The sequence below is a fragment of the Streptomyces sp. A0642 genome (assembly GCF_004795105.1).
Lineage (GTDB): Bacteria > Actinomycetota > Actinomycetes > Streptomycetales > Streptomycetaceae > Streptomyces.
In genome coordinates this window covers 1-44,458 of the sequence record NZ_SSBL01000040.1, presented here as the reverse complement: position 1 = coordinate 44,458, position 44,458 = coordinate 1, and the positions used below count along the sequence as shown (strand labels likewise).

The 44,458-nt window shown below is 72.3% G+C and carries 40 protein-coding genes; 20 read left to right on the top strand and 20 right to left on the bottom strand.

The window, feature by feature from the left end; all coding sequences use genetic code 11:
- The 8 genes from E6R60_RS34555 to E6R60_RS34520 form a co-directional block, all read left to right on the top strand.
- Nucleotides 1–1,066 (top strand): AfsA-related hotdog domain-containing protein (locus E6R60_RS34555; RefSeq protein ID WP_206309595.1); only part of this gene is annotated, 1,066 nt, incomplete at its 5' end.
- An 8-nt stretch (nt 1,067–1,074) separates the two neighbouring features.
- Nucleotides 1,075–1,731 (top strand): HAD-IA family hydrolase, encoded by a 657-nt coding sequence (locus tag E6R60_RS34550; RefSeq protein WP_136330680.1) that lies wholly within the window; start codon nt 1,075–1,077, stop codon nt 1,729–1,731.
- A gap of 88 nt (nt 1,732–1,819) precedes the next feature.
- Nucleotides 1,820–2,524: a 3-oxoacyl-ACP reductase FabG gene (gene fabG / locus E6R60_RS34545; protein WP_136330679.1), complete on the top strand. Its 705-nt coding sequence runs from the start codon at nt 1,820–1,822 to the stop codon at nt 2,522–2,524.
- Between the two features lie 85 nt (nt 2,525–2,609).
- Entirely contained in the window at nt 2,610–3,044 is a 435-nt protein-coding gene (locus tag E6R60_RS34540; protein WP_136330678.1) for an ester cyclase, read from the top strand.
- 69 nt (nt 3,045–3,113) lie between these two features.
- Nucleotides 3,114–3,380 (top strand): acyl carrier protein, encoded by a 267-nt coding sequence (locus tag E6R60_RS34535; protein WP_136330677.1) that lies wholly within the window; start codon nt 3,114–3,116, stop codon nt 3,378–3,380.
- Entirely contained in the window at nt 3,373–4,593 is a 1,221-nt protein-coding gene (locus E6R60_RS34530; protein ID WP_206309594.1) for a beta-ketoacyl-[acyl-carrier-protein] synthase family protein, read from the top strand. Before E6R60_RS34535 ends, E6R60_RS34530 begins: the two co-directional genes overlap by 8 nt.
- Nucleotides 4,590–5,714 (top strand): beta-ketoacyl synthase N-terminal-like domain-containing protein, encoded by a 1,125-nt coding sequence (locus E6R60_RS34525; RefSeq protein ID WP_136330676.1) that lies wholly within the window; start codon nt 4,590–4,592, stop codon nt 5,712–5,714. Before E6R60_RS34530 ends, E6R60_RS34525 begins: the two co-directional genes overlap by 4 nt.
- A gap of 54 nt (nt 5,715–5,768) precedes the next feature.
- Nucleotides 5,769–7,445, top strand: coding sequence for an NAD(P)/FAD-dependent oxidoreductase (locus E6R60_RS34520; protein WP_168713735.1), 1,677 nt, complete (start codon nt 5,769–5,771; stop codon nt 7,443–7,445).
- A gap of 103 nt (nt 7,446–7,548) precedes the next feature.
- Here the strand turns inward: E6R60_RS34520 and E6R60_RS34515 are convergent, their stop codons facing one another.
- A complete protein-coding gene (locus E6R60_RS34515) occupies nt 7,549–8,319 on the bottom strand; it encodes a 3-oxoacyl-ACP reductase family protein (protein ID WP_136330675.1) in 771 nt (256 codons plus the stop codon).
- A 255-nt stretch (nt 8,320–8,574) separates the two neighbouring features.
- On the opposite strand from E6R60_RS34515, the gene E6R60_RS34510 reads away from it, so the two are divergent.
- From E6R60_RS34510 to E6R60_RS34475, 8 genes are all read left to right on the top strand, one after another.
- Nucleotides 8,575–9,591 carry a Gfo/Idh/MocA family oxidoreductase gene (locus tag E6R60_RS34510; protein WP_136330674.1) on the top strand — a complete coding sequence of 339 codons (1,017 nt, stop codon included), beginning with the start codon at nt 8,575–8,577 and terminating at the stop codon, nt 9,589–9,591.
- Complete coding sequence (locus tag E6R60_RS34505) at nt 9,588–10,802, top strand: ATP-grasp domain-containing protein (RefSeq protein WP_136330673.1); 1,215 nt, start codon at nt 9,588–9,590, stop codon at nt 10,800–10,802. The genes E6R60_RS34510 and E6R60_RS34505 overlap by 4 nt, the downstream gene beginning before the upstream one ends.
- A gap of 74 nt (nt 10,803–10,876) precedes the next feature.
- Nucleotides 10,877–12,160, top strand: coding sequence for an ATP-grasp domain-containing protein (locus E6R60_RS34500; protein WP_136330672.1), 1,284 nt, complete (start codon nt 10,877–10,879; stop codon nt 12,158–12,160).
- Nucleotides 12,147–13,421, top strand: a complete 1,275-nt coding sequence (locus tag E6R60_RS34495) for an MFS transporter (RefSeq protein ID WP_136330671.1) — start codon at nt 12,147–12,149, stop codon at nt 13,419–13,421. Before E6R60_RS34500 ends, E6R60_RS34495 begins: the two co-directional genes overlap by 14 nt.
- Nucleotides 13,422–13,474: 53 nt before the next feature.
- Entirely contained in the window at nt 13,475–14,074 is a 600-nt protein-coding gene (locus E6R60_RS34490; RefSeq protein WP_136330670.1) for a phosphoribosylanthranilate isomerase, read from the top strand.
- A 187-nt stretch (nt 14,075–14,261) separates the two neighbouring features.
- Complete coding sequence (locus E6R60_RS34485; protein ID WP_136330669.1) at nt 14,262–15,674, top strand: AMP-binding protein; 1,413 nt, start codon at nt 14,262–14,264, stop codon at nt 15,672–15,674.
- Nucleotides 15,671–16,387, top strand: a complete 717-nt coding sequence (locus E6R60_RS34480) for a prephenate dehydratase (RefSeq protein ID WP_136330668.1) — start codon at nt 15,671–15,673, stop codon at nt 16,385–16,387. The genes E6R60_RS34485 and E6R60_RS34480 overlap by 4 nt, the downstream gene beginning before the upstream one ends.
- A complete protein-coding gene (locus E6R60_RS34475) occupies nt 16,384–17,655 on the top strand; it encodes an amidohydrolase family protein (protein ID WP_136330667.1) in 1,272 nt (423 codons plus the stop codon). Before E6R60_RS34480 ends, E6R60_RS34475 begins: the two co-directional genes overlap by 4 nt.
- Before the next feature lie 70 nt (nt 17,656–17,725).
- Here the strand turns inward: E6R60_RS34475 and E6R60_RS34470 are convergent, their stop codons facing one another.
- The 15 genes from E6R60_RS34470 to E6R60_RS34400 form a co-directional block, all read right to left on the bottom strand.
- Nucleotides 17,726–18,391: an NAD(P)H-dependent oxidoreductase gene (locus tag E6R60_RS34470; protein ID WP_136330666.1), complete on the bottom strand. Its 666-nt coding sequence runs from the start codon at nt 18,389–18,391 to the stop codon at nt 17,726–17,728.
- The gene (locus E6R60_RS34465; protein WP_136330665.1) at nt 18,361–18,960 is read right to left on the bottom strand and encodes an aminodeoxychorismate/anthranilate synthase component II; all 600 of its coding nucleotides are present in this window, start codon (nt 18,958–18,960) and stop codon (nt 18,361–18,363) included. Before E6R60_RS34465 ends, E6R60_RS34470 begins: the two co-directional genes overlap by 31 nt.
- A complete protein-coding gene (locus E6R60_RS34460; RefSeq protein ID WP_240802802.1) occupies nt 18,957–20,450 on the bottom strand; it encodes an anthranilate synthase component I family protein in 1,494 nt (497 codons plus the stop codon). Before E6R60_RS34460 ends, E6R60_RS34465 begins: the two co-directional genes overlap by 4 nt.
- Nucleotides 20,451–20,591: 141 nt before the next feature.
- On the bottom strand, nt 20,592–21,251 hold the full coding sequence (locus E6R60_RS34455; protein WP_136330664.1) for a phenylalanine--tRNA ligase beta subunit-related protein: 660 nt from the start codon (nt 21,249–21,251) through the stop codon (nt 20,592–20,594).
- Nucleotides 21,248–22,561 carry a Gfo/Idh/MocA family oxidoreductase gene (locus tag E6R60_RS34450; protein WP_136330663.1) on the bottom strand — a complete coding sequence of 438 codons (1,314 nt, stop codon included), beginning with the start codon at nt 22,559–22,561 and terminating at the stop codon, nt 21,248–21,250. The genes E6R60_RS34455 and E6R60_RS34450 overlap by 4 nt, the downstream gene beginning before the upstream one ends.
- Before the next feature lie 55 nt (nt 22,562–22,616).
- Nucleotides 22,617–23,732 carry an Ldh family oxidoreductase gene (locus E6R60_RS34445; protein ID WP_168713734.1) on the bottom strand — a complete coding sequence of 372 codons (1,116 nt, stop codon included), beginning with the start codon at nt 23,730–23,732 and terminating at the stop codon, nt 22,617–22,619.
- Between the two features lie 55 nt (nt 23,733–23,787).
- Nucleotides 23,788–25,095, bottom strand: coding sequence for a M20/M25/M40 family metallo-hydrolase (locus E6R60_RS34440; RefSeq protein ID WP_136330661.1), 1,308 nt, complete (start codon nt 25,093–25,095; stop codon nt 23,788–23,790).
- On the bottom strand, nt 25,088–25,987 hold the full coding sequence (locus E6R60_RS34435; protein ID WP_136330660.1) for a sugar phosphate isomerase/epimerase family protein: 900 nt from the start codon (nt 25,985–25,987) through the stop codon (nt 25,088–25,090). Before E6R60_RS34435 ends, E6R60_RS34440 begins: the two co-directional genes overlap by 8 nt.
- A 5-nt stretch (nt 25,988–25,992) precedes the next feature.
- Nucleotides 25,993–27,117, bottom strand: a complete 1,125-nt coding sequence (locus E6R60_RS34430; protein ID WP_168713733.1) for a DegT/DnrJ/EryC1/StrS family aminotransferase — start codon at nt 27,115–27,117, stop codon at nt 25,993–25,995.
- On the bottom strand, nt 27,114–28,274 hold the full coding sequence (locus E6R60_RS34425) for a DegT/DnrJ/EryC1/StrS family aminotransferase (protein ID WP_168713732.1): 1,161 nt from the start codon (nt 28,272–28,274) through the stop codon (nt 27,114–27,116). Before E6R60_RS34425 ends, E6R60_RS34430 begins: the two co-directional genes overlap by 4 nt.
- Entirely contained in the window at nt 28,271–29,068 is a 798-nt protein-coding gene (gene trpA / locus E6R60_RS34420; RefSeq protein WP_136330658.1) for a tryptophan synthase subunit alpha, read from the bottom strand. Before trpA ends, E6R60_RS34425 begins: the two co-directional genes overlap by 4 nt.
- The gene (gene trpB, locus E6R60_RS34415; protein ID WP_136330657.1) at nt 29,068–30,252 is read right to left on the bottom strand and encodes a tryptophan synthase subunit beta; all 1,185 of its coding nucleotides are present in this window, start codon (nt 30,250–30,252) and stop codon (nt 29,068–29,070) included. Before trpB ends, trpA begins: the two co-directional genes overlap by 1 nt.
- On the bottom strand, nt 30,249–31,046 hold the full coding sequence (locus E6R60_RS34410; protein WP_136330656.1) for an indole-3-glycerol phosphate synthase TrpC: 798 nt from the start codon (nt 31,044–31,046) through the stop codon (nt 30,249–30,251). The genes trpB and E6R60_RS34410 overlap by 4 nt, the downstream gene beginning before the upstream one ends.
- Entirely contained in the window at nt 31,046–32,164 is a 1,119-nt protein-coding gene (gene trpD, locus E6R60_RS34405) for an anthranilate phosphoribosyltransferase (protein WP_136330655.1), read from the bottom strand. Before trpD ends, E6R60_RS34410 begins: the two co-directional genes overlap by 1 nt.
- Nucleotides 32,164–33,504, bottom strand: coding sequence for a nucleotide sugar dehydrogenase (locus E6R60_RS34400; protein WP_136330654.1), 1,341 nt, complete (start codon nt 33,502–33,504; stop codon nt 32,164–32,166). The genes trpD and E6R60_RS34400 overlap by 1 nt, the downstream gene beginning before the upstream one ends.
- 107 nt (nt 33,505–33,611) lie before the next feature.
- Here E6R60_RS34400 and E6R60_RS34395 point away from each other — a divergent pair, with 107 nt between their 5' ends.
- Nucleotides 33,612–35,012, top strand: a complete 1,401-nt coding sequence (locus tag E6R60_RS34395; RefSeq protein WP_136330653.1) for a PLP-dependent aminotransferase family protein — start codon at nt 33,612–33,614, stop codon at nt 35,010–35,012.
- 168 nt (nt 35,013–35,180) lie between these two features.
- On the opposite strand, the gene E6R60_RS34390 is transcribed toward E6R60_RS34395, so the two are convergent.
- The 3 genes from E6R60_RS34390 to E6R60_RS36920 all read right to left on the bottom strand — a co-directional run bounded on the left by E6R60_RS34390 (nt 35,181) and on the right by E6R60_RS36920 (nt 37,551).
- Nucleotides 35,181–35,855 (bottom strand): response regulator transcription factor, encoded by a 675-nt coding sequence (locus E6R60_RS34390; protein WP_240802801.1) that lies wholly within the window; start codon nt 35,853–35,855, stop codon nt 35,181–35,183.
- Nucleotides 35,839–36,945, bottom strand: a complete 1,107-nt coding sequence (locus tag E6R60_RS34385; RefSeq protein ID WP_136330652.1) for a histidine kinase — start codon at nt 36,943–36,945, stop codon at nt 35,839–35,841. Before E6R60_RS34385 ends, E6R60_RS34390 begins: the two co-directional genes overlap by 17 nt.
- 69 nt (nt 36,946–37,014) lie before the next feature.
- Nucleotides 37,015–37,551 (bottom strand): hypothetical protein, encoded by a 537-nt coding sequence (locus E6R60_RS36920; protein ID WP_168713731.1) that lies wholly within the window; start codon nt 37,549–37,551, stop codon nt 37,015–37,017.
- Nucleotides 37,552–38,308: 757 nt separating this feature from the next.
- On the opposite strand from E6R60_RS36920, the gene E6R60_RS34380 reads away from it, so the two are divergent.
- Nucleotides 38,309–39,139, top strand: a complete 831-nt coding sequence (locus E6R60_RS34380; protein WP_168713730.1) for a UbiA family prenyltransferase — start codon at nt 38,309–38,311, stop codon at nt 39,137–39,139.
- 333 nt (nt 39,140–39,472) lie between these two features.
- Nucleotides 39,473–40,411, top strand: coding sequence for an ACP S-malonyltransferase (locus tag E6R60_RS34375; protein ID WP_136330650.1), 939 nt, complete (start codon nt 39,473–39,475; stop codon nt 40,409–40,411).
- A gap of 325 nt (nt 40,412–40,736) precedes the next feature.
- Here E6R60_RS34375 and lysS read toward each other — a convergent pair whose 3' ends face one another.
- On the bottom strand, nt 40,737–42,503 hold the full coding sequence (lysS, locus tag E6R60_RS34370) for a lysine--tRNA ligase (RefSeq protein WP_206309593.1): 1,767 nt from the start codon (nt 42,501–42,503) through the stop codon (nt 40,737–40,739).
- Nucleotides 42,504–42,682: 179 nt separating this feature from the next.
- On the opposite strand from lysS, the gene argS reads away from it, so the two are divergent.
- Nucleotides 42,683–44,452, top strand: coding sequence for an arginine--tRNA ligase (gene argS / locus E6R60_RS34365; protein ID WP_136330682.1), 1,770 nt, complete (start codon nt 42,683–42,685; stop codon nt 44,450–44,452).
- The last annotated feature ends 6 nt before the right edge of the window (nt 44,453–44,458 follow it).

Below are 44,458 nucleotides of genomic sequence, written 5' to 3'. Positions count from 1 at the left end.
CCCCCGGCAGATCACCCCGAGAACTGGTTCGGAGGAACCGATGACCACCCAGGTGCTGGAAGACGCCACGACGTCCGTGGCCCCTGCCGTCGAGTACGGACGCACGATCGAGCGCTCCCTCGCCCACCGTTCCGCGATCTCCGAGGTCTTCGTCACGGACGTCCGGAGTCTGCGGCCGATGGCGGTGACCGCGGGCATCCATCTGCCGCTCACCCACCTCTACTACAGCGACCACCGGCAGCGGCCGAAGCTGCACGACTCCCTGCTGCTGCTGGAGGCGGGGCGGCAGGCGGCGATCGCCGGTTCGCACACCAACGCCGGAGTGCCGGCGGGAACCATGGCCATCGTGCACGCCTTCCAGTTCTCCCTGCGGAATCTGCACGCGCTGCGGATCGGCGGGGAGCCGGGGCCGCCGCGGGTCGACACCGACTTCTTCGGCAAGACCGCCCGGCACAGCGGGCGTTACCGCAAGGGCCGGCTGGAGCAGCGGATCTACATGGGGGACGTGCACGTCGGCGACCACTCCATGGACGTGCTCTTCCTCAAGGGGGACGAGAACGAGATCCTGCGCCACGCGCAGCGCGGCACACCGGCTCCGCTCAGCTCGGACTTCACCGAGGTGCCGGGCGAGACCGGGCGTGTGGCGCCCGAACTGGTGGGCCGGGACAACCCGTTGAACGTGGTGCTGGCCGAACCGCGGTTCGGCGCGGACTCCGTCACGGCGCGGGTCGCTCCGCGTTTCGACAACCCGGCGCTGTTCGACCACGTCTACGACCATCTGCCGGCGATGACCCTGGTGGAGGCGGCGCGCCAGCTGGCGCTGCTGACCGCGGGGTCGAAGACGGACGCTGCGGCGGGGGCCGGCTCCGCGGACCTCTGTGCCATCGGGTACGAGGGCGGCTTCGGGCGCTTCGCCGAGCTGGACGTTCCCCTGACCGCGACCGCGACGCCGGTCACCGCGGGCGCCGGGTCGCACGTGGTACGGGTCCGCTTCCTCCAGGACGCGCAGGAGATAGCGGAGCTCACCGTCACCGTCGCCGACGTCTCCCACCTCCACGGATCGTGAGGTCTGGCATGTCTGACACCACACCACCCCGACTGGCCGTCTGGTCGGACTTCGGCGGGGTCCTCACCCCTCCGCTCGCCCACACCATGAAGACGTTCTGCGCCTCGCTGGGCCTCGACCAGCAGGTCCTGGGCCGGGCCCTGGCCACGGTCACCGCGCGGTACGGCACCACCGACATCATGGAGCCGATCGACACCCCGGTGGTGACCGAGGAGGCGTGGCTCCAGGAGATCGGCGACGTGCTGGAGGCCGAGCACGGGGTCACGCTCCGCCTCACCACGATGGCGGACGCCTGGTTCGACGGGCGGGAGACCAATCACGCCTGGGTGGCCCAGTTGCGCAAGACGCGCGAGCGCGGGGCGTTCGTCGGGATGCTCTCCAACATGGTGCCCGCCTGGGACCCGTACTGGCGGCGCATGATCGAGCCCGACGGGCTGTGGGACGACGTGATCCTCTCCTTCGAGGTCGGTCACCGCAAACCGTCGCCCTCCATGTTCGCGCTCGCCGCGGAGCGGGCGGGCGTCTCCCCCGAGCGCTGTGTGCTCGTGGACGACATGGCGCAGAACTGTGCCGGCGCGGAGGCGGCCGGCTGGCAGTCGGTGCTGTTCACCGACGCCGAGACCGCCGGCGCCCAGCTGGAATCCCTGTGGGAAGGCGTCTCGTGAGGCGTCGTCCCACGGGCCCGGCCCCGACCCCGACCGCGGTCCGGCCCCGGCCGGAAGGCCTGCGGCACCCCACCAGGAGGAAGTGCATATGAGCCGCTCCGTACTCGTCACCGGCGGAAACCGGGGCATCGGGCTCGCCACCGCGCGGGCCCTGGCGGCCGAGGGCCACAAGGTCGCCGTCACCTACCACAGCACCGAACCTCCGCCCGGCTTCTTCGCCGTGCGGTGCGACGTGACCGACCCCGAGCAGGTCAGGTCCGCGGTCGAGGAGGTGTCCATCCAGCAGGGCGCCGTCGAGGTGCTGGTCTCCAACGCGGGCATCACCCGCGACCAGTTGCTGATCGGCATGCCGGAGGAGGACTTCCGGGACGTGATGGAGACCAACTTCCAGGCCGCCGTCACCGTCACCCGCGAGGTCGTCCCGGCGATGATCAAGGCGCGCTGGGGCCGGCTGATCTACATGTCGTCCATCAACAGCATGTCCGGGGCCCCGGGGCAGACCAACTACGCCTCGGCGAAGGCCGCGTTGATCGGTTTCGCCCGGTCGCTCGCCATCGAGCTGGGCCGGCGCAACGTCACCGTCAACGTGGTGGCCCCCGGAATGATCGAGACCGACATGGTCGAGCACGTCACCGACGCGCGCCGCAAGGCCGCCCTGGCCAGGACCGCGCTGGCCCGCACCGGCACCCCCGAGGAGGTGGCCGCCGCCGTGCGCTTCCTGGCCGGCGAGGACGCCTCGTACGTGACCGCCGGGGTCATCCCGGTCACCGGGGGCCTGGGCGCCGGGCACTGAGCCGGCCCGCCCGGCCCTCGGCCGACAGATTTCCGGGGTCTCTCCCCGGGTTTCCCTCCCCACCCCACTATTTGAGGAGCATCAGATGAGCAGCGAAGCACTCGACCTCTCCATCAACATGGGCCTGATCTTCAACGACCTGAGCGAGGAAGCCGCCCTCAAGTACGTCGCGGACGACTTCGTCGACTACGAGGCGCAGGCGGGCGTCCCGAACGGCCCGTACGGCTACCTCGGCACCGCCCGCTGGGTGCACAGCGCCTTCGCCGGCGCCAAGTGGGAGCACCTGGACAGCTTCTCCGAGGGCGACCGCGCCGTTCTGCGGCTGCGCTTCACCGGCAAGCACACCGGTGACTTCCTCGGCTTCGCCCCGAGCGGGCGCGACGTGGACGTCGAGCAGACCCACATCTACCGGATCGAGAACGGCAAGGTCGTCGAGCACTGGGGCTTCCGCCAGGACCTGCTGCTGCTGACGCAGATCGGCGCCATCACCCTCGTGCCGCCGACCCCGGCCGCCGTCTGACCCGTACGGCCCGTCCTGCGGGACCCGGTGCAACACCCCTTCACGTTCTTCCTTACGAAAGGATCCATCATGACCGTGCAGACCGTGGAACTGGACGCCGAACTGCGCAGCCGCGTCAGCGACATCGTCAACGAGGAGCTGGAACTGGAAGACGGTGAGCTGACCGATGACGGCCTGTTCATCGACGACTACGACAGTGACTCGCTCACGTTGATAACCGTCGTCTCCCGCATAGAGAAGGAGCTCGGCTTCGTCCTCCCCAAGGAGGAGCTGGAGTCCCTGACCTCGCTCCGCGCGCTGCTCCTCGCCGTCGAGGGATGCGCGCGGAATGCCTGAGCCGACCTTGCGCCGAGTCGTCATCACGGGGCTCGGAGCGGTCAGCCCGGTCGGAATCGGCGTGCGGGACTTCGCCGATTCCCTCCGGGCGGGCCGGGTCGGCATCGGGCCGGCCCGCAGCTTCGACGCCACTCCCTTCCCCAGCCGCAAGGCCGCCGAGGTCGACTTCGACCCGGCCGCCCTCCTCCACCACCTCGACCCCGACCGCTGGGGCCGCAGCGGGCTGCTCGCCGCCGCCGCGTCCCGGCTGGCGGTCGAGGACTCCGGCATCGACCCCCAGGTGCTCTCCGCCGGCCGGTCCGGCTCGATCATGGGCACCACCAGCGGCGAGTCCGCGGTGGCCCAGAGCCTGGGCGGCCAGTGGGTCGACCAGGGCCTGAAGGGCCTGGAACCGCGCCTGGTCGGACAGTTGCCCGCCGGCCAGATCGCCGGCGCCGTCAACGCCGAACTCGGCCTGAGCGGCGACGCCCAGACCATCCCGACCGCCTGCTCGGCCAGCAACTACGCGCTGGGGTACGCCTTCGACATGGTGCGCCTGGGCGAGGCCGACTTCATGCTGGCCGGTGGCGCCGACTCGGTGAACCGGCTGACCCACGCCGGGTTCTACGCCCTGGGCGCCATGGCCGAGGACCTGCCGCAGCCGTTCGACGCGAACCGTTCCGGCATCATCACGGGCGAGGGCGGGGCTGCGCTGCTGCTCGAACCCCTCGACCACGCGCTGGCCCGCGGGGCCCGTATCTACGCCGAGGTGCTCGGGTACGCCGCGAACTGCGACGCCTCCCACATGGTGCACCCGGACGCCACCAGCATCGCGGACTGCATCAAGGCGGCCCACCGCAACGCCGGCGTGGTCCCCGAGCAGATCGACTACATCTGCGCCCACGGCACCGGGACGCCGACCAACGACGCGACGGAGGTGCGGGCGGTCCGCCAGGTCTTCGGTGACCGGCTGCCGCCGATCAGCTCGATCAAGTCGATGCTCGGCCACACCATGGGCGCGGCCAGCGGCTTCGGGGCGATCGCCTGCTGCGCCGCCCTGGAGCAGGGGTTCCTGCCGCCCACCGCGAACCTGGTCGAGACCGACCCGGAGCTGGGGCCCGGCGTGGACTGCGTCCCGGGCCGGGGCAGGGACGCCCGGGTGGAGATCGTCCAGAACCACGGCTTCGCCTTCGGCGGCAACAACGTCATCACCATCCTCGGGAGGTACCTGTGACCACGGCCGCGCCCGTGCAGCCCCTGCCGGTCGTCGGCGTCGGAGTGGTCTCCAGCGCGGGCTACGGGCTGGCGCCCCTGGCCGGAGCGCTGGGCCGGGACTCCGTGCCCGAGGCCGTCGTCGAAGAGGACGCGGCCTACCCGCCGCGTCCCGTCCGGCCCGTCGCCGGCTTCAAGGCCGCCGACCACCTGGGGCGCAAGGGCACCAAGAACCTGGACCGGCTCGCCGGCCTCAGCCTGGTCGCCTGCAAGCAGGCGCTCGAAGCGGCGGGACCGGCCGCGGCCGGTACGGAGCCGGCGCGGACCGGTGTGGTGCTGGCCACCAACACCGGCAGTATCGCGGGGTACTCCGACCTGCTGTACGACACCCTCACCCTGGACAAGCCCTATCTGATCAACCCGGGCAAGTTCGCGGGCAGCGTCATGAACTGCAGCGCCGGGCAGATGGCCATCCGGCACGGGCTCAAGGGCCTGAACGCCACGGTGGCCGGCGGCCGCAGCGCCAGCCTGTACGCCTTCCGGCACGCCAGGCTCGCCATGGCGGCGGGGCGTGCGCAGGAGCTGCTCGTCGGCGGCGCCGAGGAGCTCAGCGCCCCGGCGGCCTGGGCCTGGCACCACGCCGGGACGCTGCGGGAGGCCGCTCCGGTCGGCGAGGGCAGCGCCGTCTTCGTCGTCCGGGCCGAGGAGACCCCCGGGGAACCGGTCCTCGCGGAACTGCTGGCCTGCGAGGTCGGGTTCCACGGCTGGACCGGGGTCCACCAGCAGGCCGGCGTCCGCCGCGGCCTGACGAACGGCCTGGTCGCCGCGATCACCCGGGCGCTGGAGCGCAGCGGGGTGGCGGCCGAGGACGTGGCCGACGTGTCTTTGGGCGCCGGCGACCACATCGGGCTCGACCGGGTGGAGGAGCGCGCCGTGCGGCTCGCGCTGGGCCGGCTGCCGGAGCCCGTGCGGGTGACCGAGGTGCTGGGCGAGACGTACAGCGCCGGCGGCGCCATGCAGCTCGCGGCGCTCCTGGCCCGCTGGCAGGACACGCCGGGAGGCCGGGGACCCCGCATCGGTCTGATCACCTCGGTCGGCCATGACGGCAACGCCGGTGCGCTGGTCGTGCGCGAGCGGGTCTGAGCCCCGCCTACAGGGACCTGGGTCCCGCCTACAACAAGAGGACGGTTGAGCTGCATGGTGAAGCGGGATGAGTGGGACGCCGTCGTCGTCGGCAGCGGCATGGGCGGCCTGGTGTGTGCGGCGTACCTGGCCGTGAGCGGCCGGCGCGTCCTCGTACTGGAGCAGCACGACGTGGCGGGGGGCAACAGTCATGTCTTCCGCCGCCGCCGGGCCTACGAGTTCGACGTGGGCGTCCACTACCTGGGCGACTGCGGGCCCGGCGGGGTGCTGCCGGCGATCTTCTCCGGTCTGGGGCTCGACGGACGGGTGACCTACCGGGAGATGGACCGGGACGGCTTCGACCGGATCGTCCTGCCGGGTCTCACCGTGGACGTGCCCGTGGGCTGGGAGGCGTACACGAAGCGGGTCACGGCGGCGCTGCCGGACCAGCGCGAGGGCATCGAGCGGTTCACCCGGATCTGCGAGGCGGTCGCCGCGGAGACCCGTTCGATGATGCTGTCGGACGGTGAGCCGTCACTGGCCGATCTGATGGCGCGCACGCCGGTCACCGCCGAGTGGGGCCGTCGTACGCTCGCCGAGCTCTTCGACCACTGCGGGCTTGCCCCCCGGGCCCGTACCGTCCTCGCCGCCCAGTCGCCCAACTACGGGATGGGGCCGCGCCAGGCCACCGTCTCCACCCACGCGGCCGTCACCGATCACTATCTGCGCGGCGCCTACTACCCCGAGGGCGGCGGCCAGGTGCTCGCGGCCGCGCTGGTCGAGGCGCTGGAGGCGCACGGCGGGGAGCTGCGGACGAAGAGCCGGGTGGAGCGCATCCTCGTCGAGGACGGCAAGGTCACCGGCGTGGGGATGAAGGGCGGCGACGTCCACCGCGCTCCGCTGGTGGTGTCGAACGCGGACTACTCCCGGACGGTGTTCGACCTCGTGGGCGAGGAGCACTTCGGCCGCAGGGTGGTGTCGCGGACCCGGCAGGCGAAGATGGCGCTGCCGCTCGCGACGCTGTACATCGCGACCGACAAGGAGCTGCCGGCCCGCCCGAACGCCAATCTGTGGTGGTACCGGGACGACGACATCGAGAGCTACTACGAGCAGGTGGCGAAGGAGACCATCAGCCCGGTGCCCTTCCTGTTCGCGTCGTTCGCCTCGCTGAAGGACCCGGGCACCGCGGCCGTCTGCCCGCCCGGGCACAGCAACTTCCAGGTGATGACGCTGTGTCCGCCCGGATACGAGTACTGGGGGGTGAACACGGGTCCGGCCGCCGGTGAGCGCTACCGGCGCAACGACGGCTACCAGCGGCGCAAGGCCGAGTTGACGGAGGCCATGCTGAGCACGGCGGAGGAGGCGCTCGGCCCGTTCCGCGAGCACATCGTGCACCTGGAGACGGCGACGCCCATCACCCACGAGCGGTACACGCTCGCGACCGGCGGGACGCCGTACGGGCTGGCCGAGTGGGGCGGGACGGGCAGCCGCCCCGACACCCGCACCAGCATCGAGGGCCTCCACATGGTGGGGACCAACACCCGGCACGGCACCGGTATCACCGGCTCCGCGGCGGGCGGTATGGCCCTGGCCGGACAGCTCCTGGGCCGCGGCCTGATGGCGGAGGTGCACCGGGGCGCGCTCCTGGGCGACCCGGACCTGCTGCCGGAGCGCGGGCAGGGCTGGGACCCCCTGGCCGTCTCCCGCGGCTCCGGCCGGCAGGGCGCCCGCGGGCTGGCCCGGATCGGCTGAGGCGCGGACCGGAACGGACCGGCTGATGCCAGGAACCACGAGGAAGCCCCGGGGAGCATCTCCCCGGGGCTTCCTCGGTTCCGCTTCGAGCGGTGCGAGACCGCTACTTGGCCCGGCCCAGGCCGAGCTGGCTCGCCCAGCCGCCGTCCACGCGCAGCAGTTCGCCGGTGATGTACGCGGAGTCCTCGCCGGCCAGGAAGGACACCGCGCCGGCCACCTGCTCCGGCGTCGCGAAGTCGCGCAGCGGCAGCTGCCGCTTGATCGCCTTGCCGCCGTCCTTCTCCAGCAGTCCGCCGATCAGGTCCGTGGCGGTGAACCCGGCGAGGACCGCGTTGACCCGGACCTCGAAACGGGCCAGCTCGATGGCGGCGGCCCGGGTGAAGGCGTTGACGGCCCCCTTGGAGGCGGAGTAGTTGGACTGGCCGACCCAGCCGCCCTCGCCCATGACGGAGGAGATGTTGATGATGTTGCCGTCGCGCTGGGACATGAAGTGGCCGGCGGCGGCCCGGGTGCAGTGGTAGACGCCGCCGACGTTGACCTTGAGTACGTCCCACCAGTCCTCGGGCGACTGGTCGAATATGAGGCCGTCACGCGCCACTCCGGCGTTGTTGACGAGGATGTGCAGCCCGCCGAGGCCGGCCATGGTCTCGTCCACCAGCCGCTGGGCGGCGTCCGCGTCCGACACGTCGGCCTGGAGGGCGATCGCCCGCCCTCCCAGGGCGGTGATGTCCTCGACCGTGCGCTCGGCCTCGTCCTTGCGGGAGCGGTAGTTCACGGCGACGGCGGCTCCGTCGGCAGCGAGACGGAGCGCGATGGCCCGCCCGATGCCGCGGGATCCACCGGTCACCAGGGCAGCCCGGCCTTCGAGGCTCATCAATTGACTCCTTCAGCAGATGAATTGAATGAGTTCCGCAATTCCGAATACGCCGAACGAGCCTATCCACGATGCCTGTTCACCGGGCGGCCCGACCGGTACCACCTCGGCGGCCGGCCATGTTCCTTAAGGGGCATCACGGGGTGCGGCACACCTTTCCAAGTGGTCCGCCGGCGGTCCGGAGAATTGGCCTGGCAGCATCTCCCGGCCCACTGCGAAGCTCCTTTCACTACGACAGCGAAGGGCGGTAAACAGATGAGGAAGAAAGGCAATTCACCTTCCGTCATCGTCGGATACGGACACGCGGGCCGCGATCTCCACCATCGCGCGCTGCGGGACATCACCGGCGGCCGGTCGACGGTGATCGCCGTCGATCCACGCCCCGCCGAGGTGGCGGGAGGCGAGTGGGTGCCGGACGTCCGGAGCGCCGTGACGGCGTTGTGGGCGGCCGGCCACCGGGTGGCCGACGCCGTCTTCCATGTGGCGGTGCCGCCCGACGCCCACCGGGACTGCCTGGAGCAGCTCCTGCGCGTCGGGGCCCAGCGGTTCATCCTGGAGAAGCCGATCGCGCACACCGTGCAGGAGGCCGCCCATCTGGTGGACCTCGTGGAGGCCACCGGGGCCATGGTGCTGCCGATGAGCGTCTGGCCCGCGAGCCGGGTCACCGAGGCCGCCGAGGAGCTCGTCGCTTCGGGGACGATCGGCGAGCCGGTCTCGTACCACATGGAGCAGAGCAAGCCCCGCTTCCGCCGTTCGCTGCAGACCCGGGGCCACGGCAGCGCCTTCGAGGTGGAGCTGCCGCACCAGCTGCTGCTCGCCCTGCATCTGGCGGGGTCCGTCGCGGAGGTGACCGGTTCGCGCGGCTGGGACCTGCCGCTGCCGACCGGGCGGCTCGCCCGGCTCGGCGGCGCCGAGGTCACCCTGCGGCACACCTCCGGCGCGCGCACCACGCTGTACACCGATCTGGCCTCGCCGGTACGCCGTCGCCGGCTGCACATCCACGGCACCGAGGGCACCCTCGTGGCCGACTATCCCGTCTCCGGCGACGACGACTTCGGTCAGGTCCGCATCGCCGGACGCCCGGTCCGCAAGGTCGTCCAGGACGCCCCGCTGACCCGGTTCATCGAGCAGGCGTACGCCCACTTCCGCGGCGAGGCCCCGGCGCCGCGCAGCGACCTCGCCCTGCACCTGGAGTCCATGGAACTCCTCGACACCGCCCGCGCCGCCGCGTTCGCGGACTCCGGCACCCCGGCCCCGCAGGAAGCAGCATGAGCACCGTTCTGATCATCGAGCCCCGCTCCTCCGGACTGGAACTGGTCACCCGCGCCCACGAACTGGGGCACACCGTCCTCGTCCTGAGCGCCGGCACCGGACCCGGCACCGCCCCGGCGAAGGCGGACCGGGTGATCACCGCCGACACCTCCGACCGGGCCGCCGTGCTCGCCCTCCTCCACGACCTGCACGCCGAGACCCCGCTGGACGCGGTCCTGCCCGGCTTCGAGCACTTCGTCTCGCTCGCCGCCCACGCCGCGGCCGCGCTCGGCCTGCCCGGCATCGACCCGGAGGGCGTGGAACCGCTGCGCCACAAGCACCGGATGCGCCGGGCCGTGGACGCGGCGGGGCTCGACCAGCCCCGCTACCGGATCGTCTCCGGTGCCCGGGCCGCGGCCTCCGCCTACGCGGAGCTCGGGCCGGTCTGTGTGGTCAAGCCGGTCGACCAGTCGGGAAGCCTCGACGTCCGCAGGGCCGGCTCGGAGGCGGAGGCCGTGGTGGCGTTCCGCAGGGCCCTGCGCTCCGGCCGGGCCGACGGGTCGCACGGCGGTCTGGGACTGGTCCTCGTCGAGGAGTACGTCGAGGGGCCGGAGTACAGCGTCGAGGGGTACGTCGAGGACGGCCGGGTGCACATCCTCGGCATCACCGAGAAGATCCTCGGGGCGGAACCGCACTTCGTCGAGGTCGGGCACATCGTGCCGGCCCAGCTGAAGACGCCGGCGGCCCAGGAGATCCGGACCTACATCTCGCGCGTCCTGGCCGCCGTCGCGCTCGGCATCGGACCGTTCCACGCCGAGCTGCGGATGTCGGCCCGCGGCCCCCTGCTCATGGAGGTCGCCGCCCGGCTGCCCGGCGACCGCATCCCCGACCTGCTGCGCCTCGCCTGCGGCCACGATCTGTACGAGATCATGCTCCGCTGCTACCTGGGCCTGCCCAACCCCCAGCCGGCCGCCACCCGGACCGGCGCCCGGGCCGGCATCCGCTACTTCCTGCGGCCCGGTCTCGACACCTACCGCGAGTTCCGCGTCGACCCGGTGCTCGAGTCCGATCCGCGGGTGCGGGAGATAGGTGTTCTGCTGCCGCCGGGCAGTGCCCTGCCGGACCCCGGCAGCTCGGCGGGCCGGCTCGGTTACGTGCTCGCCGCCGGCGCCTCGTACCGGGAGACGGCACGGGTACTGCGCCGCGCCGAGAACGCCGTGACCTTCAGCTGAGCCATCCGCGGGACACGCCGTGACCCTTCAGCTGAGACGTCCGCAGTACCGTCCACGATCCATCCGGAGAGCCGATGAACCGCCATGTCCTGATCCTCAACCGCTGGACCAACTCCTTCGCCGAGTACCACCGTTACATCGACCACACCGCCGACCGCGTCGCCTATCTGACCACCGCCGCCGGCCGGCCGCCGCTCGACGCGGAGCTGGCCGAGGACATCCGTGTGCTGTCCGATCTCTCGGACACGGCGGAGGTCCTGGCGCAGACCGGCGAACTCGTCCGGCTGTACGGCCCGTTCACGCACGTCCTCGCGCTCTCCGAGTTCGACCTGGAGCCGGCGGGCGAGATCCGCCGGCACTTCGGCATCCCCGGACGCGGGCCCGACGAGGTCGCCGCCGTGCGGGACAAGGTCGTGATGAAGGGGCTGGTCGCGGCGGCCGGGCTGCGGGTGCCCGCCTTCCGGGAGACGCCGACCGCTTCCCTCGTACGGGAGTTCGCCGCGCACAACGGCTATCCGTTCGTCCTGAAGCCGCGCGCGGGCGCCGACAGCCAGGGGGTGCACGTCGTGCGCTCCGAGGACCGGCTGGAGGACCTGCTGGACGGCGCCGACCTCGCCGACGCCCAGTGCGAGGAGTTCATCGACGGGGCGCTCTACCAGATCGACGGGGTGGTGCAGGCCGGCCGACTCCTCACCTCGCGCGCCTGGCGCTGCGGCGGCAGCTGCCTCGACTTCGCGACCGGCACGGCCTTCAGCTCGGTCGCCAACGACGACCCGGACTTCGAGCGGCGGGTGACCGTTTTCGCCGAGCGCGTGTGCGCCGCCCTGGACCTCACCGACGACGTCTTCCACCTGGAGGTCTTCCGTGCGCCCCGGCCCTCGGGCGACGGCGACGAGCTGGTGTTCCTGGAGATCGGGGCCCGGGCCGGCGGCGGTCAGGTCCGGGTCATCTGGGAGGAGGTGTACGGCGTCGACCTCGTCGCCGCCTCCGCACGGGTCCAGCTCGGCGACGACCTCACGATCGCGCCGATGGACCTGGACGGCCCGGTCGCCGGGTACCTGATGATGCCCGAGCCGCCCGTGCGCCCCGCCGTCGTGGACGCCGTGACCTCTTTGGCGGGCCGGGTGCCCGCGCTCTGCTCCGAGACGCTGCCGCCGCCGGGCACGGTGCTCAGCGGCAACGGCGGCGCCGTGCACACCGCCGGCACGTTCCGCTACCGGGCCGACCGCTCGGCCGTGGTCGAGGAGGCGATCCGGCAGACGCTCGCCGCCTACCGGCTCGACTGGCACCCGCTCGACGAGCGGCCCGACGGCGCGGGCGGACCGGCGGTCCGGGAGGCAGTCCATGTCGTCGGCTGAGCTTCTCGACCGGGCCGGGCCCGACGCCCCGAAACCGCCCCGCGGACTGTGGCACCACCGCGACTTCCGCAAGCTCTGGGCCGGACAGACCGTCTCGCTGCTCGGCTCCCGGGTCACCGAACTGGCCCTGCCGGTCACCGCGATCGTGCTGCTCGACGCGAGCCCCGCCCAGCTGGGGCTGCTCAACAGCGCCCAGTACCTCCCGGTGCTGTGCGTCACCCTGTTCGCCGGGGTGCTCGCCGACCGGGTGCGCCGCCGTCCGCTGCTGATCACCGCCAATCTCGGGCGGGCCGCCATCCTCACCGCGGTGCCGCTGCTCGCCTGGCTCGGCGGTCTCGGCGTCTGGGCCCTGTGCGCGGTGGCGTTCGCGACCGGGGTGCTCACCGCCCTGTTCGACGTGGCGTACCAGGCGTACGTGCCCTCGCTGGTGGCCAAGGAGCAGCTGGTCGAGGGCAACAGCAAACTGCAGGCCAGCCGGTCGGTCGCGGAGACCGCCGGGCAGGGCCTCGGCGGGACGCTGATCCAGGCGCTCACCGCGCCGGTGGCCATCCTGGTCGACTGCGTGGGCTACCTCTTCGGCGCCGCCATGCTGCTGCGGATCCGTACGCCGGAGACGCGGCCGGTCCGCGCGGCCGGCGCCCGGCCCTCCGTGCGCAAGGAGATCGCCGCGGGTCTGCGCATGACGCTGAACAGCAGGCTGCTGCGCGTGATCATGCTGCACGCGTCCCTGTACAACCTGCTCTGGGACGTCGTCCTCGTCGTCTTCCCGCTCTACGGCATCCGCGTCCTGCACCTCGGGCCGGCCGGGCTCGGCATCGTCATCGCGGTCGGCAGCATCGGCGCGTTCGGCGGCGCCCTGTCGGCGGGCCGGCTCGGGAAGCGGCTCGGGGTGGGCCGCGCCATGGTCGCCGGCATGGTGGTGGCCTCCTCGGCGACGCTGCTGCTGCCGCTCGCGCCCGGTTCCGGCAGCGGACTCGGCTACGTGCTCCTCGGCGCGGGCTACGTCCTCAACGGCTTCGGCATCGCGATCTTCAACATCCACTCGATCACCCTGCGCCAGGCGACCGTGCCGCCCGAGCTCATCGGCCGGGTCAGCGCCACCTTCCGGTTCCTCACCTGGGCGGTGATCCCGGTGGGCGGTCTGCTCGGCGGGCTGCTCGCGACCGCCGCCGGTCCGCGGGCCGCACTGGCCCTGACGGCGGGCGGCCTGACCGTGGCCGCACTGGCCTTCCTGTGCTCGCGCACCGCCGTCCGGTCATGAGCGGCGACGGCCCTGGCACCATGAACGTCCCCGTTCCGGATCCTGGAGAAGACATGTACATCAAGGTGTGCGGCCTGAGCCGCCCCGAGGACGTGGCGGCCGCCGTCGAGGCGGGGGCCGACGCGATCGGCTTCGTCCTCACGCCGAGCCCCCGCCGGATCGACCCGGCCGCCGTCCGCGCGCTGACCGCCCTGGTGCCCGAAGGGACGGCCACCGTCGCGGTGTTCCGCGGGGAGCCGCTCGACGAGGTGCGCCGGGCCGCCGCCGACGCGGGCGTCGACACCGTGCAGCTGCACGGGGCGGAGCCCCCGGAGGCGTTCGCCGCGCTGCGCGCCGACGGGTTCCGGCTGATCCGGGCCACCTCTCCCGGGGGCGGGGCGCCGCTGGAGACCGGGGCGTACGGCGAGGACCTGCTGATCATCGACTCGCCCCGGCCCGGCTCCGGCGAGCGCTGGGACCCCTCCGCGCTCGGCGTCCCCCCCACCGGTCCGTGGCTCCTGGCGGGCGGCCTGGCCCCGGACAACGTCGCCGGTGCGGTCACCGGTCTGCGGCCCTGGGGCGTGGACGTCTCCAGCGGCGTCGAGCGCACCCGAGGCGTCAAGGATCCCGGTCTGATCAGGGAGTTCGTGGCCGCCGCGAAGGCGGCGGCATGAGCGCCGCGGCCCCGCCGCGCTGCCACCAAGAGTGAACGCGGTGCCTCCTAAGGCGGATTGAGGGCGCATCGGTGCGGCCCGCACTATCGGAGAGCCGTTTTGCCGGACGCGTACGGGCGCACCCGGGCCACCCGCCTGGTGCACGGCACCGACGTCCACCGCACCCGCCGAATCACCTGGGGGATCCATGTGGCTGCCCGCTTCCGGGAAGCACCGCGACTTCATAGAGCGCTATCTGACCCTGCACGACCGGTACACCGCGGGGGAACTCGGCGAGGACGAGTGGCGCACCTGGGCGCAGCGGCAGTTGCGCGAGGTCGTCGCGCTCGCCCAGGACGGCTCGCCGTTCTACGCCCGGCACCTGGCCGGCGTGCCGGCCGCCCGGCTCACCCTGGAGGACGTGCGCTCGCTGCCCTTCACCACGAAGGACCATCTGCGCACGGCGATGTCCGATGTCCTCAGCCGTGATCTCGACGAGGCGTGCTTCTTCTACGAGACCACCGGCACGACCGGCCCCGCCACCCCGTGTCCGCGCGACCCGCGCGAGGTGATCGCCTCCAACGCCCATGTGACGGAGAGCTGGCGGAACATCTTCGCGGACGTCTTCGGCGACCGGGCCCCGCGCGTCGGCGTGATGGGCCCCACCGAGGTGCACTCGCTCGGCGACACCCTCGGGGACGTGGCCCGCAACGTGGGATCGGCCGTCGCCAAGATCTGGCCGTACTCCCCCGTCATCGGATTCCCCAAGGCGCTCCAGCTCATGCGGGACCTGGCCCTGGACGTGGTGTTCTGCACCCCGAACGTGGCGCTCTCGCTGGCCCGCGCCGCCCGAGAGCAGGGGCTCGATCCGCGCCGCGACTTCGCCGTGAAGGTCTTCCTGGTCACCGGCGAGATGTGCACCCCCGACCTGGCCCGCCAGATCGACCAGGCCTGGGGCGTCCGGACGTACAACGCGCTCTACGGCTCCCAGGAGACCCTGGTCATCGCCTCGGCCTGCGCCCGCGGCCGGCTCCATCTGGCCCGGCCCAACTACATCGCCGAGCTGGTCGACCCGGACACCGGCGCCGCACTCGGCGACCGGGGCACCGGCGAGCTCGTCGTCACGATGCTGATCGACGGCATCAAGCCGCTGATCCGCTACCGCACCGGCGACCTGGTCGAGCTCTCCTCCCACGCGTGCGGCTGCGGCATCCAGGGCCCCGTCATGCGGGTCGTCGGACGCACCCGCGACCGGATCGTGCTGGGCGGGCACAGCTTCCAGGCCTGGCAGGTCGAGCAGGCGGTCCTGCGGCGCATCGACCACAGCTTCGGCTACCAGGTCGTCATCGACCGGGCCGAGGACGGCGAGGACCTGATCACCGTCCGGCTCGATCTGCCCGACGGCCCCGAACCGGGGCTCGAGGCCGCGCACGCGGCGCGAGTCGCCGACGCGCTCGGGGTGCGCTGCCGGGTGGAGGTGCCGGACGAGCTGGACCCGGTCACCACGACCGGCGCGTTCGTCAGCTGGAAGGCGGCGCGCATCCACGACCGGCGCACCGCCGTCGACCACGAGACGGCAGCCGCCCGCCGGCTCGCCGGGGCCCGGGGGCACCGCGCATGACCGAGCCCCTGTTCCGCGGTGACGGCGTCCGCGGCCACGACACCGACACGACACCGTTCCCCATCCTGTGGGAGCCCGCACGCATACCCCACTCGCCGCTGCTGCGGCCCGGCACCCTGCGGGTCGGCACCCTCGGCCCGGAGGGCACGACCTCGATGGTCGCCCTCGACCGCCTCGGGTACCGGTTGGCACACCTCGGCGGACCCGTCGTGGAGCCCGTGCCGTACGACTCCTTCGAGGAGCTGCTCGCGGCCGTCGGCAGCCGCGGCGGACCGTCCTACGCCCTGGTGCCGGGGGCCGCCGAATGCGCGACGCGCTTCTTCTGGTCACCCCGGCTGCGCCTGGACGCCACCTTCTCGACGCCGACCCCGGAGTACGGCATCGCCTCCCCCGCACGGGGACTGCGGGAGGGGGTCCTGCGGCTGGCGACCCTGCACGAGACGCGCCGCCTGGTGGAGTTGCTCGACGGCGCCGAGGGCGGCCGGGGCGGCTACGACATCGCGTGGGTGCCCGCCGAGTCCACCATGCACGCGGCCCAGCTGGTGACCGAGGGACGCGCGGACGCCGCCGTCACCAATGAGCCGGGGCGCGCGGCGCACCGTCTGGAGTTCCAGGTCTCCCGGCCCGGCGTCCCCATGGTGTGGATGGTGTTCGGGCCCGCGGTACTGGGCCGCACCGATTCCGCCCGACAGCTTCTGGGGAGCCGACCGTGACCACTGACCGACGACTGCTGCTGCACGACGTCACCGTCCAGGAGGGTCTGGGCCGTGCCTCGTTGCCGGCCCGGTCCGTCCTGGTGAACGGCGACCGCGTCGAGGCCGTGCTGCCGGCCGGCGAGGCCCCGGCCGAGGGCGACTTCGTCCGCTGGGACCTGGCCGGGGCGGCGGTGCTGCCGGGCATGACGCTGGGGCACACCCACATCGCGTACGTCAACGTCACCAACGGCCGCGAGACGCTGTTCAAGTACCGGGTGCCCGAGGTCGCCCTGCATGCCGCACGGCACGCGGCGGACCTGCTGACCTGCGGGTACACGGCGTTCGTCGGCGCGGGATCGGTCGCCGGGATCGACATGGCGCTGAAGAACGCCATCGAGGCCGGCGTCATCGCCGGACCGCGCATCACCCCGTGCAGTCGCGACCTGATGGTGTCGGGCCCGCCCGGACGGCGTTCGCCCGAGCTCAAGGAGCGCATGCCCCGCGAGCTGATGCCGGTCGTGGACGTCCTCGGTGATCTGGTGAAGTACACCGAGGAGGAGATCGACGAAGGCGCGGAGATCATCAAGGTCTTCTCGTCCGGCGACGACACCTTCCCCAACGCCCGCTCCGAGGAACTCCTCTTCAGCCGGGAGGAGTTGTCCCAGGTCGTAGAGACCGCGCACCGGCGCGGCGCCCGGGTGCGGGCCCACTCCCGGGGCCTGGCCGGCATCCGCAACGCGCTGGCCGCCGGCGTCGACGTCATCGACCACGCCACGTACGCGGACGACCGGGCGCTCGACGAGATCGCCGAGCGGGGAGTGTTCGTGGTGCCGAGCCTGTTCCAGCCCGACCGGCTGCTCGCCCTCGGGGAGCGGTTCGGCAAGGCTCCCGACTATCTGGAGTCGCTGGACTTCCGGGACGAGATCGAGAACACCCTGCGGTTCCTGCCGCTGGCCGAGGACCGCGGCCTGAAGATCGTGCCGGGTGACGACTTCGGTTTCGCCTGGACCCCGCACGGCACGTACGCGGACGAGCTCGTGATGTACGTGGAGCGGGCCGGCATCCCGCCGGAGACGGTCCTGAAGTGGGCCTGCGCCCATGGGGCCGAGCTGGCCGGGCGCGGTGCGGACGCCGGGGTGGTGGCGCCGGGCCGCCTCGCCGACCTGGTGGTGTGGGACCGCGACCCGGCGGCGGACCTGACGGTGCTCCAGGACAAGGGGGCGCTGAGGTCGGTGCTGATCGGCGGACGGCACGTGGCGGGTCCGCTGGCGCCGCCCGCCCGCTGAAGTGTTGGGCGGGCCCTTCGTTCGGGTGAGCCCCGCATGATCCGGACGGAAGGGCCCGGGGCCGGGCTGTTCACCCCGTGGGGCTGAGCAGCCCGGCCCTTTCGTTGCGGGGCAGCGACAGCAGGCGCGCGGTGTCGCCGCGGCCGCCGTGCGGCAGAAGCAGGAGGCGCAGCAGGTCGATCATGCGGTCGATCAGTCCGCGTGCGGCGGCCAGGCCCTCCAGGTCCTCGCCCGGGGCGAACTGGTCGTGCACGAAGGCGGGGAAGCCGCTGCCCGGCACGATCATCCGGTTGAGCAGGACGTTGTCGATGAGCTGCCCGTAGACCCGGTCGTGGCTGTAGCGGCGTCCGGTGACCACCACTCCGGCCACCTTGTTGGCGAGCGGGCGGTCGAAGCGCAGGTGCCCGACCCCGGCCCGCTCGATGAAGTTCTGCATCACGCTCGCCAGCCCGAAACCGTGGACCGGCGCCGCGTAGAGGACCCCGTCGGCCCGGACCAGCCGGTCCACCAGGGCGGGCACATCGTCGGCCTGGGCGCAGGGCAGCGGCCGGGTGTTGCAGTCGCCGCACGGCCCGCAGGGACCGATGTCGTACTCGGCGAGCGGGATCACATCGAGATGGACACCGTGCTCGGCGGCTTGGGTGGCCAGCATGCGCAGCACCCGCCCGGTGAGCCCGTCGGGGCGCTCCGAGCCGTTGAGGGCGGCTATCGAGGCCCAGGGACCGTGGTCGGCCATGGCTGTATCCCTTCGAGGAAGTTGGCGATGAAGGCGGATCCGGTGCGCGTGGTGATGCTTTCGGGGTGGAACTGCACGCCTTCGACGGCCAGCCGGCGGTGGCGCAGCCCCATGACGCAGCCGTCCTCCCGGGCCCGCGCGGTCACCATCAGCTCGGCGGGCAACGGGTCGGCGACGGCCAGGGAGTGGTAGCGGGTGACCTCGGTGCGGTCCGCGAGACCGGCGAAGAGCCCGGCGCGGTCGTGGTCGAGGCGGCTGGTCTTGCCGTGCACGGTGCGTGCCGCGCGCTCGATCCGGCCGCCGTAGGCGAGCCCGATGGCCTGGTGGCCCAGGCAGATGCCGAGCAGGGGCACGCGGCCCGCGAAGTGGCGTACGAGCTCCGGATGGCCGGAGTCGGCCGGGTGGCCGGGGCCGGGGCCGAGGACCACCGCGTCGGGGCGGCGGGCGGCCAGCTCGGCCGGGGAGTGGGCGTGTGCGGTGACGATCTCCGTGTGGGCGCCCTGCTCCCGCAGGTAGTGGTCGATGATGTGGACGAAGCTGTCGCGCGCGTCGACGAGCAGGATCCTCATGCCGTCAGCCCCTCGCCCGTCAGGGCGGCGTACACCGCGCTCATCTTGATCAGCGTCTCGCGCCATTCGCCGTCGGCCGAGGAGTCGGCGACGACGCCGGCGGACGCCTGGAGCGCGTACGTGCCCGTGGCGGGGTCGTGGACGGCGGTGCGGATGCACAGGGCGAGCGTCGCCGCGTGGCCGCGTACGTCGATGAGGCCCAGCGCGCCCGCGTAGGCGCCGCGCGGCCGGCCCTCGATCTCCTGGATCAGCTCCATGGCCCGGACCTTCGGCGCGCCGGTCATGGTGCCCGCGGGGAAGGTGGCGCGCAGGGCGGACCACACGTCGGCGCCGTCGGCGAGCTCGCCGCGGACCGTGGAGACGAGGTGGTGGACCTGGGCGAAGTGCTCGACGGCCATCATCGACTCGACCGCGAGGGTGCCCGGCACGGACACCCTGGCCACGTCGTTGCGGCACAGGTCGACCAGCATGACGTGCTCGGCGCGCTCCTTCTCGTCGGCGTGCAGCGCGGCGACGCGGCGGGCGTCCTCGGCGGGGTCGGCGGCCCGCGCGGTGGTTCCGGCGATGGGCCGCATCGCCAGGCTCCGGCCCTCGATCCGCAGCAGCAGCTCGGGGCTGGCCCCGACGAGCGTGCGGCCCGCCCATGGCACCAGGTACATGTACGGCGACGGGTTGCTCCGGCGCAGCCGCCGGTAGGCGTCGATGGCCGGCAGCGGCGTCGTCACCTCGATGCGGTGGCCGATCTGGATCTGGTAGACGTCGCCCGCCCTGATGTGCTCCAGGCAGCGGTGCACCCGCTCGGTGAACTCCTCGCGGCGGACGGTGCGGTGCACGGCGTACGGCGTGGGGGCGGGCGGCACGGGGGCCGCGGCCTCGTCCGGCAGGGTGTGAACCAGCGCGGAGAGATCGTCGCCCAGTACGCCCGGACCGCCGAACTCCGGTGCGGAGGAGTGCAGTTGATGGTTCTCACCGGTGGCCAGGTTGTACGTGACGACGTGCCGGAAGAGCGTGAGGGTGATCTCCGGGTCGTCGCCGGGGGCGCGCGGCGGCAGCTGTTCCAGGTGCCAGGCGGCCTCGTAGCCGAACACGGCGAGGAATCCGAAGGCGTAGGCATCGAGCGGTACGTCGGTGTCCACGGCGAAGGCCCCGTTCACCGCCTCCAGCAGCCGGCGGACACTCCCGCGGGCGCGGTCGGCGAGCGGGCGCAGCCGTTCCACCAGCTCCGGCAGCCCGTCCAGGCCGATCCGCCCGTCGCGCACGGTGATCCGGGCCAGCGCCTCGGCGCCGACAGCGGCGACACGGCAGTCCTCGTCGGGGCCGGCCAGGCTCTCGAAGAGGAACACCTGGTCCTCGCCGAGCAGCCGGCGCAGTTCGGCGCCCAGGGCGAGCGGGGCGTGCGGCGGCAGCGGGGTGCGCGTCACGGTCACCCGCAGGGGTGCGGCGACCGCCCGGGGCGGTGCTGCGGCGGGCGCGAGGGCGGTCATGGTCATCGTGGGCGGTCTCTTTTCGGTACGTGGGTCGGTCAGCGACGTGAGTCCAGCCAACCAACAGCCCGTACCCGCCAGGCAGTCCACTGTTCCGGGGTGCCGGCGGACCACTTGACCGCGTGCCCCGGAGGAGCCCCGGGACCGCTATCGCGCGGTCCCGCCCAGCAGCCCGGCCGCCGCCAGGAGCGCGTCCCGGCAGGTGTCCTCGTCGACGCCGGGCACCGCGCAGGCCAGCAGCAGCACCCGGCGGGTCTCCCCGGACACCGCCTGGTGCACGCCGTCCCGGTGGGCGAACTGCGACAGCACGCGCTTCTCGTCGGCGAGCACCAGCCCGCCCGCCTCCAGGGTCACCGGCCCGTCGGCGCCGAGCGCGGTGAACTCCTCGGTGCCGTCCGTCAGCCGGAGCGTCACCTGGCCCTCCAGCATGTCCCGGTCGAACAGGCCGAGCGCGACGAGGTCGCGCACCGCCACCGCGTTGACCGCGTCGACCGCCGGGTTGATCTTCGGCCACGCGCCGAGCGGCTTGGCCCGCAGCCCTCGGTCGATCAGTGCCTGCACGGAGGGCGGCCGCTTGTCGGGGTGGCTGCCGATCATGCGGCTGAACTCCCGGTAGGCGGCGACGTTCGGGGCCGCGCGCACCTCCGCACGGCTCGCCCCGGTCCACCGGGCGTGCGCCTCGGCCCAGACCTCGTCGGCGGGCGCGGGGCCGGCGGCGGGGATCTGCGCCTCCAGGGTCAGGACCTGGACACCGGGCACCAGGGCGCGGGCCTCGGGTGTCACGGCGACCTTGCGGAAGGTGGTCATCGGGTTCCTCCGGAGAAGGTGAGGGTGTCCAGCGTATGCAGGTCCAGGTCCTCGGCGGTGAGGACGCGTTCGGTGTCGATGAGGATGTTGTAGTGGTTGGGCGCGTGGCACTCGTCGAATCCGGCCACTCTTCCGATCGGCCCGTGCGGGCCCGAGACCACGTCGCCCCGGTCGATCACCGTGCCCGTGGGGAACTCGGCGAAGCCCAGGAACCCGACGTGGTCGACGCGATCGCCGGTGGCGGAGGGCAGGTCGGTGGTGGTGACCAGCTCGTGCACGTCGCCGGCCCGCACGCAGCGCGACTGCCAGGGCGACAGCCGCATCCCGCGGTCCGTCCGGCGGTGGAACAGCAGCTTCACGAGATGGGCCGAAACCGGCTCCTTGGAGGACATGCGCAGCCGCTGCTCCTTGGTCCGGCCGATGCCGTACGCCTCCTCGACCAGGTCGACGATGTGCGGCCCGCGGTCGGGCTCGTTCCGCCCGTCCCGCACCACCCGGTGGAAGTCGGCCATGATGCCCGCGTACTCGTGGTCCAGGGAGGACTTGAACGCCTCGAAGCCGTCCAGCATGTCCGCGTACAGGACGCTGCCGTCCTTGAGGTGCACGGTGATGTCCTTGTGCTCACCGGTCTCCAGCGCCCAGTCCAGGTCGACCTGGACGGGAATGCCGTCGGCGGTGGCCAGGCTCAGTTCGGCGCAGAACTCGACCCCGGCCCTGACCTCGCCGATCGTCGCGTCGGTCAGCGTGAGCGGGCCGAGCACGGTCTCCAGGGCGTCCAGGGCGTTGGGGCCGTTGTCGATGACGCAGCCGCCGCCGCAGCGGTCGAGGTCCTGGTACCAGCGGTCGGCGCCGGTGTGCTCCTCGATCTTCTCCTGGTAGCGGCTGGTGACGTGCGAGATGAGCCGGGGCTCCGGGAGCCGGGCCGCGAGGTCCTGCACATGGGTGTTGTAGCGGCGGTGGAAGGCGGTGAACAGCGTCGTGGCGTGCTCGTCGGCCAGCCGTATCAGGCGCTGCGCGTCCGCGGCGTGGACGGTCAGCGGCTTCTCGCAGCAGACGTGGACGCCGGCCCGCAGGGCGTCGGCCACGACCGGGGCGTGCGCGTGGTTGGGGAGGGTGACGACGACGCCGTCGACCAGACCGGAGGCGAGGAGTTCGCGGTGGTCGGTGAACATGACGGTCCCCGGGGCGAACCCGGTCAGCTTCTTCTGGTCGAGGTCGCAGACGGCGGTCAGCCGCAGCTCCGGGTCGTCCTCGATGGCCTGCAGGAAGAACGGGGCGATGACGCCGACTCCGATGACTCCGATACGCATGACGGTTCGGTCCTTTCCGGTCGAGTGCTTCGTGGATGGTCGTGCGGCTCGGGCGTCAGGCGGCGGGCTGGAGGCTGCGCCCGGTCAGCGCGGCGGGCGCGGTCACGGTCAGCTGCTCGGCGAGCGCGGCCAGGCCCTCGGCCACCGGTCCGGGCAGTTCGACGCCGTCGCGCTGCGACTGCGCGTACCGCTGGGCCTCGGGGGCGCCCGGGTAGGTGACACCCCGCGTCGCGTACGCGGCGGCCGGGGAGTTCGCGACGGTGTCGAGCAGGATGCGGTTCTCGGCGGCGATGGCCCGGGCGGAGCCGAAGGCCGAGGGGTCGATGACGATGGCGGTGTGGCCGACGTTGTCGTCACCGGCCGGCTCGCCCTTCAGGACCCCGGGCCGGGGGCCGTACGCGGCGCCGGAGAGCGGGCCGCACAGCAGGTCCACCAGCAGGGCGAGTCCGAAGCCCTTGGCGCCGCCGGTCGCCGCGGGCCCGCCGAGCCAGGCGACGTCCGCCTCCTCGGCCATGAAGTCGGCCGGGTCCGAGGTCGGGGTGCCGTCATGGCGCACCAGCCACTCCTGCGGGACCTCCTGGCCCTCCCGGTGGGCGGCCTTGATCTTTCCGGTGGCGACCACCGTGGTGCTCATGTCGAGGACGAACGGCGCGCCCTCGGTCACCGGGACGGCCGCGCTGAGCGGGTTGGTGCCGAGCATCCGCACGGTGCCGCCGAGCGGCGGGGCGACGCCCTGCGCGCCGCAGTTCGTCATGGCGATGCCGATCAGTCCGGCGGCCGCGGCCTTCTGCGTGTAGTAGCCGGCGCTGCCGAAGTGGGTGCTGTTGCGGACGGCGACCATGCCGATGCCGGTCTGCCGCGCCTTGGCCATGGCGATGTCCATGGCCAGGTCCATCGTGACCAGGCCGAGCCCGCGGTCGCCGTCGAGCAGGGCGGCCCCGGCGGTCTCCTGGACGACGCGGGGCGCGGCCCCGGCGTCGATCCGGCCGTCGAGCAGGCGGGGGGCGTAGATGTTCACCAGTCCGTTCGTGCCGTGGGTGGTGAAGCCGTTCGCGTCGGCGTACGTGATGACGTCGGCGGCGGTGCGCGCGGACTCGTCGTCCAGGCCGCACTCCGTGAGGACGTCGCGGACGAAGGTGGTGAGCTCGGCGAGGGGAACACGGACGGTCATGGCAGGTCCTCTGTTTCGTGACGGGATGACGGAATGACGGAATGACGGGCGGGGGTCAGGCGACGTGCGCGGCGAAGGCGTGCACCAGGTCCTTGATGCGCCGGGCGTACGTGTCGAGGTCGTCCAGGTGCACGAACTCATCCGCGGTGTGGGCCCCGTTGGCGTCGAGGCGGCCCGGTCCGCAGGCGACGACATAGCGGCCGGGGCCGGGCGCCCATATCGCGTCACAGGTGAACGCGGAGCCGTCGGCGAGACCGTCGTGCCGGACGAATCCGGCCTCGCTCAGGAGGAGTTCGGCTTCGGAGTCGCGATTGTTCAGGGTGGGCAGCCCCTGCTTCAGCCAGTCGAGGCGGACGATCCGGCGCCAGTCCTTCACGGTGCGGCGGCTGAAGGGGTCGTGGGCGTGCAGATGGGCGAATTCGGTGCGGGCTTCCTCGATCAGCACTTCGAGGGAGGCGGCGAGCAGTTCGGCCTGCTCGGTCGCCGGATAGGCGATGTTGATCAGCAGCTGCCCGCCGCCGTACACCCGGTTGTGCGCGGTGCCGGTGTGCAGGCCCGAGACGCAGAGCTTGGCTCCCATGCCGTGGGCGAGCGGGCCGAGCCGGCGGGCGAGGAAGTCCGCGAGGAACCCCAGCAGCACGGTGGCGTTGTGGCCGTCCCCGGGGTGGTCGTCGGTCGAGTCCTGGCCCGCCACCGTGATCCGCGGTGTCATCGCGGCGGTGCAGCCGTCCATGAAGGTGTTGCCCGTGGGCTCGGCGAACACCATCAGGCGCCCGGTGTACCCGGCGTCGATCAGCGCACGCGTGCCGTAGGTGCCCATCGCGCCGCCCTCCTCGCCGGGTACCGAGGCGATCTGCACCTCGATCCGGCCGTCGAGCGACGGGTCCTCGGCGAAGGCGGCGGCGATCCCGGCCGCGGCGGCGACACCGGGCCCCTTGTCGTCGACGGCGCCCCGGCCGTGCAGCATGCGCCCCTCCAGGCGCGGCGGGACGTGCGGGCCGACCGTGTCGACGTGGAAGTTGACGACCAGGCGCCGCTCCTGCGGCTGCGGGGACCCGTGAGCGACCACCACGGAGGGCTGTCCGGCCAGGAAGGCCGGGAGGTTGCGGCCGGCGACCTCCCGTACCGTGGCCGGCACCTCGGGGCGGTCGAGCAGTTCGGGGGCGGGCGGGCGGTGCAGTGCGGTGCGGAAGCCGCGCTCGGCGGCGCCTGCCAGGAACACCCGCTGCGCGCGGGCCGCCCCGTCCAGGGGGCCGCCTTCCAGGGGCGAGACCGAGTCGACGGCCATCAGTTCGGTCAGCCACTCCACGTCCGCGGCCGCGAGGCCGCCGTCCGTGCGGGTCGTGCGGGCCGTCTCAGCCATGGTGGCTCTCCTCCCAGTACGTACGGCTGCCGGCGTCGATGCCGAGCAGTCCGGCACAGCGCCGGGCGTAGGCCCGGTAGCCGTCGGCGAGTGCGGACGGGTCGCCCGACAGGCCCAGGTGCGGGATGTGGGCCAGATGCGGCTCCAGGCTGTAGTAGCCGCGGTAGCCGTCCTCCTCCAGCAGCCGCACGCACGTGGTGATGTGGGCCGTGCCCTCGCCGGGCATCGTGAACTCGGCCTGTCCGCCGGAGCGGATCCCGTCCTTGATGTGCACGTGCTCCACCCACGGGGCCACCCGCTCCAGGAAGTCCAGGGAGTCGTAGCCGTAGGCGAGCCCGTTTCCGGTGTCGAACAGCAGCCGCAGGCGGGGACTCGCGACCTCTTCCAGCATGTGGACCGTGTGCGCGGCGCTCTGCCCGGCCCAGCCCTGGCAGTTCTCGTGCAGCAGCGTCACGCCCAGGCGCTCGGCCTCACGGGTCAGCGTCCGCATCCGGCGCAGCGACTCGACGCGCCACTCGCGCTCCGGCCGGCCGTCGTTGGGGTACGACATGACGCGCAGCCGGTCGCAGCCGAGCAGGGCCGCCGCCTTGGCGGAGCGTTCCAGGATCGCCAGCTCGCCGTCCATGCCGGTGGCCACGGTGGTGGACCAGGAGCCCACCGGGGTGTCCACGACCGGCACCCGCAGACCGGCGACGATGGTGCGGCGGGCGAGGTCGGCGGCGTCACCGGCGGGCAGATCGTGCAGGCCGAGCCCGTCGACGGTACGCAGCTCGATCGCGTCCATGCCCAGTTCGTGGTGGATGGCCAGCTGGCCGGCGAGATCGGGGGCGGCCTCGTCGCCGATGCCGCACAGCCGGTCCGCGGCGATGCCCAGGACGTCTCGCACGGACACCGCGCTCACTTCCCCGCCGTGTAGAAGCGGGTGACCGCGGCGACGACGCGTTCGGCCGCCCCCGGCGCCATGTCCGGGTGCAGGGGCAGGGCGAGCGCCTCGCGGGAGAGCTGCTCGGCCACGGGGAAGTCACCGGGCCGGTGGCCGAGGTGGGCGAACGCGGGCTGCAGGTGGAGGGGGCGCGGGTAGTAGACGGCCGTCTCGATGCCCTGGCCGGCCAGGTGGGCGCGCAGCTCCTCGCGCTGCTGGGCGCGTACCACGTACGTGTAGACGGAACGTCCCTCGAAGCCTCCCGGCGGGGGGAGCAGCGCCGGGGCGAGCGGGCGCAGCCCCTCCTCGTAGACGGCGGCGATCTCGCGGCGCCGCTCCAGGAGCCGGTCCAGGTGGGGGAGTTTGCGCAGCAGGAAGCCGGCGGTCAGCTCGTCCATCCGGGAGTTGAAGCCGAGCAGCTCGTGGTAGAAGCGCTTGCCGGCGGGCTGGCCGTGGTTGCGCAGCATCCGGGCGGTACGGGCGAGGCCGGGGTCGTCCGTGACGATCATCCCGGCATCGCCGATGCCGCCGGCGGGCTTCGCGGGGAAGAAGGAGTAGACCCCGGCGTGCCCGTGCCGGCCGGCGGGCTTGCCGTCCACCTCGGCGCCCAGCGCGATGGCGCTGTCCTCGACCAGGTGCAGGGAGTGCCGGGCGGCGATGTCGGCGAAGGCGCCCATCTTCGGGGAGCCGCTGAACAGATAGGCCGGCAGCAGCGCCCGGGTGCGCTCGGTGACGGCGGCCTCGGCGGCGGCCGGGTCGAGCAGGCACGTCTCGTACTCGACGTCGGCGAAGACGGGGCGGGCCCCGCGCAGGGCGACCGTGGAGGCGGTGGAGACGAAGGAGAAGGCCGGGGTGACCACCTCGTCCCCCTCTCCGAGGCCGAGAGCGGCCAGGATCACGGTCAGGGCGCCGGTGCCGCTGGCCACGGCTACGGCGTGGGCCGCACCCGTGCGCTCGGCGATCTCCGCCTCCAGGCGCTCGACCCGGGACTTCAGGATGAACTCGTCGCTCTCGGCGACCTCCTGGAAGACCTCCACGAGGTCGTCGGCCCAGTCGGCCGAGCGGGCGGGCCAGTCGAAGTACGGGATGACGGTGGTCACGATGCGGCTCCGTAGAAGGCGTGGACGAGGGCGGCGACGCGGTCGGCCTGCTGGTCCGTGAGGTCGGGGTAGAGGGGCAGTGCCAGGGCGCGCCGCGCGGCGGCCTCGGAGACCGGGACGGGGTGGCGGGAGCCCGGCAGCGGGGCGAGCAGGGGCTGCTCGGTCAGCGGGCGCGGGTAGTACGCCTCGGTGCCGACGCCGTGGGCCTCCAGGTAGGCGGCCAGCTCGTCCCGGCGGTCGCACTCGATGAGGTACACGTAATAGACCTGGTTGCTGGGCGACTTGGCGGGCGCCATCCAGGGCGTGGTCACCGTGCCGGCCAGCGGGGCGAGCAGCCGGTCGTAGCGGGCGGCCAGTTCGGCGCGCCGCCCGGTCTCCTCGCTCAGGCGTTCCAGGCGGTGCAGCAGGAACGCCGACTGCAGTTCGTCGCACCGGCTGTTGTAGCCGAGCTCCTGGTACACGTAGGCACCGTCCGTGGCGTACGCGCCGTCCGTGCCCTGGCCGTGCAGGCGCAGCCGCCGGGCGGAAGCGGCGATCCCGTCGTCGTCCGTGAGCAGCATGCCGGCGTCGCCGAGCGAGCCGAGGGTCTTGGTGGGGAAGAAGGAGAGCACCCCGCCGCTGCCCCACAGGCCCGCGTGCACCCCGCCCGCCCGCATGTCGATGCCCTCGGCGCTGTCCTCCAGGAGGAGGAGCCCGTGCCGGTCGGCCAGGTCCTTCAGCACCTCCATGTCGGCCATCTGCGAGAACAGGTGCACCGGCATGATCGCCTTGGTGCGCTCGGTGATCGCGGCCTCGGCGCGCTGCGGGTCCATCGCGTAGCTGCCGGGAAGGACGTCCACCAGCACCGGCTCGGCGCCGACGTGCAGGACGCACGACGCGGTCGCGAAGAAGGTGTACGCGGGGACGATCACCTCGTCGCCGGGGCCGATGCCCGCCGCCCGGAGCAGGATGACGAGGGCGTCGGTCCCGTTGGCGACGGCCACCGCGTGCCGCGCGCCGGTGCGGGCGGCGATCGCGGCCTCCAGTTCCGCGGTGACCGGGCCCGAGGTGAACCGGCCGGAGGCGGCCACCTGGCGGACCATGGCCTCCAGCGCGGCGCGGTCCCGGCGGGCGGAGGCGGCGCCGCTGAAGAACGGGATGGCGGTGGCGTCGTTCATCGGGTGGCCGCCTTGAGGGAGGAGATCAGCCCGGTGACGGCCTGCCGGCGGCCGGCCGCGTCCCGGGCGGCGCCGATGGCCTGGAGCAGGGCGCTGCCCACGATCACGCCGTCCGTCTTGCCGTGCAGCGACGCCACGTGCTCCGGGCGGGAGATGCCGAACCCGACGGCCATCGGGGTGTCACCGGCCGCGCGCACCCGCTCCAGGTAGGCGTCGAGGCCCGGGTCCAGGTCCTTGCGGACCCCGGTGACGCCGTTGGCGGCGAGGACGTACAGGAAGCCGCGGGAGGCGGCGGCGGAGGCCGCGATGCGCTCGGCCGAGCTGCCGGGAGCGGTGAAGAACGTCTGGCCCAGCTCGTTGGCCTCGGCGTGCGCCAGCCACTCGGCGCCCTCGCTGACCGGCAGGTCGGGGACGACGAACCCGTCGACTCCGGCCGACCTGGCGTCGTCGTACAGCTGGGTGAGGCCGTAGCGCAGGAACGGGTTGCAGTAACCCATCAGCACGATCGGCGCCTCGACTCCGGCGGCGCGCGCCTCGGCGACGACGTCGAGGGTGGCGGCGGCGGTGGTGCCGGTGTCCAGGGCGGCCTGGCCGGTCGCCTGGATGACCGGGCCGTCGCCGAGGGGGTCGGAGAACGGGACACCGAGCTCGATCACGTCGGCGCCGGCCTCCACGGCGGCGGAGATCAGCCCGACGGTCTCCCCGAGATGCGGGTAGCCGGAGGTGATGTAGGCGACCAGGGTCGTCTCGTCCTTGGTCCGGTTGTCGGTGAAGGTCTGTTCGATGCGCTTCATCAGGAGGTCTCCTCACGCTGCTTCAGGGCGGCCATGGCGGAGGTGAGGTCCTTGTCACCGCGGCCGGAGAGATTGACGAGGACGGTGCTGCCGGGCGCGCACTGGCGGGCCACCTTCAGGGCGCCGGCCACCGCGTGCGCGGACTCCAGGGCGGGGAGGATGCCCTCCTGGGAGCTGAGTGCGACGAACGCGTCCAGGGCCTCGTTGTCGGAGGCGGAGATGTACTCGACCTTCCCGGTGTCCTTGTAGTGCGAGTGCTCGGGTCCGACGCCCGCGTAGTCCAGGCCGGGGGCGATGGAGTGGGTGAGCTGGATCTGCCCGTCGTCGTCCTGGAGCAGATAGGTGCGGGTGCCCTGCAGGACGCCCGGGTCGCCGTAGAGCAGCGGGGCCGCGTGCCCGCCCTGCCCGCCCTTGCCCTCACCGGCGGCCTGTACGCCGACGAGGCGGACCGGGTCGTCGAGGAAGGCGCTGAACATCCCGGCCGCGTTGGAGCCGCCGCCGACGCAGGCCACGACCGCGTCGGGCAGCTTGTCGTTCGCCTCCAGGAACTGGGCGCGGGCCTCGCGGCCGATGACCGACTGGAAGTTGCGCACGATCGTCGGGAAGGGGTGCGGGCCGACGACCGAGCCGAGCAGGTAGTGCGTGGTGTCGGGGCGGGCGATCCACTCGCGGATCGCGGCGTTGATGGCGTCCTTCAGCGTCGCCGTGCCGAGGTCGACCAGCTCGACGCGGGCGCCGAGCAGCTTCATCCGCTGCACGTTGGGGGCCTGCCGCTCGGCGTCGACCCGCCCCATGTAGACGGTGGCCTCCAGGCCGAGGTAGGCACAGGCGGCGGCCACGGCCACGCCGTGCTGGCCGGCGCCGGTCTCGGCGATGATCTGCTTCTTGCCGAGGCGGCGGGCGAGCAGCGCCTGACCGATCGAGTTGTTGATCTTGTGGGCGCCGGTGTGGGTGAGGTCCTCGCGCTTGAGCCACAGCTTGACGCCGTTCTCGGTGGCGCCGAGCCGGTGCAGTTCGGTGATCGGCGTGGGCCGGCCGACGAACATCTTCAGCAGCTTGTCGAGCTCCGCGGTGAACTCCGGGTCCAGCAGCGCCTTCTCGTACTCCTCCTCCAGTTCCTGGAGCGGGCCCACCAGGGTCTCCGCGACGAACTGTCCGCCGTACTCGCCGAATCGGCCGTTCACGAGGCCACCTCCAGAATCTGGACCCCGGTGTAGGACCGCAGCTGCGCGGCGGGGTCGGGGCTGCTGAGCAAGGACTCGCCGATGAGCGCGGCGTCGAAGCCGTGCGCGGCGATGCGTTCGATGTCGTGGCGGCCGGTCAGGCCACTCTCGCTGACGGTCAGCACCCCGCGCGGGATGTCGCGGCGCAGCCTGGCCGAGTTGTCCAGGTCCACCGAGAAGGTCTGGAGGTCCCGGTTGTTGATGCCGACGATGCGGGCTCCGGCGGTCAGCGCCCGGTCCACCTCGTCCTGGGTGAAGGTCTCCACCAGTGCGTCGAGGCCGAGGCCGTGGGCGGTCCGCACCAGGTCCGTCAGGAGCGCGTCGCCGACGGCCCGGGCGATGATCAGGACGCCGTCGGCCCCGCTGTCGTGGGCGAGCGTCACCTGGCGGACGTCCACCATGAAGTCCTTGAAGAGGACGGGGACGGTGACGTCGGGGTGCTCCGCGACCGTACGGACCAGCTCGGGCGAGCCGCCGAAGTAGGGGGTGTCACCGAGTACGGAGATGGCCGAGGCGCCGCCCGCGATGTAGCTCCTCGCGGTGGGCACGGCCTGCGCGGGGTCGAGCAGCTGTCCCTTGGACGGGGACTTCGGCTTGATCTCGGCGATGACCGAGACCTCGTTCCCGCCGAGTGCGGCGGCCAGCCGGCCGGGTACGGCGGGCGTCCTTCGGCCGCGGGCCGCGGCGTCGGCGGCCACCGGGCCGCTCCAGGCGGCGCGTTTGGCGGCGACGATGTCGTCGAGATGGGTGGCCATCAGCTGATCTCCGAGGTGATCGGGGCGGTCGGGTGGATCCGGGTCCGGGCGAGCCGGTCGGTGAGGGTGGTGCGGGCGGGCCGGTCGGTGTCCGAGGCCCGGGCGAGCCGGTCGGCGAGGGCGGTCGCGGCTCCCCGCTCCACGGCGTTCCGGGCGAGGGTCAGCGCGGACGCCATGTCGTCGGCGCGCCCGGCCAGGTGGAGCGCGGCCGCCGCGTTCAGCAGCACGGTGTCGAGCAGCGGGGCGGGGGCCGTCCCGCCCAGCACCTGGCGGGAGAGGACCGCGTTGCGTGCCGCGTCACCGCCCGCCAGTTCGGCGCGGCCCGCCGGCCGCAGCGGGAGCCCGGCCGGGTCGATGGTGAACGCGGTGAGTGTGCCGCCGTCCACCTGGAGCACCCGTGCGGGGCCCGCCGTGGTCAGTTCGTCCACTCCGTCGAAGCCCTGGACGACCCAGGTCCGCCGGTGGCCGAGCAGCAGGGCGGCCTGCGCCAGGACTTCCTGGTCCTGGAGGGTCGCGGTGCCGATGAGCCGGCCGGTCAGCGGGACCGGGTTGGCGAGCGGGCCGGACAGGTTGAACAGGGTGCGGAAGCCGAGCCGCCGGCGGACCGGGGCCAGCCTGCGCAGCGCCGGGTGGAGCGCGGGGGTGAAGAGGAACGCGAACCGGTGCGCGGCCAGCAGTTCCGTGATCCGCTCCCCGGGGTCGATGTCGATCCCGAGGGCCTCCAGCAGGTCGGCGCTCCCGCATGGTGAAGTCGCCGCCCGGTTACCGGCCTTGGCGACCGTCGCCCCGGCCGAGGCCGCGACGAGAGCGGCCAGGGTGGAGATGTTGACCGAGTCGCTGCCGTCACCGCCGGTGCCGACCACATCGACCGCCGGGCCCGTCCAGCCGACCGGCCTGGCCACCGCGAGCACCGCTTCCACCGCGGCCGCCACCAGCACCGGGGTTGCCCCGCCCACCGCGACGGCGGTCAGGAAGGCAGCGGCGTCCACCTCGTCCGTGGACGCGTCCAGGAGTTCCGCCACCGCCGCCCGGGCCGCCTCGGCCGACACCGTACGACCCGCGACGGCGTCCCGGGTGACGGTGGGGAGCGCACGGCCGGCGAGCAGGGTGGCCGCCATCAGAGCACCGCCACATTGCTGGCCGCCGTGAGCTTGTTGTGGGTGTCGAGGACGACCGGCGGAATGCCCCACAGCAGGTCCTGCTCCAGGCCCGGCACGGGGGTGACCATGACCGCGGCGTCCAGCTGCGCCAGTTCCACCACCGCCCAGTCGGCCGAGGCGACCGGCTCGCCGTCCACGACGAGGTCCGGGACCAGCGGGTCGTGGTACGAGACGACGGCCCCGGCGGACCGCAGCCCCCGGATGACGTCCAGGGCGGGCGCGTTGCGCAGATCGGCGACGCCGGACTTGTAACTGACGCCCACGACCAGGACCTTGGCGCCCCGCAGCGAGGAACCGCGTTCCTCGACCAGCTCCGCGAGCCGCTCCACGACCTGCCAGGGCCGCTGCTCCACCCGCTCGAACGCGGCGGCCACCAGCTTCATCTCGGTGCCGGCCCGGTCCGCTGCCTCCCGCAGGAACAGCGGGTCGACCGGTATGCACTCGCCGCCCACGCCGGGCCCCGGATAGTGCGGGAGGAAGCCGTAGGGCTTGGTGGAGGCGGCGTCGATCACCTCTCGGACCGGTATGTCCAACTGGCGGCACAGGTCGGAGAGTTCGAGGGTGAGGCTGATGTTGACCAGGCGGAAGGTGTTCTCGAAGACCTTCGACAGCTCGGCGACCTCCGTCCGGGACACCGGCACCACCGTCTCGCAGACCAGACCGAACAGGGCCGCCGCGCGGCGGGTGCACTCGTCGGTGAGACCGCCCACCACCTTCGGTGTGTTGGAGAGGTTCCAGCCGTTCGTGTTGGCGGGGTCGACCCGCTCGGGGGCCATCGCCACGTGGAAGTCGGTGCCCGGCTCCAGGCCGGTCGTGCGGGACAGGGCGGCCGCGGCGGCGGCCGTGGTGCCCGGCGGGACGGTGGACTGCAGGATGAGCAGCGTCCCGCGGCGCAGCAGCGGCGCCACGGAGTCCATCGCGGACTCCACGTACGCCAGGTTGGCCTGCTGGTCGCCGGTGACCGGAGTCGGCACGCACACGATCAGGACGTCCGAGCCGGCCAGCTCGCCGGGCTCGGTGGTCGCCTTCAACCGGGCTTTCACCGCGCCGAGTTCGGCGTCGCTGACGTCCGGCAGGTAGGAGCTGCCGCGTGCCACCCGGTCGACCCGCTCGGCGTCGGTGTCCAGCCCGAGCACCGGAAGACCGGCCGTGGCGAATCCGAGACCGAGCGGCAGACCGGTGTAGCCGAGGCCGACGATGCCCACCCGCAGAGTGCGGCGTTCGATCTTCTCGTCGAAGACGCTCGCGCCGTCCCGCCCATGGATCACGGGAGCGAGTACGCCAGTCATTTCAACCATGGGGTTCTCCCTCTGAGTGCTATAAATAAAGGCCGTTGGCGTGATCAAGTAGGCCAGTGGGCGAGGGGGACCACCCAGACCACTGCGGGGGAGACGGAGCAGACCAGATGGCCTGGCATCTGTCGGTCCAAGTGGACCGGGACTCGGCTGTACCGCTCACCGCACAGCTCCAGAACGCCATCAAGACCAGGGTCGAGGACCGGGTTCTGCACCCCGGGTCACGTCTGCCCTCCAGCCGCCAACTCGCCCTGGACCTGGGGCTTTCCCGTAGCGTGGTGGTCGAGGCGTACGAGCAGCTGATCGCCGAGGGCTATCTGGACGCGGTCCGCGGCTCGGGCACCCACGTGGCCCGGAAGATGCCCGAGAGCGTCGGCGACACGTCCCTGCTGGACTCCCGTCCGGCGACGAGCGCGCGCTGGGATCTGCGGGTCGGCATAGCGAACCTGTCGAATTTCCCCCGCCAGGAGTGGCTCAACTCCTATACGAAGGTGCTTCAGAACGTCGGTCGCGAGGGGATGGACTACCCCCCGGTCGCCGGCATCGCCGAGCTCCGCAACGAACTCTCGGGGTATCTGGGCCGGGTGCGCTCGGTGCACACCGAGCCCGGCCAGGTGATGGTCACGGCGGGGTTCGCCCAGGGACTGGCGCTGCTCTCCGACTCGCTCCAGCGCCTCGGCATCCACGAACTGGCCATCGAGGAGCCCGGCCACAGCGGACAGCGCCGGTTCATCCTGGACACCGGACTGACCCCCCTGCCGGTGCCGGTCGACGAGGAGGGCCTGATCGTCGAGGCCCTGGACCGCACGGGCGCCCGGGCGGTCCTCGTCACCCCCGCGCACCAGTTCCCGACCGGGGTCATGATGTCGCCGGAGCGCCGCGCACAGCTCCTGGCCTGGGCGCGGGCCCGGGACGGCTGGATCATCGAGGACGACTACGACGGCGAGTTCTGGTTCGACCGCGGGGTCCGGCCCACCGCGCTGCAGGAGGGCGACCCGGAGCGGGTCGTCTACGCGGGCACCACCAGCAAGGTCCTGGTCCCGGGCCTGCGGCTGGGCTGGCTGGTGATACCCCCGAAGCTGTACCCCCTGATGGAGCGGGTCCGCTCCCGCCAGGACCAGGGCTCCGACACGCTCACCCAGCTGGCCTTCGCCGAGCTGATGCGCAGCGGCCTGCTGGACCGGCACCTGCGCCGGGTCCGCTCCCGCTACCGCTCCCGCCGCGAGGCCCTGGCCGCGGCCGTCCACGAGTCCCTGCCGGAGGCCAGGATCATCGGCTGCGCGGCCGGCCTGCACAGCTACGCCGTGCTGCCCCCCGGCACCGACGAGGCGGCCGTGGTGCACGGCGCCCTGCAGCGCTCGGTCCTGGTCCGCAGTGGCACGGCGTTCCGGTTCGGCGGGCCGCCCGGCGAGCCGGGCCTGCTCCTGGGGTACGGCTCGCTGCCCCTCACCGGGATCTCGGAAGCCGTGGCGGCGATCGGCGCGGCCTACGAGGACGCGCGCCGCCGCTGAAGCGGCCCGGGGGCGCGGGTGCGGCGCACCTGAGGCGGCCCGACGGCGCGGGCGCAGCACCGCTCAGGCGGCCCGAGGGCGCGGATACGGCGCACCTGAGGCGGCCCGAGGGCGCGAGGCGCCTGTGCGGCGCGCCCCTGGACGCGTGTCGTGTCCGGGAAAAGCCTCTCAGCGCATCGAGCGGCCGCGCGGCGCCGCGATCAGTTTCTGGGCCAGCGCCTTGTTCACCGCGTCGATGCGCGACACCGCGTCCAGCTTGTCGAAGATGTTGCGCAGATGGCGCTTGACGGTGCCTTCGGTGATGCCGAGCCTGGCCGCGATCTGCCGGTTGCTCATGGCCTCCGCGACACACGTCAGCACCTCGCGCTCGCGCGGCGAGACCGGACCGGCTTCCTGGTCGTGCGGCTGGTCGCCGCCCGCCGTGTAGCCGGAGCGCGGCACCAGGATGGTGATCTGGTCGTCCTCCCGCGCGGCGTTGCGGACGGCGCTGAGCAGGGCAGCCCGCGACACGCTCTTGTGCAGGTAGCCCCGGGCTCCCAGCTGCAGCAGTTCGTGGACGAGCGGCTGGTCGTCGTACATGGTCAGGATGATGATGCGCAGACTGGGGAATCGTTCCAGCAGTCCGCGTACCGCCGCCCTGGGGTGGTGGTCGGGCATCTCCACGTCGAGCAGCACCACATGCGGCTGATGCCGCTCCACCAGCTCCACGAGTCCCCGCCCGCTGCTCGCCTGGGCCACGACCTGCAGGTCGTCCTCCGCGTTGAGCAGTTCGGCCAGCGCGGTGCGCAGCAGCGTGTGGTCGTCGGCCGCGAGGATGCGGATCAGTTCAGGTCGCGCGTTCAACGGAATCACCTGGAAGGTCCATCAGGGGGATCGTGATCGTGACGCGCGTGCCGCCGTCGTCGGGCGCGCTGGTGAACAGGATCGTGCCGCCGAGGAGTTCGACCCGTTCGGTGGCCGACGCGATCCCGTTCGCCCGGCCGGCCATGTGGACCGCGGAGACGTCGAAGCCGTGCCCGTCGTCCTCGATCAGCGCCTGCAGTTTGTACGGCGCGATGTCCACCGCCGCGAGCACGTGCTCGGCGTCGGCGTGGGCCAGGGAGTTGCGCAGGCACTCCCGCACCACGAGGAACACCTCGTCGAGCACGTCCTGCGTGGCCCATTCCTCGCTGCCGTTGACCTGGATCCGGACCTTGGAGGGGGTGATCTCCATCGACTCCAGGAACGCGGTGAACGCCGACTCCAACGTGCCTTCGCGGTCCGCGCGGCGCAACTGGGTGACCAGGTCGCGGATGATGCCGAGGGCCTCGGTGAGGGTGTCCTTGACGGCGCCGATGCGCGCGGCGACCTCGTCGGGTCTGGATTCCCAGGTCAGTTCGTGCAGCTCGATACGGCGCAGGGCGAGGCTGACGTGGTTGCCCAGGTGGTCGTGGATCTCGCGGGCCAACTGCCGCTGGCTGGCCGCGTTGACCTCCCGCACGGTGTTCAGCAGATAGGTGTCGTGGCCGATCGCCCCGGCCTCCAGCCTCCTGCCGATCCCCCGCTGCAACGTCCGCACACCGGCCTGGAAACCGTCGAACGCGGCGGGAGAGTCCACCATCGCCCGGCCGAGCGCGTCGAAGACGATGTCGAAGAGGATGAGTCCGGCGCGGATGGAGTGGACGGCGTCGATCCCCTGCGTCGCCCGCTCCACGCCCAAGCCCTCTACCTGTTGGATCAGCCGGTCGCGTACGTCGGCCCGGCCGTGCCGCAGGCTCTCCGCACAGTCCCGGATGATCCGCTCGGCCTGCAGGGCGCAGGTATGCCAGGTCTTGTCGGTGGCGACCAGAGGGCTTTTGATCTTTTCGAGCTGGTCCCGGTAGTCGGACAGTAATTCCTGAGTCCGCCCCAGCAGTTGTTCGGCTGTGTCGGATTCAATAAAACCTGAATGCATCAGAAGAGCCCCCACCCTCACCAGAAACCGACTCTCGGATCATCATCGTACGGTTACAGAATGTCAACATCACTCCACCCGTCCCACGTTCTGAGACAAGGTGTACGACGGCCACGAGAAAACGCTTACCACAGCCTCCGGGATGGCCGTGGCAACGCAGCCGACATATCCGTCAGGGCAGTCCACGTCGTGAACGTACCAGTCGGAGGAATCCCCTGACCTGTGCGCACGCCGCAGCCCGTCGGGCCCCCGGGCATCGATCGAGACGGGGGTACGCAGACCCGTACCGGCCGCTTTGCCCACCGCCTCGACCGCGGTCCAGGTACGGAATCCAGTAATCCGGTCTTGTTCCCCGACGGCCGGCACCCGGCTCCAGTCGAAAGAGGCACGGAGCCGCTCGACATCGACGCCGATCGCGCCCGGCTCCTCCGCCACACCCACCAAAGCGGCCGCCCCGGAATGAGACAGGCTGAAGCCGAGATCCGGCCATGGCCCCTCCACGAGCACCGGCCGCCCGCGGCCGCAGTCACCGCACACCTCCGGCTCGGGGCAGCGGCGGGTGAAGCGCGGCAGACCGGGAGCCACGCCGAGGTACCCGCCGAGCACGGTGCGCAGAGCGAGATGGGCGCGCCGGTAGCGCCACTGCGCGACGGGGTGCCGGATCCGCGCCGCGCGGGCGCGTTCGCCGGGATCGAGGACCGCGTCCGCGCCGCCGGCCGGGACGCGGTCCAGGGGGACGGACCAGACGTGTATCTCCCCGGACCCGAGGGCCGGGACGCCGGGAAAGGGAAAAGGGACAGGCGAGGCATCGGGCGGGTACGACGGGTGGGGCGGATACGAAGGCGTCGGATACCCGGACACGGATGAGGGCAGGGCTGAGGACAGCAGGGTGCGCATGAGGGCTTCCCGGGGTCGGAAACGGACCAGGGCTGCCAACGGCCCATGACGGGAAGCGGGGTGCCGGAAAGTACGGCGCCCGCCTTCTCACCAGCGAAGCGCGGGCGGGAGGCGGGCGGGGGGTCCACTTCGGCGGGGGTCCGGCGTACCAGAGGGAGCACCGGGCCCGGACCGGAGGGAGCACGGGGGCCCGTACGAAAGGAAGCGCGGCGGCCCGTACGGCAGGAGGGGCGGACCGCTCCGGCGCCGGGAGAATTCGGAATCCGACCCGCCGGTATTCCGTGCCTCTTTAGAGGTAGCCATGGCTCATTTGCAGAACAGTCAGGCACACCTGCTCATGCCTAGGCTCCTGGGCATGCCTATGGCGACGTTACAGCCACTGCCTGTTACGGCACCCAGTGGTCCGAAGTACCGGGTTCCCAGCATTTTACGGCTCTGCATCGAAGAATCCCGACCCGCCGTTCTCATGGCCTTCCAGCTCCGCTATTTCGCCGGCATCGCGCTGGCGCTCGCGGCGGATCCGGCCATCGGCGCACGATCGGTTTTCCAGGCGGTGTTCGGCTCCCTCGCATGGTTCGGCGCCATCTTCTACACCTACCTCTACAACGGGTGCATGGATTTCCACGAAGACCAGGTCAACGGCTCGGCCCGGCCGATAGCGAGCGGCCGGCTGCCCCGCCGCTCCGCCCTGCTCGTCGCCCGCGGCGCGGCCGTCGGCTCACTCATATCCGCGGCGTGCGCCGGGCTCGGCCCCGTGCTGCTGTGCGCGGCGATGCTGCTGCTCGGTCACGCCTACTCGGCGCCCCGCACCGTCTGGAAGAACCGCACCCCCGCCGCTATGGGCGTGGTGTTCCTGTCCGGGCTGCTCACCTACGCCGCCGGGCCGCTCGCGGTCGGCGTCTCACCGACCTCGCCCGCGCTGTTCCTGACGGCCCTCGCCATGTCCCTGTGGATGGCACTGGTCGGCGCGGTCGCCAAGGACTTCTCCGACATCGAGGGCGACGCCGCCGCGGGCCGCCGAACCTGGGCCGTCACCCTGGGCGAGCGGCGCACCCGCGTCCTCGTCGCGGTGGGCGCGTGCGCCGTGGGCGGCTTCTTCACCGCCGGAGCGCTGCGCTGGGCGCCGGAACAGCTGCCGACCGCGTGCGTCGTCCTCGTGGGCGGGCTGGCACTGGCCGCCGTGACGCTCGCGGGCGACGCCTCCGACGACCGCCACCTGCGTCGGCGTCCGTACCGCTTCTTCATGGTCACGCAGCACTGCGCACATCTGGCCCTGCTCGGCCAGGCCCTCGCCTGAACCCGGCATTCGGTGCCCGCTGTTCGGTCAGCACACGTACCGGCACCCCGGACCGCCCGGAAACACAAAGGAACACCCCCCCTTCCAAAGGCGCATTCACCCACCACTCAAGTGCAACACACGGACCTCGCGCGGCGGTTGAGTGGTTTCATCACCGGAGAAAACAACGGATCGCAACAATGCGATCCGGACCGCGGTATCCGGGAATGGGAAAAGTCACTGAGACGAGTGGCGGGGAACGCGTGCCGGCGGACGGGAAGGCGTTCCCCACCGCCCGGTGACACACCGCCCAGTGACACAACGCCCCCGGCCGCAGGAAGGAGACGGAAGACGATGACGAGCACCCGACTGGCGCTCATGTTTCCCGGCCAGGGAGCGCAGCGTCCGGGCATGGGCCTGCCCTGGCACCGCACCCCTGGCTGGTCCGTGGTGGCGGAGGTCTCCGAGGCGGCGGGCCGGGACATGGAGGCCCTCCTGCTGGACGCCGGCACGGAAACGCTGCGGCGCACCGACAACGCCCAGCTGACCACCTTCACCCTGGCCATGGTGGCCCTGACGGAACTGCGCCGCCAGCACCCGCTGGCCGCCTTCCCCGGTGCGTGCGCCGGACACAGCCTGGGCGAGTACTCCGCGCTCGTCGCCGCCGGCATCCTGGACCCGCAGGACGCGGTCCGCCTGATCGTGGCGCGCGGCGCGGCGATGCAGACGGCCTGCGCACGGGCGAACGGCGCGATGGCCGCGGTCCTCGGCCTGGACGCGGCCCAGGCGCAGGACGTCGTCGACGAGATCCACGCCGACGGCGGCCAGGTGTGGGTGGCCAACCTCAACTCGCCCCAGCAGACGGTCATCGCGGGCCTGGCGGCCGACGTGGAGCGCTGCTCCCGGGCGGCGGAGCGGGCGGGGGCGGCGAAAGTGGTGGCGCTGACGGTCGGCGGGGCGTTCCACACCCCGCTCATGGCCGAGGCGGTCGAGCCGTTCGCCGCGGCCCTGGCCACGGCACGGTTCATGCCGGGTCATTCGGCGGTCGTCGCCAACGTGGACGCCCGCGCCTACCGCGGCGGGCCGCACTGGGCCGAGCTGCTGCGCCACCAGCTCACGGCGCCGGTCCGCTGGTCGGACACACTGCAGACGCTGACCGAGGAACTGGCCTGCGACCGCCTGATGGAGATCGGCCCGGGCAAGACCCTGACGGGCCTCGCCAAGGCCACCGTCCCGAAGGTGCCGCGCGACACGTTCTCCGACCCGCAGACGTCCATGGTCCCCACGGCCTGAGCCGGCCGGCTGCCGCAGAAGCAGACACAGAGGCAAAGGCAGAGGCAGAGCACCGGACCCCACTCCGGAGCTCACCGAAGCGGCGCCGGCCTCCCCCACCGAGCACAGCGCCACCCGGCGTCACGCGACCGAGCACCACCGACCGGGACAGCGCCACCCAGCACCGCGCCACCCAGCACCGCGCGACCCCGCACGGCGCCACCCCACAGACGTGCCTCACCCCCGTGAGGCACCCACCCCCGCGCATCCCCCCGCGGGGGTGAACGAAGGGCCGCCACCCGGATCACCGGGTGACGGCCCTTCGCCGTACGGGCGTACGTGCGCGCTACGCGCCCAGCAGCCTCCGCACCCGGTCAGCCCCCACGGCCAGCAGCAGCGTGGGCAGGCGCGGCCCGGTGTCCCGGCTGACCAGCAGCCGGTACAGCAGCGCGAAGAACGACCGCTGCGCCGCCTTCAGCTCGGGCGTCGGCTTGGCATCGGCCTCCAGCCCCTCCATCACCTTCGGCACGCCGTAGACGAGCGTGGTCAGCCCGTCCAGCGACCAGTGCGAGTCCAGCCCTTCCAGGAGCAGCCGCAACGACTCGCGCCCCTGTTCGTCCAGCGAGCCGAGCAGTTCCTTGTCCGGCTCGTCGCGGACGACGGTGCGGGCCTCGGCCGGGACCTGGGTGGTGATCCAGTTCTCGGCCCGGTCGAGCCGCGGCCTGGCCTCGTCCAGCGAGGCCAGCGGGTGCGAGGGGTCCAGCTCGCTGAGGATGCGCAGCGTCTGGTCCTCGGCCCCGGCCGTGATGTCGGCGACCGAAGCGAGCGTCCGGTACGGCAGCGGACGCGGCGTGCTCGGCAGCTCACCCGCGGCCGTCCCGATCGCCCGGGCGTACGCGGCGGCGTCCGCCGGCAGCACCGAACCGTCGGCGACCTTGCGTCCCAGCGAGTCCCACTCGTCGTACAGCCGCTGGATCTCCTGGTCGAAGGCGATCTTGAAGGACTGGTTGGGCCTGCGGCGGGCGTACAGCCAGCGCAGCAGCGGCGCCTCCATGATCTTCAGCGCGTCGGCCGGGGTGGGCACGCCGCCCTTGGAGGAGGACATCTTCGCCATGCCGGAGATGCCGACGAACGCGTACATCGGTCCGATCGGCTGGACCCCGTCGAAGATCTCGCGGACGATCTGGCCGCCGACGACGAACGACGAACCGGGCGAGGAGTGGTCCACCCCGCTCGGCTCGAAGATCACGCCCTCGTACGCCCAGCGCATCGGCCAGTCGACCTTCCAGACGAGCTTGCCGCGGTTGAACTCCTTCAGCCGCACGGTCTCGGCGAAGCCGCAGGCCGTGCAGGTGTAGTTCAGCTCCGTGCTGTCGTCGTCGTACGACGTGACCGTCGTCAGGTCCTTCTCGCAGTTGCCGCAGTAGGGCTTGTACGGGAAGTAGCCGGCCGAACCGCCGCTGCCGTCGTCCTCGCTCGCCGCACCGGAGCCCGCCTCGGCCTCCAGCTCGGCCTCGTCGGCCTTCTTCTGCTGCTGCGGCTTCTTCCCGCCCTTGGCCCCGGCCGCGGCCGGGTCCTTCTTGGTCCGGTACCGGTCGAGCACGGCGTCGATGTCGGCGCGGTGCCGCATCGCGTGCAGGATCTGCTCGCGGTACGTCCCCGCCAGGTACTGCTCCGTCTGGCTGATTCCGTCGTACTCGACGCCCAGCTCGTCCAGGGCCGCCGTCATGGCGGCCTTGAAGTGCTCGGCCCAGTTCGGATACGAGGAACCGGCCGGGGCGGGCACCGAGGTCAGCGGCTTGCCGATGTGATCGGCCCAGGACGCGTCGACGCCCTCGACGCCGTTCGGCACCTTGCGGTAGCGGTCGTAGTCGTCCCACGAGATCAGGTGCCGCACGGTGTACCCGCGGCGGCGGATCTCGTCGGCGACCAGGTGCGGGGTCATGACCTCGCGCAGGTTGCCCAGGTGGATCGGGCCCGACGGGGAGAGGCCGGACGCGACGACGACCGGTTTGCCAGGCGCACGACGCTCCGATTCGGCGATGACCTCGTCCGCGAAGCGGGAGACCCAGTCGGTCTCGGTGCTGCTCTGACTCTGAGCCACGGTCGGCACGTCCTTCTCTCTTGTAGGACTCGTAGGGGCACCGACCATTCTCCCAGGTACCGCCCACAGCGCGAAAACGGCTTTACGGGGGCGCGCGGCCGGGCCGTCGAGCGAGCTCGTAAACCGCTTTACGCCCATGGGATACTTGACGACATCCCTTGTACCCCTACGGAAACGGCAGCCAGCTGATGGCCTCGGTCAATTCCCTCGCTTCCACGCTCCAGCAGCAGCTGGCGGACGCCCTGACGGCAGCCCTGCCGGATGCCGGGACCGCGGACCCGCTGCTGCGCCGAAGCGACCGGGCCGACTTCCAGGCCAACGGCATCCTGGCGCTCGCCAAGAAGCTCAAGGGCAACCCGCGCGAGCTGGCCGCCCAGGTCACCGGCGCCCTCCCGGCGACGGACCTGATCAAGGACATCGAGGTCTCCGGACCCGGCTTCCTGAACATCACGCTCTCCGACAAGTCGATCACCGAGACCCTCGCCGCCCGGGCCGCCGACGGCGACCGGCTCGGCGTGCCGGTCGACGCCGCCGCCGGCACCACCGTCATCGACTACGCCCAGCCGAACGTGGCCAAGGAGATGCACGTCGGCCACCTGCGCTCCGCCGTGATCGGCGACGCGATGGTGCGGATCCTGGAGTTCACCGGCGAGTCCGTCGTCCGCCGGCACCACATCGGCGACTGGGGCACCCAGTTCGGCATGCTCATCCAGTACCTGATCGAGCACCCGGGCGAGCTGAACCACGAGGGCGGCCAGGACGACGGCGAAGCCGCCATGTCGTCCCTGAACCGGCTCTACAAGGCGTCGAGGGCCCTGTTCGACTCCGACGAGGAGTTCAAGGCCCGCTCGCGGGACCGGGTGGTCGCGCTCCAGGCCGGTGAGCCGGAGACGCTCGCCATGTGGCAGCGGTTCGTCGACGAGTCGAAGATCTACTTCTACTCCGTCTTCGACAAGCTCGACATGGAGATCAACGACCCCGACATCGTCGGTGAGTCCGGCTACAACGACATGCTGGAGGAGACCTGCCGGATCCTGGAGGAGACGGGCGTCGCCGTCCGCTCCGAGGGTGCGCTCTGCGTCTTCTTCGACGACGTGAAGGGCCCGGACGGCAACCCGACCCCGCTGATCGTCAAGAAGACGAACGGCGGTTACGGCTACGCGGCGACCGACCTCTCCGCGATCCGCGACCGGGTGCGGAACCTCAAGGCCGACACCCTGCTGTACGTGGTGGACGCGCGGCAGTCCCTGCACTTCAAGATGGTCTTCGAGACGGCCCGGCGGGCCGGCTGGCTGAACGAGGACGTCAAGGCGCACCAGCTGGCCTTCGGCACGGTGCTCGGCAAGGACGGCAAGCCGTTCAAGACCCGTGAGGGCGTCACCGTCCGGCTGGAGGACCTGCTGGACGAGGCGGTCGAGCGGGCCACGGCCGTGGTCCGGGAGAAGGCCGAGAAGGTCGGCCTCTCCGAGGACGAGATCGTCGAGAACGGCCGGTACGTCGGCGTCGGCGCCGTGAAGTACGCGGACCTGTCGACCTCCGCCGTACGGGACTACAAGTTCGACCTGGACCAGATGGTGTCGCTGCACGGCGACACGTCGGTGTACCTCCAGTACGCCTACGCCCGGATCCGGTCGATCCTGCGCAAGGCCGGCGACGCGAAGCCGGTCGCGCACCCGGAGCTCGGACTGGCCCCGGCCGAGCGGGCGCTCGGCCTGCACCTGGACCAGTTCGGCGAGGTGCTGTCCGAGGCGGCGGCGGGCTACGAGCCGCACAAGCTGGCCGCGTACCTCTACCAGCTCGCCTCGCACCTCACCACGTTCTACGACCAGTGCCAGGTCCTGAGCGACGACAACCCGGCCGAGGTGGTCGAGAACCGCCTCTTCCTGGTCGAGCTCACCGCCCGCACCCTGCACCGGGGCATGGCGCTGCTCGGCATCAGGACCCCCGAGCGGCTCTGATCGCGC

Excerpts from the sequence above, each read along its gene's own strand:
- E6R60_RS34550 (WP_136330680.1), top strand. The coding sequence starts at position 1,075 with ATGTCTGACACCACACCACCCCGACTGGCCGTCTGGTCGGACTTCGGC.
- fabG (WP_136330679.1), top strand. The coding sequence starts at position 1,820 with ATGAGCCGCTCCGTACTCGTCACCGGCGGAAACCGGGGCATCGGGCTC.
- E6R60_RS34540 (WP_136330678.1), top strand. The coding sequence starts at position 2,610 with ATGAGCAGCGAAGCACTCGACCTCTCCATCAACATGGGCCTGATCTTC.
- E6R60_RS34535 (WP_136330677.1), top strand. The coding sequence starts at position 3,114 with ATGACCGTGCAGACCGTGGAACTGGACGCCGAACTGCGCAGCCGCGTC.
- E6R60_RS34530 (WP_206309594.1), top strand. The coding sequence starts at position 3,373 with ATGCCTGAGCCGACCTTGCGCCGAGTCGTCATCACGGGGCTCGGAGCG.
- E6R60_RS34520 (WP_168713735.1), top strand. The coding sequence starts at position 5,769 with ATGGTGAAGCGGGATGAGTGGGACGCCGTCGTCGTCGGCAGCGGCATG.
- E6R60_RS34515 (WP_136330675.1), bottom strand. The coding sequence starts at position 8,319 with ATGAGCCTCGAAGGCCGGGCTGCCCTGGTGACCGGTGGATCCCGCGGC.
- E6R60_RS34510 (WP_136330674.1), top strand. The coding sequence starts at position 8,575 with ATGAGGAAGAAAGGCAATTCACCTTCCGTCATCGTCGGATACGGACAC.
- E6R60_RS34505 (WP_136330673.1), top strand. The coding sequence starts at position 9,588 with ATGAGCACCGTTCTGATCATCGAGCCCCGCTCCTCCGGACTGGAACTG.
- E6R60_RS34500 (WP_136330672.1), top strand. The coding sequence starts at position 10,877 with ATGAACCGCCATGTCCTGATCCTCAACCGCTGGACCAACTCCTTCGCC.
- E6R60_RS34495 (WP_136330671.1), top strand. The coding sequence starts at position 12,147 with ATGTCGTCGGCTGAGCTTCTCGACCGGGCCGGGCCCGACGCCCCGAAA.
- E6R60_RS34490 (WP_136330670.1), top strand. The coding sequence starts at position 13,475 with ATGTACATCAAGGTGTGCGGCCTGAGCCGCCCCGAGGACGTGGCGGCC.
- E6R60_RS34485 (WP_136330669.1), top strand. The coding sequence starts at position 14,262 with ATGTGGCTGCCCGCTTCCGGGAAGCACCGCGACTTCATAGAGCGCTAT.
- E6R60_RS34480 (WP_136330668.1), top strand. The coding sequence starts at position 15,671 with ATGACCGAGCCCCTGTTCCGCGGTGACGGCGTCCGCGGCCACGACACC.
- E6R60_RS34470 (WP_136330666.1), bottom strand. The coding sequence starts at position 18,391 with ATGGCCGACCACGGTCCCTGGGCCTCGATAGCCGCCCTCAACGGCTCG.
- E6R60_RS34465 (WP_136330665.1), bottom strand. The coding sequence starts at position 18,960 with ATGAGGATCCTGCTCGTCGACGCGCGCGACAGCTTCGTCCACATCATC.
- E6R60_RS34460 (WP_240802802.1), bottom strand. The coding sequence starts at position 20,450 with ATGACCATGACCGCCCTCGCGCCCGCCGCAGCACCGCCCCGGGCGGTC.
- E6R60_RS34455 (WP_136330664.1), bottom strand. The coding sequence starts at position 21,251 with ATGACCACCTTCCGCAAGGTCGCCGTGACACCCGAGGCCCGCGCCCTG.
- E6R60_RS34450 (WP_136330663.1), bottom strand. The coding sequence starts at position 22,561 with ATGCGTATCGGAGTCATCGGAGTCGGCGTCATCGCCCCGTTCTTCCTG.
- E6R60_RS34445 (WP_168713734.1), bottom strand. The coding sequence starts at position 23,732 with ATGACCGTCCGTGTTCCCCTCGCCGAGCTCACCACCTTCGTCCGCGAC.
- E6R60_RS34440 (WP_136330661.1), bottom strand. The coding sequence starts at position 25,095 with ATGGCTGAGACGGCCCGCACGACCCGCACGGACGGCGGCCTCGCGGCC.
- E6R60_RS34425 (WP_168713732.1), bottom strand. The coding sequence starts at position 28,274 with ATGAACGACGCCACCGCCATCCCGTTCTTCAGCGGCGCCGCCTCCGCC.
- trpA (WP_136330658.1), bottom strand. The coding sequence starts at position 29,068 with ATGAAGCGCATCGAACAGACCTTCACCGACAACCGGACCAAGGACGAG.
- E6R60_RS34410 (WP_136330656.1), bottom strand. The coding sequence starts at position 31,046 with ATGGCCACCCATCTCGACGACATCGTCGCCGCCAAACGCGCCGCCTGG.
- trpD (WP_136330655.1), bottom strand. The coding sequence starts at position 32,164 with ATGGCGGCCACCCTGCTCGCCGGCCGTGCGCTCCCCACCGTCACCCGG.
- E6R60_RS34400 (WP_136330654.1), bottom strand. The coding sequence starts at position 33,504 with ATGGTTGAAATGACTGGCGTACTCGCTCCCGTGATCCATGGGCGGGAC.
- E6R60_RS34395 (WP_136330653.1), top strand. The coding sequence starts at position 33,612 with ATGGCCTGGCATCTGTCGGTCCAAGTGGACCGGGACTCGGCTGTACCG.
- E6R60_RS34385 (WP_136330652.1), bottom strand. The coding sequence starts at position 36,945 with ATGCATTCAGGTTTTATTGAATCCGACACAGCCGAACAACTGCTGGGG.
- E6R60_RS34380 (WP_168713730.1), top strand. The coding sequence starts at position 38,309 with ATGGCCTTCCAGCTCCGCTATTTCGCCGGCATCGCGCTGGCGCTCGCG.
- E6R60_RS34375 (WP_136330650.1), top strand. The coding sequence starts at position 39,473 with ATGACGAGCACCCGACTGGCGCTCATGTTTCCCGGCCAGGGAGCGCAG.
- argS (WP_136330682.1), top strand. The coding sequence starts at position 42,683 with ATGGCCTCGGTCAATTCCCTCGCTTCCACGCTCCAGCAGCAGCTGGCG.